Annotated in this window: 56 protein-coding genes (2 of these 56 cut by a window edge); 38 read left to right on the top strand and 18 right to left on the bottom strand. The window is 76.2% G+C overall.

All coding sequences use genetic code 11. The features are described 5' to 3' along the window. The 9 genes from ACI79E_RS07660 to ACI79E_RS07700 all read left to right on the top strand — a co-directional run. Window positions 1–102, top strand: the 3' end of a protein-coding gene (locus ACI79E_RS07660) for a dihydroorotate oxidase (protein WP_456931928.1). Its footprint begins 1,293 nt before the window's first position; the window shows 102 of its 1,395 coding nt (coding positions 1,294–1,395); its start codon lies beyond the left edge, outside the window; its stop codon occupies window positions 100–102. A 49-nt stretch (window positions 103–151) separates the two neighbouring features. Continuing rightward, window positions 152–1,030, top strand: coding sequence for an orotidine-5'-phosphate decarboxylase (gene pyrF / locus ACI79E_RS07665; protein WP_456931929.1), 879 nt, complete (start codon window positions 152–154; stop codon window positions 1,028–1,030). After that, window positions 1,027–1,329, top strand: a complete 303-nt coding sequence (locus tag ACI79E_RS07670; RefSeq protein WP_456931930.1) for a hypothetical protein — start codon at window positions 1,027–1,029, stop codon at window positions 1,327–1,329. The genes pyrF and ACI79E_RS07670 overlap by 4 nt, the downstream gene beginning before the upstream one ends. Window positions 1,330–1,710: 381 nt before the next feature. Continuing rightward, entirely contained in the window at window positions 1,711–2,061 is a 351-nt protein-coding gene (gene mihF, locus ACI79E_RS07675; RefSeq protein ID WP_456931931.1) for an integration host factor, actinobacterial type, read from the top strand. A 37-nt stretch (window positions 2,062–2,098) separates the two neighbouring features. Next, window positions 2,099–2,710: a guanylate kinase gene (gene gmk, locus ACI79E_RS07680; protein ID WP_456931932.1), complete on the top strand. Its 612-nt coding sequence runs from the start codon at window positions 2,099–2,101 to the stop codon at window positions 2,708–2,710. A gap of 73 nt (window positions 2,711–2,783) precedes the next feature. Then, the gene (gene rpoZ / locus ACI79E_RS07685) at window positions 2,784–3,047 is read left to right on the top strand and encodes a DNA-directed RNA polymerase subunit omega (RefSeq protein ID WP_012949163.1); all 264 of its coding nucleotides are present in this window, start codon (window positions 2,784–2,786) and stop codon (window positions 3,045–3,047) included. 134 nt (window positions 3,048–3,181) lie between these two features. Then, window positions 3,182–4,393: a bifunctional phosphopantothenoylcysteine decarboxylase/phosphopantothenate--cysteine ligase CoaBC gene (gene coaBC, locus ACI79E_RS07690; protein ID WP_456931933.1), complete on the top strand. Its 1,212-nt coding sequence runs from the start codon at window positions 3,182–3,184 to the stop codon at window positions 4,391–4,393. A 117-nt stretch (window positions 4,394–4,510) separates the two neighbouring features. Next, window positions 4,511–5,707: a methionine adenosyltransferase gene (metK, locus tag ACI79E_RS07695; protein ID WP_456931934.1), complete on the top strand. Its 1,197-nt coding sequence runs from the start codon at window positions 4,511–4,513 to the stop codon at window positions 5,705–5,707. Window positions 5,708–5,802: 95 nt separating this feature from the next. Beyond that, window positions 5,803–7,782 carry a primosomal protein N' gene (locus ACI79E_RS07700; protein WP_456931935.1) on the top strand — a complete coding sequence of 660 codons (1,980 nt, stop codon included), beginning with the start codon at window positions 5,803–5,805 and terminating at the stop codon, window positions 7,780–7,782. Between the two features lie 9 nt (window positions 7,783–7,791). Here ACI79E_RS07700 and ACI79E_RS07705 read toward each other — a convergent pair whose 3' ends face one another. The 3 genes from ACI79E_RS07705 to ACI79E_RS07715 are packed head-to-tail and all read right to left on the bottom strand — an operon-like array spanning window position 7,792 to window position 10,666. Beyond that, on the bottom strand, window positions 7,792–8,760 hold the full coding sequence (locus tag ACI79E_RS07705; protein ID WP_456931936.1) for a hypothetical protein: 969 nt from the start codon (window positions 8,758–8,760) through the stop codon (window positions 7,792–7,794). After that, window positions 8,760–9,404 carry a response regulator gene (locus ACI79E_RS07710; RefSeq protein ID WP_456931937.1) on the bottom strand — a complete coding sequence of 215 codons (645 nt, stop codon included), beginning with the start codon at window positions 9,402–9,404 and terminating at the stop codon, window positions 8,760–8,762. Before ACI79E_RS07710 ends, ACI79E_RS07705 begins: the two co-directional genes overlap by 1 nt. Continuing rightward, entirely contained in the window at window positions 9,401–10,666 is a 1,266-nt protein-coding gene (locus ACI79E_RS07715; RefSeq protein WP_456931938.1) for a sensor histidine kinase, read from the bottom strand. Before ACI79E_RS07715 ends, ACI79E_RS07710 begins: the two co-directional genes overlap by 4 nt. A 198-nt stretch (window positions 10,667–10,864) precedes the next feature. On the opposite strand from ACI79E_RS07715, the gene ACI79E_RS07720 reads away from it, so the two are divergent. The 8 genes from ACI79E_RS07720 (at window position 10,865) to ACI79E_RS07755 (ending at window position 17,375) form a co-directional block, all read left to right on the top strand. Further along, window positions 10,865–12,733 carry an ABC transporter ATP-binding protein gene (locus tag ACI79E_RS07720; RefSeq protein ID WP_456931939.1) on the top strand — a complete coding sequence of 623 codons (1,869 nt, stop codon included), beginning with the start codon at window positions 10,865–10,867 and terminating at the stop codon, window positions 12,731–12,733. 6 nt (window positions 12,734–12,739) lie between these two features. Next, complete coding sequence (locus ACI79E_RS07725) at window positions 12,740–12,880, top strand: hypothetical protein (RefSeq protein ID WP_456931940.1); 141 nt, start codon at window positions 12,740–12,742, stop codon at window positions 12,878–12,880. 139 nt (window positions 12,881–13,019) lie between these two features. Continuing rightward, complete coding sequence (locus tag ACI79E_RS07730; RefSeq protein ID WP_456931941.1) at window positions 13,020–13,160, top strand: hypothetical protein; 141 nt, start codon at window positions 13,020–13,022, stop codon at window positions 13,158–13,160. 117 nt (window positions 13,161–13,277) lie between these two features. After that, window positions 13,278–14,156 carry a protein kinase domain-containing protein gene (locus ACI79E_RS07735; protein WP_456931942.1) on the top strand — a complete coding sequence of 293 codons (879 nt, stop codon included), beginning with the start codon at window positions 13,278–13,280 and terminating at the stop codon, window positions 14,154–14,156. Between the two features lie 113 nt (window positions 14,157–14,269). After that, complete coding sequence (locus ACI79E_RS07740; RefSeq protein WP_456931943.1) at window positions 14,270–14,488, top strand: hypothetical protein; 219 nt, start codon at window positions 14,270–14,272, stop codon at window positions 14,486–14,488. A gap of 33 nt (window positions 14,489–14,521) precedes the next feature. Then, a complete protein-coding gene (def, locus tag ACI79E_RS07745; RefSeq protein ID WP_456931944.1) occupies window positions 14,522–15,055 on the top strand; it encodes a peptide deformylase in 534 nt (177 codons plus the stop codon). A 5-nt stretch (window positions 15,056–15,060) separates the two neighbouring features. Next, entirely contained in the window at window positions 15,061–15,984 is a 924-nt protein-coding gene (gene fmt, locus ACI79E_RS07750; RefSeq protein ID WP_456931945.1) for a methionyl-tRNA formyltransferase, read from the top strand. After that, window positions 15,981–17,375 (top strand): RsmB/NOP family class I SAM-dependent RNA methyltransferase, encoded by a 1,395-nt coding sequence (locus ACI79E_RS07755; RefSeq protein ID WP_456931946.1) that lies wholly within the window; start codon window positions 15,981–15,983, stop codon window positions 17,373–17,375. The genes fmt and ACI79E_RS07755 overlap by 4 nt, the downstream gene beginning before the upstream one ends. 6 nt (window positions 17,376–17,381) lie before the next feature. Here ACI79E_RS07755 and ACI79E_RS07760 read toward each other — a convergent pair whose 3' ends face one another. Both ACI79E_RS07760 and ACI79E_RS07765 read right to left on the bottom strand, forming a co-directional pair. Further along, on the bottom strand, window positions 17,382–18,035 hold the full coding sequence (locus ACI79E_RS07760; protein ID WP_456931947.1) for a 4'-phosphopantetheinyl transferase family protein: 654 nt from the start codon (window positions 18,033–18,035) through the stop codon (window positions 17,382–17,384). Further along, window positions 18,032–22,033 (bottom strand): Pls/PosA family non-ribosomal peptide synthetase, encoded by a 4,002-nt coding sequence (locus ACI79E_RS07765; protein WP_456931948.1) that lies wholly within the window; start codon window positions 22,031–22,033, stop codon window positions 18,032–18,034. Before ACI79E_RS07765 ends, ACI79E_RS07760 begins: the two co-directional genes overlap by 4 nt. 198 nt (window positions 22,034–22,231) lie before the next feature. On the opposite strand from ACI79E_RS07765, the gene ACI79E_RS07770 reads away from it, so the two are divergent. The 9 genes from ACI79E_RS07770 to ACI79E_RS07810 all read left to right on the top strand — a co-directional run bounded on the left by ACI79E_RS07770 (window position 22,232) and on the right by ACI79E_RS07810 (window position 28,823). After that, entirely contained in the window at window positions 22,232–22,951 is a 720-nt protein-coding gene (locus ACI79E_RS07770) for a DUF1775 domain-containing protein (RefSeq protein WP_456931949.1), read from the top strand. Window positions 22,952–22,962: 11 nt separating this feature from the next. After that, entirely contained in the window at window positions 22,963–23,634 is a 672-nt protein-coding gene (gene rpe / locus ACI79E_RS07775; protein WP_456931950.1) for a ribulose-phosphate 3-epimerase, read from the top strand. After that, entirely contained in the window at window positions 23,631–24,707 is a 1,077-nt protein-coding gene (gene ribD, locus ACI79E_RS07780) for a bifunctional diaminohydroxyphosphoribosylaminopyrimidine deaminase/5-amino-6-(5-phosphoribosylamino)uracil reductase RibD (RefSeq protein ID WP_456931951.1), read from the top strand. Before rpe ends, ribD begins: the two co-directional genes overlap by 4 nt. 2 nt (window positions 24,708–24,709) lie before the next feature. After that, window positions 24,710–25,318, top strand: a complete 609-nt coding sequence (locus tag ACI79E_RS07785; protein WP_456931952.1) for a riboflavin synthase — start codon at window positions 24,710–24,712, stop codon at window positions 25,316–25,318. After that, the gene (locus ACI79E_RS07790; protein ID WP_456931953.1) at window positions 25,315–26,622 is read left to right on the top strand and encodes a bifunctional 3,4-dihydroxy-2-butanone-4-phosphate synthase/GTP cyclohydrolase II; all 1,308 of its coding nucleotides are present in this window, start codon (window positions 25,315–25,317) and stop codon (window positions 26,620–26,622) included. Before ACI79E_RS07785 ends, ACI79E_RS07790 begins: the two co-directional genes overlap by 4 nt. Then, a complete protein-coding gene (ribH, locus tag ACI79E_RS07795) occupies window positions 26,619–27,143 on the top strand; it encodes a 6,7-dimethyl-8-ribityllumazine synthase (RefSeq protein WP_456931954.1) in 525 nt (174 codons plus the stop codon). Before ACI79E_RS07790 ends, ribH begins: the two co-directional genes overlap by 4 nt. Then, a complete protein-coding gene (locus tag ACI79E_RS07800) occupies window positions 27,140–27,403 on the top strand; it encodes a phosphoribosyl-ATP diphosphatase (RefSeq protein ID WP_456931955.1) in 264 nt (87 codons plus the stop codon). Before ribH ends, ACI79E_RS07800 begins: the two co-directional genes overlap by 4 nt. Before the next feature lie 68 nt (window positions 27,404–27,471). Continuing rightward, window positions 27,472–28,338 (top strand): ATP phosphoribosyltransferase, encoded by an 867-nt coding sequence (gene hisG, locus ACI79E_RS07805; RefSeq protein ID WP_456931956.1) that lies wholly within the window; start codon window positions 27,472–27,474, stop codon window positions 28,336–28,338. 47 nt (window positions 28,339–28,385) lie between these two features. Further along, window positions 28,386–28,823, top strand: coding sequence for an SSI family serine proteinase inhibitor (locus tag ACI79E_RS07810; protein WP_456931957.1), 438 nt, complete (start codon window positions 28,386–28,388; stop codon window positions 28,821–28,823). Between the two features lie 63 nt (window positions 28,824–28,886). Here ACI79E_RS07810 and ACI79E_RS07815 read toward each other — a convergent pair whose 3' ends face one another. Next, window positions 28,887–29,810, bottom strand: a complete 924-nt coding sequence (locus ACI79E_RS07815) for a DUF2877 domain-containing protein (protein WP_456931958.1) — start codon at window positions 29,808–29,810, stop codon at window positions 28,887–28,889. Window positions 29,811–30,262: 452 nt separating this feature from the next. On the opposite strand from ACI79E_RS07815, the gene ACI79E_RS07820 reads away from it, so the two are divergent. From ACI79E_RS07820 to ACI79E_RS07830, 3 genes are all read left to right on the top strand, one after another. After that, entirely contained in the window at window positions 30,263–32,119 is a 1,857-nt protein-coding gene (locus ACI79E_RS07820; RefSeq protein ID WP_456931959.1) for a PucR family transcriptional regulator, read from the top strand. A gap of 19 nt (window positions 32,120–32,138) precedes the next feature. Then, the gene (locus tag ACI79E_RS07825) at window positions 32,139–32,876 is read left to right on the top strand and encodes a DUF5995 family protein (RefSeq protein WP_456931960.1); all 738 of its coding nucleotides are present in this window, start codon (window positions 32,139–32,141) and stop codon (window positions 32,874–32,876) included. Window positions 32,877–32,955: 79 nt separating this feature from the next. Further along, window positions 32,956–33,714, top strand: a complete 759-nt coding sequence (locus ACI79E_RS07830; protein ID WP_456931961.1) for an SDR family NAD(P)-dependent oxidoreductase — start codon at window positions 32,956–32,958, stop codon at window positions 33,712–33,714. Between the two features lie 22 nt (window positions 33,715–33,736). Here ACI79E_RS07830 and ACI79E_RS07835 read toward each other — a convergent pair whose 3' ends face one another. Next, window positions 33,737–35,323 (bottom strand): helix-turn-helix domain-containing protein, encoded by a 1,587-nt coding sequence (locus ACI79E_RS07835; protein ID WP_456931962.1) that lies wholly within the window; start codon window positions 35,321–35,323, stop codon window positions 33,737–33,739. Between the two features lie 89 nt (window positions 35,324–35,412). On the opposite strand from ACI79E_RS07835, the gene ACI79E_RS07840 reads away from it, so the two are divergent. Beyond that, window positions 35,413–36,159 (top strand): SDR family oxidoreductase, encoded by a 747-nt coding sequence (locus tag ACI79E_RS07840; RefSeq protein ID WP_456931963.1) that lies wholly within the window; start codon window positions 35,413–35,415, stop codon window positions 36,157–36,159. Window positions 36,160–36,286: 127 nt separating this feature from the next. On the opposite strand, the gene ACI79E_RS07845 is transcribed toward ACI79E_RS07840, so the two are convergent. From ACI79E_RS07845 to ACI79E_RS07855, 3 genes are all read right to left on the bottom strand, one after another. Beyond that, on the bottom strand, window positions 36,287–38,395 hold the full coding sequence (locus ACI79E_RS07845) for a hypothetical protein (protein WP_456931964.1): 2,109 nt from the start codon (window positions 38,393–38,395) through the stop codon (window positions 36,287–36,289). 326 nt (window positions 38,396–38,721) lie between these two features. Continuing rightward, a complete protein-coding gene (locus ACI79E_RS07850; RefSeq protein ID WP_456931965.1) occupies window positions 38,722–40,722 on the bottom strand; it encodes a fibronectin type III domain-containing protein in 2,001 nt (666 codons plus the stop codon). Window positions 40,723–40,988: 266 nt separating this feature from the next. After that, window positions 40,989–41,873 carry a universal stress protein gene (locus ACI79E_RS07855; RefSeq protein ID WP_456931966.1) on the bottom strand — a complete coding sequence of 295 codons (885 nt, stop codon included), beginning with the start codon at window positions 41,871–41,873 and terminating at the stop codon, window positions 40,989–40,991. A 215-nt stretch (window positions 41,874–42,088) separates the two neighbouring features. Between ACI79E_RS07855 and ACI79E_RS07860 the strand changes: the two genes are divergently transcribed. Further along, complete coding sequence (locus ACI79E_RS07860; RefSeq protein ID WP_456931967.1) at window positions 42,089–43,099, top strand: Acg family FMN-binding oxidoreductase; 1,011 nt, start codon at window positions 42,089–42,091, stop codon at window positions 43,097–43,099. Here ACI79E_RS07860 and ACI79E_RS07865 read toward each other — a convergent pair whose 3' ends face one another. The 5 genes from ACI79E_RS07865 to malQ all read right to left on the bottom strand — a co-directional run bounded on the left by ACI79E_RS07865 (window position 43,100) and on the right by malQ (window position 46,831). After that, the gene (locus tag ACI79E_RS07865; RefSeq protein WP_456931968.1) at window positions 43,100–43,897 is read right to left on the bottom strand and encodes a DUF998 domain-containing protein; all 798 of its coding nucleotides are present in this window, start codon (window positions 43,895–43,897) and stop codon (window positions 43,100–43,102) included. A gap of 13 nt (window positions 43,898–43,910) precedes the next feature. Next, window positions 43,911–44,297: a hypothetical protein gene (locus ACI79E_RS07870; protein WP_456931969.1), complete on the bottom strand. Its 387-nt coding sequence runs from the start codon at window positions 44,295–44,297 to the stop codon at window positions 43,911–43,913. A 46-nt stretch (window positions 44,298–44,343) separates the two neighbouring features. Beyond that, window positions 44,344–44,544: a hypothetical protein gene (locus tag ACI79E_RS07875; RefSeq protein ID WP_456931970.1), complete on the bottom strand. Its 201-nt coding sequence runs from the start codon at window positions 44,542–44,544 to the stop codon at window positions 44,344–44,346. A gap of 71 nt (window positions 44,545–44,615) precedes the next feature. Further along, entirely contained in the window at window positions 44,616–44,945 is a 330-nt protein-coding gene (locus tag ACI79E_RS07880; RefSeq protein WP_456931971.1) for a hypothetical protein, read from the bottom strand. A gap of 50 nt (window positions 44,946–44,995) precedes the next feature. After that, window positions 44,996–46,831, bottom strand: coding sequence for a 4-alpha-glucanotransferase (gene malQ / locus ACI79E_RS07885; protein WP_456931972.1), 1,836 nt, complete (start codon window positions 46,829–46,831; stop codon window positions 44,996–44,998). A 102-nt stretch (window positions 46,832–46,933) separates the two neighbouring features. Between malQ and ACI79E_RS07890 the strand changes: the two genes are divergently transcribed. The 7 genes from ACI79E_RS07890 to ACI79E_RS07920 all read left to right on the top strand — a co-directional run bounded on the left by ACI79E_RS07890 (window position 46,934) and on the right by ACI79E_RS07920 (window position 53,958). Then, window positions 46,934–47,839: a MerR family transcriptional regulator gene (locus ACI79E_RS07890; protein WP_456931973.1), complete on the top strand. Its 906-nt coding sequence runs from the start codon at window positions 46,934–46,936 to the stop codon at window positions 47,837–47,839. A gap of 72 nt (window positions 47,840–47,911) precedes the next feature. After that, entirely contained in the window at window positions 47,912–49,492 is a 1,581-nt protein-coding gene (locus ACI79E_RS07895; RefSeq protein ID WP_456931974.1) for a putative bifunctional diguanylate cyclase/phosphodiesterase, read from the top strand. A 145-nt stretch (window positions 49,493–49,637) separates the two neighbouring features. Beyond that, window positions 49,638–50,687 (top strand): TIGR03885 family FMN-dependent LLM class oxidoreductase, encoded by a 1,050-nt coding sequence (locus tag ACI79E_RS07900; RefSeq protein ID WP_456931975.1) that lies wholly within the window; start codon window positions 49,638–49,640, stop codon window positions 50,685–50,687. Window positions 50,688–50,770: 83 nt separating this feature from the next. Beyond that, window positions 50,771–50,941 (top strand): hypothetical protein, encoded by a 171-nt coding sequence (locus ACI79E_RS07905; RefSeq protein ID WP_456931976.1) that lies wholly within the window; start codon window positions 50,771–50,773, stop codon window positions 50,939–50,941. Between the two features lie 22 nt (window positions 50,942–50,963). Next, on the top strand, window positions 50,964–51,512 hold the full coding sequence (locus tag ACI79E_RS07910; protein WP_456931977.1) for a GNAT family N-acetyltransferase: 549 nt from the start codon (window positions 50,964–50,966) through the stop codon (window positions 51,510–51,512). Window positions 51,513–51,544: 32 nt separating this feature from the next. Further along, a complete protein-coding gene (locus ACI79E_RS07915) occupies window positions 51,545–53,218 on the top strand; it encodes an alpha-amylase family protein (RefSeq protein ID WP_456931978.1) in 1,674 nt (557 codons plus the stop codon). Window positions 53,219–53,286: 68 nt separating this feature from the next. Continuing rightward, window positions 53,287–53,958 (top strand): hypothetical protein, encoded by a 672-nt coding sequence (locus ACI79E_RS07920; RefSeq protein ID WP_456931979.1) that lies wholly within the window; start codon window positions 53,287–53,289, stop codon window positions 53,956–53,958. Between the two features lie 12 nt (window positions 53,959–53,970). On the opposite strand, the gene ACI79E_RS07925 is transcribed toward ACI79E_RS07920, so the two are convergent. The 3 genes from ACI79E_RS07925 to ACI79E_RS07935 all read right to left on the bottom strand — a co-directional run. Beyond that, window positions 53,971–54,738 carry a sulfite exporter TauE/SafE family protein gene (locus tag ACI79E_RS07925; RefSeq protein ID WP_456931980.1) on the bottom strand — a complete coding sequence of 256 codons (768 nt, stop codon included), beginning with the start codon at window positions 54,736–54,738 and terminating at the stop codon, window positions 53,971–53,973. Window positions 54,739–54,794: 56 nt separating this feature from the next. Continuing rightward, complete coding sequence (locus ACI79E_RS07930; protein ID WP_456931981.1) at window positions 54,795–55,574, bottom strand: sulfite exporter TauE/SafE family protein; 780 nt, start codon at window positions 55,572–55,574, stop codon at window positions 54,795–54,797. A gap of 86 nt (window positions 55,575–55,660) precedes the next feature. After that, window positions 55,661–57,054, bottom strand: the 3' portion of a protein-coding gene (locus ACI79E_RS07935; protein WP_456931982.1) for a DEAD/DEAH box helicase. Its footprint extends 1,153 nt past the window's final position; the window shows 1,394 of its 2,547 coding nt (coding positions 1,154–2,547); its start codon lies beyond the right edge, outside the window; it ends in the stop codon at window positions 55,661–55,663.

Below are 57,054 nucleotides of genomic sequence, written 5' to 3' on the forward strand. Positions count from 1 at the left end.
GCCTTCGCCGACCCCCACCTGGCCCGGGACTGCATCGCCGCGCTGGGGGCCACGCTGCCGCGCTCGGTGGCGCCGCGGACGACCTCGCGAGGTCACGCATGAGCACAGCCCCGCCGGGCACGGGCCCGACGCACGCCAGCGAGGAGGAGTCGTGACCGTGCCGTTCGGGCAGCGCCTGGCCGACGCCGTCGCCGCCCGCGGACCGCTGTGCGTCGGGATCGACCCGCACGTCCCCCTGCTGGAGCGCTGGGGGCTGACCGACGACCCCGACGGGCTGGCCCGGTTCACCGACGCGGTCGTCGACGCCCTGGCCGGCACCGTCGCCGTCCTCAAGCCCCAGCTCGCGTTCTACGAGCGGCACGGCTCGCGCGGCCTGGCCGTGCTGGAGGAGGCCGTCGCGCGGGCGCGGGCCGCGGGTGCACTGGTGCTGCTCGACGCCAAGCGCGGGGACATCGGCTCGACGATGGACGCCTACGCCGACGTCCTGCGCCCCGGGCACCCGCTGCACGCCGACGCGATGACGGTCAGCCCCTACCTGGGCCCGGGCTCCCTGCAGCCGGCCGTCGACGCCGCCCGGCAGTCCGGCGGGGGGCTGTTCGTGCTGGCCCGCACCTCCAACCCCGACGCCGGCACCCTGCAGCACGCGCTCGTGGGGGAGCGATCGGTCGCCCAGGTCGTCGTCGACACCGTGCGCGGCTGGAACACCCCCGGCTGGGTCGTCGGCGACCCCCTGCCCGACGTCGCCGCCGTCCGCGACCTCGCGGGCCGGTGGGGCCCCGCGACCGGCTCGTTCGGCGTGGTCGTCGGCGCCACGCTGCGCGAGCTGGACGTCGACCTGACCGGGCTCGGCGGTTCGGTGCTCGCCCCGGGGCTGGGCGCCCAAGGTGGGTCGGGCGCCGACCTGCGCCGGCTGTTCGACGCCGGCACCGCCGTGGTCCCCACCGTGTCCCGGGACGTCCTGGCCGCCGGCCCCGACCCGGCCGCGCTGCGCGCCGCCGCGCAGCGGTGGGCCGCCGAGCTGGCCGGGTGAGGCGGGCCGCGCCCTGGCTGGCCGCCGGGGCCGGGACGGCGCTGGTCGTTGCCGGCGTCGTCGTCTCCTGGTGGGCCGGCACGGCCCGCTGGGTGACCTACGGCGGCAGCTACACGCCGCTCGTGCCCGGCGCCCCGTCGGCCTACGAGAGCCGGCTGGAGCTCGACCTCGACGGAACGGTCCTCTGGACGTGGCGGCACGCCGCGGGCGCGGGCCTGGTGGTGCTCGGCCTGCTGGTGCTGGCGGCCGTCGGGGGCTGGCTGCTCGGCCGCCGGGCGGGTCGCCGCGCCGCGCGCTGACCCGCCGACCCGCCTGGCCGCCGGGCCGACGGGCCGACGGGCCGCCGCGAGGGCGTGCCGGCGCGTGGACCAGCGGTTTCCGGCAGGTGTCGGCGTGTCGTCGCCGGTGTGTCGGGACGGATCCGTCCGTTTCCGCCGTCCGGATCGCCGGGCTCGAGGTCGGGTCTGACCTGCGGGTATGACGGACGGTGAGGACGAGCTGGTACGGAGGGTGAGCAGAAAGTCACCGATTGCTGGAACACCTCGCGTCATCCGGGCGTGACCTGCGCATATACCGGGAACTAGGTTGGCCGACAGGCTCAGCAGTGAGCTCTGCCCCCGACACCGCCCCGAGCCCGCCGGTCGAGACGACTGCCGGCGACGACACGATTGGGTCGCACCATGCCTCTTCCTGACCTGACCCCCGAACAGCGCGCCGCCGCCCTCGAGAAGGCCGCTGCGGCCCGCAAGACCCGCGCCGAGCTGCGCGAGCGCCTCAAGAGCAAGGGTGCCACCGTCGGCGACGTCCTCCGCCAGGGCGAGACCGACGAGGTGATCGGCAAGATGCGTGTCTCCGCGGTCCTGGAGTCCCTGCCCGGAGTCGGCAAGGCGCGGGCTGCCAAGATCATGGAGCGGCTCGAGATCTCCCCGACCCGCCGGGTGCGCGGCCTGGGTGCCAACCAGCGCAAGGCCCTGGAGAGCGAGTTCGGCGGCGAGCAGGTCGCCGCCGACCAGGTCTCCGCCGAGGGCTGACCCGCACGACCAGGCACCCGGAGGCCGAGGACGACGCGTGTCGAGTGCACCACCCCAGCGCCCCCCGGCGCGGCTGACCGTGCTGTCCGGTCCCTCCGGGGTCGGCAAGGGCACCGTCCTCGCCGAGGTCAGGCGCCGGTACCCCGAGGTGTGGGTCTCGGTCTCGGCCACCACGCGCCGGCCGCGCCCCGGGGAGGTCGACGGGGTGCACTACCACTTCGTCGACGACGCCGAGTTCGACCGGCTCATCGCCGAGGACGGGCTCCTCGAGTGGGCCGAGTACGCCGGTAACCGCTACGGCACGCCGGTCGCCCCGGTGCGCGAACGACTCGCCACCGGGGCGCCGGCGCTGCTCGAGATCGAGCTGCAGGGCGCCCGGCAGGTCCGTGCCCGCGACGCCGACGCGCAGCTGGTCTTCCTGGCCCCGCCGTCGTGGGCCGAGCTGGCCAGCCGGCTGGCCGGTCGCGGCTCCGAGCCGCCCGCCGTGCAGGAGCGCCGGCTGGCCATCGCCCAGGCCGAGCTGGACTCCGCCGGGGAGTTCGACGTCGTCGTGGTCAACGACGACGTGGCCAGGGCTGCGGACGAGTTGGTAAGCTTGTTGACTGCGCCGTCGCCCGGCCCCGTCCGGAGCAGCGGCGCCCACGAGTAGCGGCCGCCTCCTCCGTGCCAGGAGCCCAGCCGTCCGCCACTCCCACCGAACGATCTGAGGAGCACGCCCGCCCGTGTCCGGAGTCGCACCCGCCCCCGAGGGCATCACCAACCCGCCGATCGACGAGCTGCTCGAGCGCACCAGCAGCAAGTACGGCCTGGTGATCTTCGCCGCCAAGCGCGCGCGGCAGATCAACGCCTACTACAGCCAGCTCTCCGAGGGCCTGCTGGAGTACGTCGGCCCGCTGGTCGACACCGCCCCCCAGGAGAAGCCGCTCTCCATCGCCCTGCGCGAGATCAACGAGGGCCTGCTGACCCACACCGCCGGCGAGAACTGAGAGAGGACCCCTCTGCCCCCCACGCCTCGCAAGCTCGGCGCGGGTCCCTGCAGAGGGGCCGTTCCAGCACCTCGTTGTGAGGACGCCCCCGGTTCGCTCCGGGGGCGTCGTCGTGTCTGGGGGAGGATGAGCGCATGAGCCGCATCGTGCTGGGCGTCAGCGGGGGCGTGGCCGCCTACAAGGCCGCCCTGCTGCTGCGTGCGTTCACCGAGGCCGGGCACGACGTCCGCGTCGTCCCGACGCCCGCCGCGCTGCGGTTCGTCGGCGCGGCCACCTTCGAGGCGCTGTCGGGGCACCCGGTCACCACCGACGTCTGGTCCGACGTCGACGAGGTGGCCCACGTGCGCATCGGCCAGACCGCGGACCTCGTCGTCGTCGCCCCCGCCACCGCCGACGTGCTCGCCCGCGCGGCCGCCGGGCGCGCCGACGACCTGCTCACCGCCACCCTGCTCACCGCCTCCTGCCCGGTGGTCTTCGCCCCGGCCATGCACACCGAGATGTGGCTGCACCCGGCCACGAAGGACAACGTGGCCACCCTGCGCCGCCGCGGCGCGATCGTGCTGCCCCCCGCCGTCGGCCGCCTGACCGGTCCGGACTCCGGGCCCGGCCGGCTGCCCGAGCCGGCCGACATCGCCGCGCTGGCCTCGGTGGTGCTCACCGACGGCGCCGCCGCGCTCGCCCCCGACCTGGCCGGACGCCGGGTCGTCGTCAGCGCCGGCGGCACCCGCGAGCCGCTGGACCCGGTCCGGTACCTCGGCAACCGTTCCTCGGGGCGGCAGGGCTGGGCGCTGGCCCGCGTCGCCGCCGCGCGCGGCGCCGACGTCACCCTCGTCGCGGCCAACGTCGACCTCCCGGCGCCGTTCGGCGTCCGTGTCGTCCCGGTCGGGACGGCCGAGGAGCTCCGCGCGGCCGTGCTCGCCGAGGCGGCGGACGCCGACGTCGTCGTCATGACCGCCGCGGTCGCCGACTTCCGGCCGGCCGAGGTCGCCGCGACCAAGCTGAAGAAGGACAGCGCCGCCGAACCCAGCGCGGTGCCCCTGGTGCGCAACCCCGACGTCCTCGCCGAGCTGGTGACCAAGCGGCCACCCCGGCAGCTGGTCGTCGGGTTCGCCGCCGAGACCGGGGACGACGCCGGCGACGTCCTCACCCACGCCCGCGCCAAGCTCGCCCGCAAGGGCTGCGACCTGCTCGTGGTCAACGACGTCTCGGGCGGTCGGGTCTTCGGCCGGCCGGACAACGCCGCCGTCGTCCTCGGCGCCGACGGCGCCGTCACCGAGCTGCCCGAGGGCAGCAAGGACGCCGTCGCCGCCGGCATCTGGACCGCCGTCGCCGCCCGGCTGTCCTGAACGGGGCCCGTACGGCGCGCCCTGCCGTCGCCGCCCGCCGGTAACGTGCACCCGGACGCACCTGCCACCCGGCGGCACCGTCACCCGCAGAACCGTCACCGACCCAAGGAGCCCCGAGTGCCACGCCGTCTCTTCACGTCCGAGTCGGTGACCGAGGGCCACCCGGACAAGATCGCCGACCAGATCAGCGACGCCATCCTCGACGCCATGCTCACGCAGGACCCGCGCAGCCGGGTGGCCGTCGAGACGCTCATCACGACCGGCCAGGTGCACATCGCCGGCGAGGTCACCACGGCGGGCTACGTCGAGATCGCCGAGATCGTCCGGCGCACCATCCTCGGCATCGGCTACGACTCCTCCCGCAAGGGCTTCGACGGCGCCTCCTGCGGCGTCAGCGTGTCGATCGGCTCGCAGTCCCCGGACATCGCGCAGGGCGTCGACACCGGCTACGAGGCACGCACCGCGGGCACGTCGGAGGACGAGATCGAGCGCCAGGGCGCCGGCGACCAGGGGCTCATGTTCGGCTACGCGACCGACGAGACCCCCGAGCTCATGCCGCTGCCCATCGCGCTGGCCCACCGGCTGGCCCGGCGGTTGTCGGCGGTCCGCAAGGACGGCTCGGTGCCCTACCTGCGGCCCGACGGCAAGACGCAGGTGACCGTCGTCTACGAGGACGACCGGCCGGTCGGCGTGGACACCGTGGTCGTCTCCTCCCAGCACGCCGAGGACATCTCCATCGAGCAGCTGCTCACCCCCGACGTCCAGGAGCTGGTGGTCGAGCCCGAGCTCGCCGCGCTCGGCCTGCCCACCACCGGGTACCGGCTGCTGGTCAACCCCACCGGCAAGTTCGTCATCGGCGGCCCGATGGGTGACGCCGGGCTGACCGGCCGCAAGATCATCGTCGACACCTACGGCGGGATGGCCCGCCACGGCGGCGGCGCGTTCTCCGGCAAGGACCCGTCGAAGGTCGACCGCTCCGGCGCCTACGCCATGCGCTGGGTGGCCAAGAACGTGGTCGCCGCCGGGCTCGCCCGCCGCTGCGAGGTGCAGGTCGCCTACGCGATCGGCGCCGCCCACCCCGTCGGCCTGTTCGTGGAGACCTTCGGCACCGGCACGGTCGCCGACGACGTCCTGGAGAAGGCCATCGGCTCGGTCTTCGACCTGCGCCCGGGCGCGATCGTGCGCGACCTGGACCTGCTGCGCCCCATCTACGGCCCGACGGCCGCCTACGGCCACTTCGGGCGCACCGACGTCGACCTGCCGTGGGAGCGGCTGGACCGCGTCGAGGCGCTCCGCTCGGCCGCCGGGGCCTGACGGAGGACCCCTAGAAGGACCCCGGTGCCCCCCACCACTCGCAGGCTCGCGGCGGGACCCTGCACCGGGGCCGTCGGACCCCTCGCGCGCTCGCGGTGAGCCTCCAGACCAGGCCGAAGGTCGCACGGGTCGTCGTCGACGTGCCCCTGGCGCACCTCGACCGGCCCTTCGACTACGCCGTCCCCGAGACGATGGCCGACGACGTGCGGCCGGGCTGCCGGGTGCGGGTGCGCTTCGCCGGCCAGCTCGTCGACGGGTTCGTCGTCGAGCTGGGGGAGACCAGCGAGCACGGCGGCAGGCTCGCGCCGCTGGCCAAGCTCGTCTCCTCCGAGCCGGTGCTCACCCCCGAGGTGCTGGCGCTGGCCCGGTCGGTGGCCGAGCGCTGGGGCGGGACCGTCACCGACGTGCTGCGGCTGGCCGTCCCGCCCCGGCGTGCCGCGGCCGAGAAGCGCCCGCCCGCGGAGCGGCCGCCGGCTCCGGCCGCGCCGGACCCGGCGGCCTTCGCGCGCTACCCGACCGGTTCCGCGCTGCTCACCGCCGTCGCGGAGGGCCGGCCGGCGCGCGCGGTCTGGACGGCGCTGCCCGGCGAGGACTGGCCGGCCCGGCTGACCGAGCTGTGCCAGGCCGCGCTGTCGGGAGGGCGCGGCGCGCTGGTCGTCGTACCCGACGGCCGGGACCTCGACCGCCTCGCCGCCGCCGCCGAGCAGCGGCTCCCGGCCGGCTCCTTCGTGGTGCTGCGCGCCGACGCCGCCCCCGACGCCCGCTACCGCCGGTTCCTGGAGGCCGCCCGGGGCAGCGCCACCGTGGTCCTGGGCACCCGCGCGGCGGCGCTGGCGCCGGTGGCCGACCTCGGCCTGGTCGCGGTCTGGGACGACGGCGACGACCTGCACGCCGAGCCCCGCGCGCCCTACGCCCACGCCCGTGACGTGCTCGTCCACCGGGCGCACCTGGCCTCGTGCGCCGCCGTGGTCGCCGCCACGGCGCGCACCGCCGAGGCGCAGCTGCTCGTGGAGAGCGGGTGGGCCCACGAACTGACCGCCGACCGGGCCACGCTGCGGGCCGCCGCACCCCGCGTGCAGGCCCTCGGTGCCGACGCGGAGCTCGCCCGCGACCCCGCCGCCCGCACCGCGCGGCTGCCCAGCCTCGCCCACCGGGTGGCCCGCCAGGCCCTGGCCGACGGGGCGCCGGTGCTGGTCCAGGTGCCCCGCGCCGGGTACGCGCCGGGCCTCGCGTGCGACCGCTGCCGGGCACCGGCCCGCTGCGCGGTCTGCTCCGGGCCGCTGGGCATCTCACCGACGCCGGGCCCGGGCGGCTCCCGGGTGCCGGCCTGCCGCTGGTGCGCCCGCCCGGCGGCCACCTTCGACTGCCCGCACTGCCACGGCACGAAGCTGCGGGCCTCCGTGGTCGGGGCCGCGCGTACCGCCGAGGAGCTGGGCCGCGCGTTCCCGGGCGCGGCGGTGCGGGTGTCCGGCCGCGGGTCCGGGGTGCTGGCCTCCGTGCCGGCCGGTCCGGCGCTGGTCGTGGCCACCCCCGGCGCGGAGCCGGTCGCCGAGGGCGGGTACGGGGCCGCGCTGCTGCTGGACTCGTGGGCGCTGCTCGGCCGCGCCGACCTGCGCGCGGGGGAGGAGACGCTGCGCCGCTGGATGAACGCCGCCGCGCTCGTGCGACCGGCGTCCGCCGGCGGCCAGGTCGTCGTCGCCGCGGACGCCACCCACGCCGTCGTCCAGGCGCTGGTGCGCTGGGACCCCGCCTGGCTCGCCGCCCGGGAGCTGGCCGACCGCCGGGAGCTGGGCTTCCCGCCCGCCACCCGGATGGCCGCGCTGGCGGGCAGCCCGGCGGCCCTGGAGGAGTTCCTGGCGACCGCCCGGCTGCCCGATGACGCCGACCTGCTCGGGCCGGTCCCCGATTCGCCCCGCCCCGGTCAGGACGGCGAGCGGGAGCGCTACCTGGTCCGGGTGCCGCGGACGGAGGGCGTCGCGCTGGCGCACGCGCTCGCCGAGGTGCAGGGCGTCCGCAGCGCAAAGAAGGCCGCCGAGCACGTCCGCGTGCAACTGGACCCGCTCGACCTGGTCTGAGCCGGCGGGTCAGTCGCGGGTCCAGTCGTCGCCCTCGGCGGCCTCCCGGTCGGGGTCACAGGCCCGGTCACGGTGGTGGTCCCGGTGCCGGGTGGCGCAGTCGGCGTCGTCCACCGGCTCGGGGGTCGGCTGCCGGTACCCCTCCGACCCGCCGTGCCGCCCGCCGGAGCGGGAGTCGCCGTCGACCGCGTCGTCGTACCCGTGTCCGTGCCCGTGGCCGGCGTCGTCCTCCGGCGGGTGCCCGTCGGGGTACGGGGGCGGGGAGTGGCCGTCCGGGTCGTCGGTCGGGTCGTCCTCGTCGGGAGCCGCCGGCGGGGACGGGGAGGCCGGCGGGGACGGGTCCGCCGGGGTGGACGGCGAGGCCGGCGGAGACGGGTCCACCGGCGGGCCGGCGGCCGGTGGGTCCGCTGCCGGGGGCTGGGGCGGCGGGTCCGGTGCGGGAGCGGCCGGCGCCGGGAGGGGGAGGGTCGGTACCGCGATCGAGGGGAGGGCTCCGGTGCCGGCGTCGGGCGCGGGCGGCGGGGCGGGGACCGCTGCGGGCGCCGGTGGGGTGTCGGCGGCCGGCGCCTGCTGCGCCATCGGCTGCAGCGGCCCGCCCGCTTCCCGGCCGGCGTCCCCCGGCTCGGCCGCCGGCGGGCGCGGCTCCGGCCCGCGCGGCGGGTCGGGCTCGGGGGCCGGCTGGTCGGGCACCGGGGTGGGCGGCGGCGGCCCGACGTCCGGCCCCTGGGCCAGCGGGGAGCTCGTACCGGAGCGCGGGGGTGTGCCGAGCAGCGACAGGCCGGCCCAGCTGCCCGCCAGGGCCACCAGGACCAGGGTCGCGGCCACGAGGACGGCACCGGCGGTCCCCCGCAGCAGTGCGGTCCACCGGCGCTGCGGTGGGCCGGCCCCCGCCGCCCGCCGCAGGACGACCGGCCGGTGGCGCACGTCGGGGAGCTCGGGGAGGGCGAGGTGCCGGTCCCCGCGGTGGGCGCCGGACATCAGCGGCCGCCGTCCTCGGTCCGGGGGCGGCGCAGGTGGCGTTCGGCCCAGAGGGCCGCCTGCGTCCGGTCGGCCGCGCCCACCCGGTGGAGGATGTGGGTCACGTGGGTCTTCACGGTTCCCTCCGTGATGCGGAGCCGGCGGGCGATCACCTTGTTGGAATGGCCCTGCCGGAGCAGTTCGAGGACCTCACGTTCGCGTTCGGTGAGGGAGTCGCCCTGGCCGCGGTCGCGCAGGGCGGAGAGCACGGCCGGCGCCACCTGGGGGTCGATCGTCGAGCCGCCGGCGGCGACGACCCGGACGGCGTCGAGGATGGCCTCGGCCGCGGCCTGCTTGAGCAGGTAGCCGTCGGCGCCGGCGTCGAGCGCCTCCAGCACCAGCGGCCGCTCCGCGTAGGAGCTGAGCACCAGCACGCGGACGCCGTTGCCGCGGGTGCGCAGGCTGCGGATGACGCTGATCCCGTCCTGCCCGGGCATCGCCAGGTCGAGCATGACCACGTCCGGGGCGAGCTGGTCGATCAGCTCGACGGCGCCGTCGCCGTCGGACGCCGTGCCGATGCACTCGAGGTCGCCCGCGGCGCCGAGCAGGCTGCGCAGCCCCTCCCGGACGACGGCGTGGTCGTCGACGACCAGGACCCGGATCACCGCAGGGCTCCCACGGGCGCGGCGTCGACCGGCAGGCTGACGACCAGCCGGGTGCCCTGACCGGGCGAGCTGTTCGCCGTCAGTGCGCCTCCCGCACGGACGACCAGGTCACCCAGGCTGTCCAGCCCCACGTGCCCGTCGCGGCGGCGCTCGGCCAGCTGCTGCTGGTCGAAGCCGCGGCCGTCGTCGTCGACGACCAGGGTGACCGTCGACCCCTCGCGGGAGACCGTCACCTCCGCCGAGGTGGCCCGGCTGTGGGCGACGGCGTTGCGCAGCGCCTCACGGGCGCTGCGGTAGAGCAGCCCTGCGACGGGGTCGGGCAGGCCGGCGGTGCCGGAGGTCGTCACCGAGACGCGCAGCCCGGCGGCCTCCTGCTCGGCGGCCAGGCCGCGCAGCCGGCCGGCGAGGTCGGGCACCCGTTCCCGCGCCGGCCCGGGCCCGGCCACCACCGCCCGCACGTCGTCGATGGCCCGCCGCACCGAGCCCACCACCCCGGGGGGCAGCCGCGCCTCCGAGGCCCCGGCGGCCCCCGCCCGCAGGCGCGCGGCGTCGAGCTCCATCGCGACCCCGGAGAGGACGGGCAGGACCGTGTCGTGCAGCTCCGCGGCCAGCCGCCGGCGCTCGGCCTCCGGGGCGTCGACGGCCGCCCGCAGCAGCACGGCGTCGTGGCGCTGGTGGGAGCGCACCTGGGCGGCCAGCCGCCAGGTCAGGGGCAGGACCGCCGCCACCAGCAGCAGCAGGGCCACGAGCGCGGGCGGCACGAGGGCGAGCCACACCTGGCGGGGGACGGCGGGGGCGTCGGCCGTGCGCTCGGTGAGGTCCAGGAGCACCGGCGTGCCGTGGACGTCGCGGATGCCGGCGTGGGCGACCAGCGGCGACCCGTCCGCGGCGACGTCGACGGTGCTCACCACGGACCCGGTGGCCAGCGCGCGCCGGGCCACGGCCGGCAGCGGGGCCACCTGGCCGATCCGGTCGGCGCGGTCGGACCACACCACCCGGCCGGAGGCGTCGCGGACCGACACGGCGGCCACCGGGCCGGCGCTCAGCACCCCCGTGACCTGCCGGTCCAGGTCCCCGGACGCGACCGGCGGGACGGCGGGGTCGGCGTCCACGGCGGGAGCCAGGCCGGCCGCGGTCACGCCGGCGAGCCGCTCGAAGGCGCCGGTGCGCAGCTCGTCGCCGACGTCGCGGGCGAGCGCCCCGCTGACGACGGCGAGTACGAAGACCAGCACGACCCCGGCGACGGTCACCTGCGTGACCACCCTCGCCACGGAGACCCGTCGCACACCCGGCCGCGGCCGCCGTCCCCCCGGTGTGACCCAGCTCACGTTCGGAGCATAGGGCGGTTCCGGGCCGCCTTCGTCCACTTTGATCGCGCCGCGTCCGGGACGACAGGGACTCTCGACGTACTCCCAGGGAGGTATGGAGACTCACCGCTGTCCCGGACCACGCTTGCCGGCATGTCCACACACGCAGCCCACCGGCCTCCGGGGGCGCTGCGTGTCGCGGCGCCCTTCATCCGTCCGCAGGCCGGGCTCCTCGGCCTGGCCGGCGGCGCGGCGGTCGTCGACGTCGCCACGACGCTGCTCAGCCCGTGGCCGCTGGCGCTCGCCGTCGACCACGCCCTCGGGGACAAGCCCCTCGAGGGGCCGGCGGGGGTCCTGTCCGGGCTGGGTCCGTTCGGCCTGCTGGTGGCCGCCGGCCTCGCGCTCGTCGGGCTGTCGGTGCTCGGCGCCGTCCTCGACGTGGCCGGCCGGGTGTGGGCAGAGCGGGCGGCCGAGCGGATGGGCGGGGCCATGCGGTCCGCGCTCTTCGCACGGGCGGTGACCCTGTCGCTGCGCTGGCACGACCGGACGCGCACCGGGGAGATCACCTCCCGGCTCACCTCCGACGTCGGCCGGATGCTGGACGCGGTGGTGCTGGTCTTCACCCAGCTGCTGCCCGACCTGCTGCTGCTGACCGGCGCCTTGGTGCTGCTGTTCGCAGTGGACCCGTCCCTGGCCTGGCTGGGGCTGGCCGTCCTCCCGGCGCTGGCCTGGCTGACCGCGATCCAGCGCCGCCGGGTCCGGATCGCGACGATGGCGGCACGGGAGGCGTCCGGCCGCCTGTCCGGGGTGGCCACCGAGCTGCTGCGCAACGTGCGTGCCGTGCAGGCCTTCGGCCGTCTCGACCGGGCCGGCCAGCTCTTCGGCGAGCCCAACGACCGCGCGGTGGCCGCGCAGACCCGGGCGGCGGTCGTGGACGCCCGCTGGAGCCCGATCCCCGACATCGTGCTCACCGTCGGATCGGGCATCGTGCTGGTCGCCGGCGGTCTCCAGGTGCGCAACGGGACGCTCAGCGTCGGGCAGCTGCTCGTGGTGCTGGCCTACCTGCGGCAGCTGAACTCCCCGGTGCGCGGCCTCGTGCGGCTGATCGGGGTGCAGGCCAAGGCGCACGCCAGCGCGCAGCGCATCGACCAGGTGCTGTCCTGCACGGAGGCGGTGCCCGAGCCCGCCGAGCCGCGGCCGGTGCCGCCGGTGACCGAGGGCATCCGGCTGGAGTCCGTGGGCTTCGCCTACGGTCCGGACCGGCCGGTCCTGCACGACTTCGACCTCACCGTCGGCGCCGGTGAGACGGTGTGCCTCTTCGGGCCCAGCGGGGCCGGCAAGAGCACGGTCCTCTCCCTGCTGCTGCGGCTCTACGACCCCGACGCCGGGCGGGTGCTGCTCGACGGCGTCGACATCCGGGAACTCGCGACGGTGGAGCTCCGGCGGCAGCTGGCCTTCGTGCCGCAGGACCCGTGGCTGCTCGACGGCACCCTCGCCGAGAACATCGCCTTCGGGAACCCCGACGCCACCCGCGCCGAGGTGCTCGCCGCCGGCCGCATCGCCTGGGTCGACGAGTTCGCCCACTCCCTGCCGCAGGGCTACGACACCCAGCTCGGCGAGAGCGGGGCCATGCTGTCGGGCGGTCAGCGCCGCCGGGTGGCGCTGGCGCGGGCCGTGGTGTCGACCGCGCCGGTCGTGCTCCTGGACGAGCCGACGACGTCGCTGGACGCCGAGGCCGCGCGGCAGGTCGTCGGCGCGATCCGCTCGGCCACCCGTGGCCGCACGGTCCTGCTCGTGACGCACGACCCGGTCCTCGCGGCCATCGCCGACCGGACCGTGACCGTCACCCCTCAGCGTCCGCCCGCGTCGCCGGACGGCGTGCCCGAGCCCCGGACCGACCCGTCTGACGACGGTGTCCGCCCGGCGACGGGCGCCCACCGGGACGGCGCACCGCACTCGGGAGGCCGTCGGCGCGGTCGTGCCCTCGTCCCCACCACCCACGAGACCGTCGAGAGGAGGTGAATCGCAATGACCACTTTCCGTCGCATCGTCGGTGAGGTCTCGGCTCCGGAGAACCGCCGGCGTCGGCGCCGTCGCCGCCGGCACGGTGGCGGCTGGACCAGCTCCTCCAACTCCTGGAAGAGCAAGAGCAGCTCCTGGAGCTGGTGACCTCGGGTCACCGTCGTCCCGCCGGCCGACATCCGGCGGGGCACGGCGCCCCGGCGGCGCACCGCAGCCTGCGGGTCCGCGCCGCGGTCGTGTCCTCGTCCCCACCACCCCCGCGACCGTCGAGAGGAGGTGAAACGCAATGACCACTTTCCGTCGCATCGTCGGTGAGGTCTCGGCTCCCGAGAACCGCCGTCGCCGCCGCCGTCGCCGCCGGCACGGTGGCGGTTGGACCAGCTCGTCCAACTCCTGGAAGAGCAAGACCAGCTCGTGGAGCTGGTGACCTCGGGTCATCGCCGTCCCGCCGGCCGACATCCGGCGGGGCGGCGATGCCGTCTCCAGATGTGATCCGCCGTCCGATACCCCCAACGCCGCCGTCCAACCACCCGAGGAGAGCACCGTGGAATCGACCGCCACGCCCGTGGCCCCGGCCGAGCGTGACGGCCGCCCCCAGTGGAACCCCGAGGAGGGCGGCCCGGTGGTGCCCGGCTACCTCGCCTGGGACCTGCTGGCCGTCGGCCACCGCCGGGAGACCTGGCTGTGCTGGTCGGTCGACCTCTGGGCGCCCGCCGTGGTGAAGGTCGTCCGGCCGGGCTGGAAGCCGCGGCACGCCATCGCCCTCGACCGCGAGGTCCGGGCCCTGTCCGCCGTCCGGCACCCGGCGCTCCCGCGGCTCCTGCACGACGGCCGCGAGGCGCCGGTGCCGTTCATCGCCGTCGAGTACCTCGACGGCGACTCCCTCTACGAGAGCCTGACCGACGACGGGCCGATGCAGCCCGAGGACGTCGCCTGCCTGGGTGTGCTGCTGCTCGGGGCCGTCCGCGCGCTGCACGCCTGCGGGCTCGCCCACATGGACGTCGACCCCTACAACGTGATGCTCGTCGACCGCCGGCCCCGGCTGGTCGACCTCGGCTCCTCCCGCCCGCTGGCCAGCGTGCTGGCCCCCGACGAGCACGTGGGCACCGACGGGTACCGCGGGCCGGAGCTGGCCGCCGCGCTCGGCGGCCCGGTCACCCCGGCGATGGACGTCTACGGCGTCGGCGCCACCCTGCGCAAGATGCTCGACCCCGAGGCCCGGGACGCCGACGGCGTCGTGGCGGTCATCGACCGGCTCACCGACGACGACCCCGGTCGCCGGCCCCCCGTCGAGGTGGCCATGACCGAGCTCGTCCGGTACTCCGGGGACGACGAGGACGAGCGGCCGTGGCCGGACTGGGCCGACGGTCTCCTGGGCTCCGGGCGTCCGGCCGAGCGCCCCACGGCCCTCGCCGCCGGCTGACCCCGGCCCGACCGCGTCCGTGTGTCGCGGGACGACGACCGGGGTAGCCGGGTCGGGGTCTCGAGGAGCCGAGCCCCGCGCACCTCGACGTCCCCCGACGGCGAGGAGCCCGCGTGTCTTCGACCAACCCCCCACCTGACGGCACCCGGGGCAGCGAGCCCCGCCCCGGCGACCTGCGGCGCTGGGGGAGGTGGGCGGTCCTGGCCCTGGTGGCGCTGGTCGTGGTCCTCACCATCTCGGTGAGCCTGAGCCGTTGCGGCCCGGACGACGGTCCCAGCGGCGGCGAGCCGGAGGGCATGGGCGCCGTCACGCAGCTCGCCCCGACGGGCTGAGGAGCCGAGGGGGCCGCCGCCTACGATCGACCGGTGAGCGTGACCCCCATCCGCCTCTACGGCGACCCGGTGCTGCGCACGCCCGCCACCCCGGTCGTCGACTTCGACGCCGAGCTGCGCCGGCTCGTCGACGACCTCACCGACACGATGCTCGCCGCGGGCGGCGCCGGCCTGGCCGCGCCGCAGATCGGCGTCGGCGTGCGGGTGTTCACCTGGTACGTCGACGGCCAGGTCGGTCACCTGGTCAACCCCGAGGTCGTACCCGTGGGGGAGGAGACCGAGGAGGGGCCGGAGGGCTGCCTGTCCATCCCCGGCTTCGCCTACGACTGCCGCCGGCACCTCTACGTGGCCGCGACCGGCTTCGACGTGCACGGTGAGCCGGTCCGGGTGGAGGGCTCGCACCTGCTGGCGCGCGCGGTGCAGCACGAGGTCGACCACCTCGACGGCGTCCTGTTCGTCGACCGCCTGGCGCCGGGCGCCAAGGAGGCCGCGCTGGCCGCCATCGCCGAGGCCGAGTGGGCCGGCATGGGTGCCTGGGTCCCGCGCGTGGAGGTGAGCCCCCACTGAGGCTGTTGTTCGCCGGGACGCCGGAGGTCGCCGTCCCCTCGCTGGACCTGCTGCTGGACTCCGGGCACGAGGTGGCCGCCGTCCTGACCCGACCCGACGCCCGCTCCGGCCGCGGCCGCCGGGTGAGCCGCTCGCCGGTCGCGGAGCGGGCCGACGCCGCCGGCGTGCCGGTGCTGCAGCCGCGGTCGCCGCGCGAGCCGGAGTTCCTCGCTCAGCTGGCCGACCTCGCCGTCGACTGCGCCCCGGTGGTCGCCTACGGCGCGCTGCTGCCACAGTCGGCGCTCGACCTGCCCCGGCACGGCTGGGTCAACCTGCACTTCTCGCTGCTGCCGGCATGGCGCGGCGCAGCCCCGGTGCAGCACGCGGTCATGGCCGGTGACGAGGTGACCGGCGCGTCCACCTTCCGGCTGGAGGCCGGCATGGACACCGGCCCGGTCTACGGCGTGGTCACCGAGCCGATCGCGCCGCGCGACACCGCCGGGGACCTGCTGGGCCGGCTGGCCGTCAGCGGCGCCCGCTTGTTGCTGGCCACGCTGGACGGCATCGAGGCCGGCACGCTCGTCCCCGAGCCGCAGCCGGCCGAGGGCGTCAGCCTGGCGCCGCGGATCGAGCCGGCCGACGCCCGCGTCGACTGGGCCCTGCCCGCGCACGTCGTCGACCGTCGGGTGCGCGGGGTGACCCCGTCACCCGGCGCGTGGACCACCTGGCGGGGCGAACGGCTGCGCCTGGGCCCGGTCGAGCCGCTGCCGACGTCGCTGGGGCTGACGCCCGGGGAGCTGTCGGTCGGGCCGACCGGGGTGCTCGTGGGCACCGGCCGCGGCGCGGTGCGCCTCGGCGGGGTGCAGCCGGCGGGCAAGCGTCTGCTGCCCGCCGCCGACTGGGCGCGCGGCGCCCGTCCGGCGCCGGGGGAGAGGTTCGGGGAGTCGTGACCCACCCACCCCGCCGGCCCGGCCGGCCCCGGCCCGGGGGCCGGGACCGCCGGCGTCCGGCGCGCCCGCGGCTGGACGGTGCCCGGCTGACCGCCTACGACGTCCTGGACGCCGTCTCCTCCCGCGATGCCTACGCCAACCTGCTGCTCCCGCAGCTGCTGCGCGAACGCGGGCTCGACCAGCGCGACGCGGCGTTCACCACCCAGCTCGCCTACGGCACGCTGCGGGCGCAGGGCACCCTCGACGCGGTGCTGGCCGGGCTGGTCGACCGTCCGCTGACCGAGCTGGACCCCCGCGTCCTCGACCTGCTCCGGCTGGGCGCCCACCAGCTGCTCGACCTGCGGGTGCCGGCCCACGCGGCGGTGGACACCACCGTCGACCTGACCCGCGCGATCGTCGGTGCCGGCGCCTCCGGGCTGGTCAACGCGGTGCTCCGCAAGGTGGCCGCCGGCGGGGACCGCGCCGCCTGGCTGGACCGGCTCGGTGCCGACGGCGACCGGCGGCTGGCCCTGGCCACCGACCACCCCGGGTGGATCGTCGAGGCCTGGCGCGAGGCCCTGGGGGGCGACGACGAGCTGGAGGCCGCACTGCTGGCCGACGACGCCGCGCCGGAGGTGCACCTGGTGGCCCGGCGGGTTGACCGCGAGCGGCTGGCCGAGGAGTCCGGCGGGACCCCGGGCCCGTGGTCGCCGTACGCGGTGCGGCTCGGCGGCGGTGACCCGGGCCGGGTGGCCGCGGTCCGCGAGGGGACCGCCGCGGTGCAGGACGAGGGCAGCCAGTTGGCCGCGCTCCTGCTGACCCGCGCCCCGCTCGAGGGCCCGGACACCGCCTGGCTGGACGTGTGCGCGGGCCCGGGCGGCAAGGCCGGCCTGCTGGCCGCGGTGCGCCCCGAGGGCGTCGCGCTGACCGCCGCGGACCGGTCCCCGCACCGCGCCGAGCTGGTGCGGTCGGCGCTGGCCGGGGCGGCGGGCACCGAGGTGCTCGTCGCCGACGGCCGGCAACCACCGTGGGCTCCGGGCTCGTTCGACCGGGTGCTGCTCGACGCCCCGTGCACCGGGCTGGGCGCGCTGCGCCGCCGGCCGGAGGTCCGCTGGCGGCGCACCCCCGACGACGTCGCGCCGCTGGTGGAGCTGCAGACGGCGCTGCTCCACGGCGCGCTGGCCTCGGTGCGGCCCGGGGGTGTGGTCGCCTACGTGACCTGCTCCCCGCACGCCGCGGAGACCGTCGCGGTGGTCGACGCCGCCGCGGCACGGGACGACGTCGAGGTGCTGCCGGTCGCCCCGCTGTTCCCGGAGGTCCCCGGCGTGGCCCGCGGCCGGTACGGGCAGCTGTGGCCGCACCGGCACGGCACCGACGCCATGTTCATGGCGTTGCTCCGCCGCACCCGCTGAGGGTGGTCAGCCGGCCAGCCCGGAGACCGCGGCCAGCAGCAGCCCGTCGCGGTTGAGCCAGCGCCCGGTGAACCCGCCGACCGGCGCGCCGCCCGGCCGGGGGACGGCGACCAGCAGCCGGGCCGACAGCCGGCCGCCCGGGTCCAGGTCGACGCGGACGTCGGCGAACTCCAACCACGCCCGGGTCGGCGGGAACCAGGCCTTGAACACCGCCTCCTTGGCGCAGAACAGCAGCCGGTCCCAGCACGTGCCGGGGGAGGCGGCGGCCAGCCGGCGCAGGTGGACGCGCTCCTCGGGCCGGGCGATCACGGCCAGCACACCGGGCGGCAGCGGCCGCGCCGGCTCGGCGTCGACCCCGAGCACCGGGACCGCCCCGGCCCGCGCGACCGCCGCCGCCCGGTAGCCGGCGCAGTGGGTGAGGCTGCCGAGGACGCCGGCCGGCCAGACCGGTGCGCCGCCCGGCCCACGGGGGACCGCCGACGGGGGCATGCCCAGCCGGCCGAGGGCGGCGCGGGCGAGCACGCGGCCGGTGGCGAACTCGGCGCGCCGCCCCGGTGCCGCGCCCGCCGGCAGCTCCTCGCCGGCCACGGGAGGGCCGGCCGGCCCGTCGCCGAAGGCCTCGGCCGCCACCACCGCCGCGGGCAGCACCTGCTCGATCACGCCGGCCGGGGGGCGGCCGTGCGGGTCTCCGCGGCGGGGTTGCCGCCCCACCGGGTGGCGGGCGGGGCCGTCGTCCCCTTCATGACGAAGGTGTCCGGCCCGACCACGGCGTCGTCCCCGATCGTGACCCCGTAGTGCACGTAGGAGGAGACGCCGAGCGTGCACCGGTCGCCGATCCGGGTGGCGTCGGAGCGGAAGGTGCCGTCCTCCATGGAGTGGCACTGGATGACGGTGCCCGCGTTGAGCACGCAGTCGTCCCCGAGGGTGACCAGGAGGCGCTCGGGCAGGGCGCACCCGTCGTCGAACAGCCGCCGGCCGACCCGGGCACCGAGCAGCCGCCAGACCAGCCCCTTGACCGGCGTCCCGTCGAACAGGTGGAGGACGTGGTTGGAGGCCATGAGCTTCCAGTACCGCTCGTGGTGCCAGAAGGGTGGCTGGTAGATGGAGCAGGTCTGCGGCCGCATGCCGTGCCGGACCACCAGGCGTTCCACGGCGACGTCGTAGACCAGCGCCACGAGGAACGAGGCGAGCGTCAGCACGGCGACGGCGGCCACCCCGAACCGCGCGTGCAGGTCCCAGGCCACCATGACCAGCACCGTGAGGAGCAGGTACAGGAACCAGCGCGCGAGCAAGTACAGCCCGATGGTCGCGAGGTTGTGCCGGTCCTTGCCGGCCAGCCCCCGCCGGAACGCCTCGCCGTGCAGGAAGCGGTCGAACCTGCTGTCCCGCTCGATCGACCGGGGGATCTCGAACGGCGGCGACCCCACCAGGCCGACGCCCTGCCGGACGGGGCCGTCGAGGGGCACCAGCGTCTTGTTGCCCACCAGGCAGTCCTCGCCGACCCGGTGATCGGGCGGGAACGCCACCGAGTTGCCGACGAAGCTGCGCGCCCCCACCGACACCGGTGCCAGGCGGAACGACGTGCTGGAGACGTCGGCGTTGAGGAAGGACACCGAGTCCGAGACCTGGGTGCCGCGGCCCACCGAGACCAGGTAGGGGCTCTCGTGGTGCAGGGTCGCACCGAAGTTGGAGCCGGTCTGCTCGACGTCGGGCATCCGGTACCCGAGCAGCCGGAGGTAGGGCACGACGTAGGACGTGTCCCCGGTGACCTGCAGGTGGACCGGCACGTTCGTGAGCCGCTCGACGACCCGCTGCGCCCAGTGGTGCACGCCGTAGAGGGCGTACGTGCGGCCGGGACGCAGCAGGAGCGCGCTCACCAGCCGCGGGACGGTCGTGGCGACGAGCAGGGTGCCGAGCAGCCCGCCGGCGTAGGCCACGGCCGAGACGAGGACGGCGTCGCGCAGCAGCTCCCCGGCCCCGCCGGTCCCGCTTCCGGAGACGCCGGCCAGCCCGGCGAGACCGCGCACGACGGCCCCGGCGAGGGCCAGCCCCGCCGGCAGGGTGACCAGCAGGAGCACCGCGAGCTGACCGGCGGCGAACAGCACCGGCCGCCGGCGGCTGAGGGGCACCGGCTCCACCCGCACGTGGTCGACGTCGGTGGGCCGCGCCGGGACCCCGTGCCAGCGCTCGCCCGCCGGCACCTCCTGCGAGCCGTACAGGCAGGACGCGTGGCCGAGCTGGGCGCCGTCGCCGAGCACCGCCCCCGGCGAGAGCACGCTGTCGTGGCCGACGAAGGCGTTGCGCCCGATGGTCACCGGACCGGTGCGGATCCGCCCCTGCACCGCGGTGTAGCCCGACAGCCGCGCGCCGCGTCGGACCACCGTGTCGGCACCGATGGACAGCAGGTCGGTGCACACGGGCACGTCGGTGGCCAGGAGGACCACCCGCGGGCCGATCCGCGCCCCCAGGGCCCGCAGGTACAGCACGTACAGGGGTGAGCCGGCGAACCGGGCGAGGGGGCTGACCCGCAACAGGGTCCGCACCACCCAGAAGCGCACGTAGGCGAGGCTCCACAGGGGGATCTCCCCCTCCCGCCACCGGCCCACCACCAGCCACTTGGCCGCGACCGGCAGGAGGCAGAGGACGGCGAAGGAGGTGGCGCCGAAGGCCGCCGCCCGCAGGTAGGTCTCCAGCGGACCGGTCGTGGGCGCCAGCCAGGCCACGCCCCGGTCCAGCAGCACGGCCGCCAGCCACACGTTGGCCAGGAGCAGCAGCCCCTGCAGCAGGCCGCACCGCACGACCGAGCCGGTCCCGGGCCGGGGCGCCGGTCCGTCCGGCTCGGGCTCGGCCGCCGGCTCGGCGACCGGCTCCTGGACGAGGACGGCGGCCAGCTCGCGGATCGTCGGGTGGGAGTAGACCGCACGGGTCGACAGCGGGGGGAGGCCGTCGAGGTCCCGGGCCCGTGCGACGAGGTGGGCCACGACCAGCGAGTTGGCCTGCAGCTGGTCGAACAGGTGCGCGTCGACGGGCACCGAGTCCACGCCGAGGACCTCCGCGAGCGCCCGGGCCAGCGCCCCCTCGACCGGCGTCGCGGGGGCGGCGCCGGCCAGCGCCCGGCGGGACGGCGGGGGCAGCGCGGCCCGGTCGGTCTTGCCGCTCAGGGTGGTCGGGATCCGCTCGAGGCACTCCAGGTGCGCGGGCACCATGTGCGCCGGCAGCCGGCCGCGCAGGGCGTCCAGGACCGCGGGCTCGTCGAGGGGCGGTCCGCTGTCGGCGCGCGTGTAGTAGCCGACCAGCTCGACCAGCCCGGGCTGCGGCTCGTGGGTGCCGACGACGGCCTGCGCGACACCGGGCAGCGCCCCGAGCGCCGACTCGACCTCGGCCAGCTCGATGCGGTAGCCGCGGATCTTGACCTGGCTGTCGGCCCGCCCCACGTAGCGCAGCCCGCCGGGGTCGGCCTGGACGAGGTCCCCGCTGCGGTAGGCCCGGTCCCACCCCAGGGCCGGCAGCGGGCGGAAGCGGGCGGCGTCCTTCTCCGGGTCCAGGTAGCGGGCCACGCCGACGCCGCCGATCACCAGCTCGCCGGTCTCGCCCCACGGCAGCGGGTCCCCGGAGGCCGGGTCGACGACGGCGAGGTCCCACCCGGCCAGCGGCAGGCCGATCCGCACCGGGGTGCCGGGGAGCAGCCGCGCGGCGGAGGCGACCACCGTCGTCTCGGTCGGGCCGTAGGTGTTCCACACCTCGCCGCACGCCTGGGCGAGCCGGTCGGCGAGGTCCGGTGGGCACGCCTCGCCCCCGAGGACCAGCAGCCGGATGCCACCGAGCAGGGACACCGGCCACATCGAGGCCAGGGTCGGGACGGTGGACACCACCGTGACCCGCCGGTCGGCGAGCCACCCGCACAGCTCCGGGCCGGTCTTGACCACCGCGCGCGGTGCCGGCACCAGGCAGGCCCCCGAGCGCCAGGCCAGCCACATCTCCTCGCAGGAGGCGTCGAAGGCCACCGACAGCCCGGCCAGCACGCGGTCGCCGGGCCCGAGGGGGTCGCCCTGGAGGAACAGCCGCGCCTCGGCGTCGACGAAGGCGGCCGCGCTGCGGTGCGTCACCGCGACGCCCTTGGGGGTGCCGGTGGTCCCCGAGGTGAAGATGACCCACGCGTCGTCGTCCGGACCGGGGTGGCCGGCGGCCCGGCCGTTCGGCGGCGTCCCGAGCCGGGTCACCCGGCCGCCGTCGCCGACGACGGCGCACACGCCCGCCTCGCGGAGGACCAGCCGGGCCCGCTCCTCGGGGTCGTCGGCGTCCACCGGCACGTAGGCGGCACCGGCGGCGAGGACGGCGAGGACGGCGAGGTACAGCTCCGCCGTCCCGGACGTCACCCGGATCCCCACCCGGTCCCCGCGGCCCACCCCCGCGGCGGTGAGCCGGCCGCAGAGGTCGCCCACGTCGGCGAGCAGGTCGCGGTAGGTGCGCACCGACCGCCCGTCGTCGAGGGCCGGTGCCTCCGGGAACCGCCGGGCCGTGGCCTGCAGGACGTCCCACAGGGTCCGTTCGGGGGCGGGGAGCCCGCCGCGGTAGACGGCCGCGCCGGTGCGGGGGAGCCGCGTGGCGACCGGGGCGGGGCGGGTGGGACGAGGGGGAGGTGTCGACGTCGTCGTCATGAGGTGCCGTTCTCTGGGCGTGTCCGTGGTGGTTCCGGGAAGACGGACTGTTCAGTTCCGCTTAGACCACCGGCAGCCTGGGCCGACCCCGCCCCGCGGCTCCATTCGACCTAGGTCGTAGTACCTGATCCTTCAAGGACACCCCCCGTTGCGACGCGCCGTGGGAACTCCGGGGACGGCTGGGACGACCACTGCGACGTGACTCCCCGTAGCGCGGTCCTGTACCGCTCCCTGGCCACCGGCGTGCTGGCCGCCGTCCTCGTCGGCGCCGCCCCCGGCGCGGCCGCCGCACACGTCGAGGTGAGCGCGCCGGGCGCGACGGCCGGCGCCGGGCCGGTCACCCTCACGTTCACCGCCGAGTCCGAGGCGCCGGCCGGGATCGCCGCGATGCGCACCCGGCTGCCCGCGGGCATCGCGCCCGGCGACGTCGTCCTGGCCTCCGGGCCGCCCGGGTGGTCGCTCACGCCCACCGGCGACGGCTTCGAGGTGGCCGGCCCCGCCCTCCCGGTGGGCACGGACGCCGAGTACGCCGTGACCGTCGCGCAGCTGCCGCCCGGGGTCGCCGAGCTGGTGTTCGCGACCCTGCAGCGCTACGCCGACGGCCGGGAGGACGCCTGGATCGAGGTGCCGGCCGCCGGCGCCCCGGAGCCCGAGCGCCCCGCCCCCGTGCTGCGGGTCGCCCCGGGCGCACCGGCACCCGCCGCCACCGCCGCGCCCTCCGCCCCGGCTCCCGCGGCACCGTCGGGACCCGCGACCAGTGCCGCCACGGCCACCACCCCGGCCGCGGTCCCGGCCGACGACGAGGGCGGGGTGGGCGGCGGCTGGTTGGCCGCGCTGGGGGTGCTCGCGGCCGCGGCGGTCGCCGCCGGCCTGTGGTTCCGCCGCTCCCGCGCCGGGCAGCCGGGAGGACCTGCCTAGACTCGGCAGCCGTGTCCCGGACCCCGATGATCGCGCCCAGCCTGCTGGCGGCGGACCCCGCCCGGCTGGCCGAGGAGGCGCGACGGGTCGCGGACGCCGACTGGCTGCACTTCGACGTCATGGACGCGCACTTCGTGCCCAACCTGACCTTCGGCCTCCCGGTGATGCAGGCCGTGCAGGCGGTCAGCCCGGTACCGCTGGACTGCCACCTGATGATCGAGGCCCCCGAGCGCTGGGCCCCCGGCTACGCCGAGGCCGGGGCGCGCAACGTCACCGTGCACGCCGAGGCCTGCGCCGACCCGCGCGCCGTCGCCCGCGACCTGCGCGCCGCCGGCGCCCTGGCCGGCCTGGCGCTCAAGCCGGGCACCCCGCTGGACGACGTCCTCGACGTGCTGCCCGACTTCGACACCCTCCTGGTCATGACCGTCGAGCCGGGCTTCGGCGGGCAGGAGTTCATGGCCGAGGTGCTGCCCAAGGTGCGCCGGGCGCGGGAGCTGGTCGACAGCGGCCACCTGCGCCTGTTCGTCGAGGTCGACGGCGGCATCAACGCCGACACCATCGAGGCCGCCGCCGAGGCGGGGGCCGACGTCTTCGTGGCGGGCTCGGCGGTCTACGGCGCCGACGACCCCGCCCGCGCCATCGCCGGCCTGCGCGCGCAGGCGGCCGCGGCGCTGCCGGGGTGACGGTCACCCCGGCCGAGGGCGGGGCCATGGCCCGCGCCCGCGAGCTCGGCGCCGCCGTCCTGGGCACCACCAGCCCCAACCCGCCCGTCGGCGCCGTCGTGCTCGCCGCCGACGGGACGCCGGTGGGGGAGGGCGCGACCGCCCCGCCCGGCGGACCGCACGCGGAGGTGCGCGCGCTGGCGCAGGCCGGCGACCGCGCCCGCGGCGGCACCGTCGTCGTCACCCTGGAGCCGTGCGCGCACACCGGCCGCACCGGACCGTGCGCCGACGCCCTGCTGGCGGCCGGGGTCGCGCGGGTGGTCGTCGCCGTCCCCGAGCCCACCGGGCTCGCCGGCGGCGGGGCCGACCGGCTGCGCGCCGCCGGGGTCGAGGTGGTGCTCGGCGTGGAGCAGACCGAGGCCGAGGACGGCGCCCTGGGCGCCTGGCTGACCGGCGTCCGTGAGCAGCGGCCCCAGGTCGTGTGGAAGGTCGCCGGCACGCTGGACGGCCGCGTGGCCGCCGCCGACGGCAGCAGCCGCTGGGTCACCGGGCCCGAGGCCCGTGCCGCCGTCCACCGGCTGCGGGCCACCTGCGACGCCGTCCTCGTCGGCTCGGGCACCGCCCTGGCCGACGACCCCCGGCTCACCGTCCGCGACGCCGAGGGGGCGCCCGCGGCCCGGCAGCCGCTGCGGGTGGTGCTCGACCGCCGCGGCCGGCTGCCCGCGGGCGCCCGGGTGCGCGACGACGCGGCCCCGACGCTGGTCAGCACCGCGCCCGGGCCCCGCGAGCTGCTGGCCGAGCTGTTCGCCCGCGACGTCCGCCGGGTGCTCCTCGAGGGCGGCCCGACCCTGGCCGCGGCGTTCCTCCGCGAGGGGCTGGTCGACGAGGCGGTGGTTCACCTGGCGCCGAAGCTGCTGGGTGCCGGGGCGCCGCTCGTCGGTGACCTGGGAATCACCGGGATCGGCGACGCGCTGAGCCTCTCGGTCGTCGAGGTCACCCGCCTGGGCGGGGACGTCGGCATCCGCCTGCGTCCGAACCGGCACACTGGTGGCAGTCGGTCTGCGGTCAGCCCGGCCGCGACCGGAGGGAGTTGATCGTGTTCACCGGGATCGTCGAGGAGATCGGCACCCTGCTCGTCCGCGAGGAGCTCGCCGACGCGGCACGGCTGCGCATCCGCGCCCACCGGACGCTGGAGGGCGTGGCACTGGGTGACTCCATCGCCGTCAACGGGGTCTGCCTCACCGTGACCGACGTCGACGGCGACGTGTGGGCCACCGACGTGATGGCCGAGACCCTGCGCCGCAGCAGCCTGGGCGCGCTGCAGGACGACGACCCGGTCAACCTCGAGCGCGCCGTGACCCCCCACACCCGGCTCGGCGGCCACCTGGTGCAGGGGCACGTCGACGGCGTCGGCACCGTGCTCACCCGCACCCCCGGTGAGCACTGGGAGGTCGTGCGGATCGCCCTGCCCCCGGAGCTGGCCCGCTACGTGGTGGAGAAGGGCTCGGTCGCGGTCGACGGCGTCTCCCTGACGGTCAGCGCGGTCAGCGCGGTCGGCGACCCCGAGCCCTGGTTCGAGATCAGCCTGATCCCCACCACCCTGCGCGAGACGACGCTCGGCGCGGTGCCTCCGGGGAGCCCGGTCAACCTGGAGGTCGACGTGATCGCGAAGTACGTGGAACGGCTGTTGGGAGAGCGCTCGTGAGCACGTCGACGCGGCTGGACACGATCGAGGACGCCATCGCGGCCATCAAGGGCGGCCGTCCGGTCGTCGTCATGGACGACGAGGACCGGGAGAACGAGGGCGACCTGATCTTCGCCTCGGAGCTGGCCACACCGGAGCTGGTCGCGTTCATGGTGCGCTACACCTCCGGCTACATCTGCGTGGCCGTCACCGAGGAGGACGCCGACCGGCTGGACCTGCCGCCGATGTTCCGCGTCAACCAGGACCGCCGCGGCACCGCCTACACCGTCACCGTGGACGCCCGGGAGGGCGTGACCACCGGCATCTCGGCCACCGACCGGGCGCACACCATCCGGCTGCTGGCCTCGGCCGAGACCAGCTCGGCCGACCTGGCCCGGCCCGGGCACATCGTGCCGCTGCGCGCCCGCGACGGCGGCGTGCTGCGCCGGCCCGGCCACACCGAGGCCGCCGTGGACCTCGCGGTGCTCGCCGGGCTGCGCCCGTCGGGCACCCTGTGCGAGCTGGTCAGCGAGAAGGACCCGATCGGCATGGCCCGCGGGGACGAGCTGCGGGTCTTCGCCGACGAGCACGACCTGTGCCTGATCTCGATCGCCGACCTCATCGCCTACCGCAAGCGCTTCGACAAGCTGGTCGACCGCGTGGCCGAGGCCACCGTGCCGCTGGCGCCGGGCACCTTCACCGCGGTGGGCTACCGCTCCTCCTACGACGAGCGCGAGCACGTCGCCTTCGTCTACGGCGACATCGCCGACGGCCACGACGTGCTGGTGCGGGTGCACTCCGAGTGCCTGACCGGCGACGTGTTCGGCTCGCTGCGCTGCGACTGCGGCCCCCAGCTGCAGGCCGCGCTGGCCGCCGTCGCCCAGGAGGGCCGCGGGGTGGTGCTCTACATCCGCGGGCACGAGGGCCGGGGCATCGGCCTGCTGCACAAGCTGCAGGCCTACCAGCTGCAGGACGCCGGGGTGGACACCGTCGACGCCAACCTCGACCTCGGCCTGCCCGCCGACGCCCGCGACTACGGCACCGGCGCGCAGATCCTGGTCGACCTGGGCGTGCACACCATGCGGCTGCTGACCAACAACCCGGCCAAGCGGGCCGGGCTGGAGGGCTACGGCCTGAAGATCACCGGCCGGGTGCCGCTGCCCAGCCACGTGACCGCGGAGAACCTGGCCTACCTGCGCACCAAGCGCGACCGGATGGGCCACCTGCTCGACATCATCGAGCCCGAGACCGAGTCCGGTCCGGACGACGTCCCCACCGTGCCGGGCACCGACGTGCCCCTCCGTCAGCAGGAGCAGCAGCTGTGAGCGGGCACGGGGCACCGGAGGTGCAGGCGGTCGACGCGGCGGGCCTGACCCTCGGCATCGTCGCCACCACCTGGCACGCGGAGATCACCGGTTCGCTGCTGGACCGCGCCGTGGCCGCCGCCGTCGCCAGCGGGGTCCCCGAGCCCACCGTCGTCCGGGCGCCGGGCGCGGTCGAGCTGCCGGTGGTGGCGCAGGCCCTGACCGAGCGGCACGACGCCGTCGTCGCCCTGGGCGTGGTCATCCGCGGTGGGACGCCGCACTTCGAGTACGTCTGCGACGCGGTCACCGCGGGCCTGACCCGGGTCGCCCTCGACGCGGGGACGCCGGTCGGCAACGGCGTCCTGACCTGTGACACCGAGGAGCAGGCGCGCGACCGCGCCGGCCTGCCCGGGTCCGCGGAGGACAAGGGCTGGGAGGCGGCGATCGCGGCGCTGTCGACCGCGCTGACCCTCCGCCAGCTGCGCGGCACGTCGCGGCCGACCGGCTTCACCATCCGACCGGCCGACGGGAGTCGCGCGTGAAGACCTTCGACCAGCTGTTCGCCGAGCTCGCCGCCAAGGTGGCCGCCGGGGACCCGTCCTCCGGGACGGTCACCGCGGTCCGCGACGGGGTGCACGCGGCGGGCAAGAAGGTCGTCGAGGAGGCGGCGGAGTCCTGGATGGCCGCCGAGCACGAGGACGAGACCCGGACGGCGGAGGAGATCAGCCAGCTCCTCTACCGGGTGCAGGTCCTCATGCTGGCGCGGGGGCTGAGCCTGGACGACGTCTACGCTCACCTCTGAACAGGGGCCCTCCTGCGGGGCCCGCAGGAGGGCCGACCGCCCACCCCCGTACGAAGAGGAGTCCTCCCGTGCTGCGCATCGCCGTGCCCAACAAGGGCGTCCTGAGCGAGCCGGCGGCCGCGATGCTGGCCGAGAGCGGCTACCGGCAACGGCGCAGCACCAAGGACCTCGCCGTCTACGACCCCGACAGCGACACCGAGTTCTTCTACCTGCGCCCGCGGGACATCGCGGTGTACGTGGCCGCCGGCACGCTGGACGTCGGCATCACCGGCCGCGACATGCTGCTGGAGACCGCCCCCGCCGACGGTGAGGGCGCCGCGGCGGTCGAGGTGATGCCGCTGGGCTTCGGGCGCTCGTCGTTCCGCTTCGCCACCCCGGTGGAGTCCGGCATCGAGACCGTCGAGCAGCTGGCCGGCAAGCGGATCGCCACCGCCTACCCGGTGCTGCTGCGGCGCTACCTGGAGGACCAGGGCATCAGCGCCGGCGTGGTGAAGCTCGACGGGGCGGTGGAGACCGCCTGCCGGCTGGGCGTCGCCGACGCGGTCTGCGACGTCGTGGAGACCGGGACGACGCTGCGCGCCGCGGGGCTGCACATCATCGGTGAGCCGGTGCTGACCAGCGAGGCGATCCTGGTCCGCCGGGCGGGGGCCGAGGAGATCCCGGCCGTCGCCCAGCTGCGCCGCCGGCTGCGCGGGGTGCTCGTCGCCCGGCAGTACGTGATGCTCGACTACGACTGCCCGAACGAGCTGCTGGAGAAGGCCACCGCGCTCACCCCCGGCCTGGAGGGGCCGACCGTCAGCCCGCTGCAGACCGAGGGCTGGTCGGCGGTGCGGGCGATGGTCGCGCAGAGCGACACCAACCGGGTGATGGACGAGCTCTGGGAGCTCGGCGCCCGCGCGATCCTCGTCACCAGCATCCACGCCTGCCGGATCTGAGCCCGCGGGCACGGACCGGGGCTCCCGTTCGTCCCCAGGGCATGCGCGTGCTCACCGTGCTCCTGCTCCTGGCCCTGGTCTCCTGCGCCGCACCCTCGGGCGACGGCCCGGCGGGGGACGGCACCGCCGCCCCGGGCGGCGCCGGCGGGGAGGACCGGCTGGTGGTCGAGGTCGACCGCGGCGACGGCTCACCCGTCGAGCGCTGGACGCTGGTCTGCGCCGACGCCGTGGAGGGCGACCACCCCGACGCCCAGGCGGCCTGCGACCACCTGCGCGAGCTGCCCGACGCCTTCGCCCCGGTCCCCGCCGACGCCGTGTGCACCGAGCAGTACGGCGGCCCCCAGACCGCGCACGTCACCGGCCGGTGGGCGGGGGAGTCGGTGGACCTGCGGCTGTCCCGCACCGACGGCTGCCGGATGGCGCAGTGGGACTCCCTGGTGCCGCTGGTCCCGGAGGCGGTCGCGCTCGAGCGGCTGCCCAGCTGAACCCTCCGCCGAACGGCGGAGAGCCCCCACCCGGGGCGGGCGGGGGCTCTCGGGTGCGGTGGGTCAGCGGTTGCGGGTGGTCCGGTCGACGAGGTCGATCGCGGTGCACAGGCCCAGCGCCATGGCCCGCCCGCTGGTGGAACCGGTGGCCAGCAGCCCGGCGATCGCCGGCCCCAGGGGCCGTTCGCCCACCAGACCGTGCAGGACGGCGGCGTACTCGCCGCTGACCCGCCCGGCCGCGGCGTGCCGCAGCAGCGCCCGGGACAGCTCGGTGGTGCGCCCGGCGGCGAGGGCGTAGACGCCGGCCGCGAAGCGCTCGGCCGAGGGGTGGCCCAGCAGCACGAGGCCGGCCATGGTCCCGGCCATCACGTCGTCCCCGGCCGGGGTCAGCCCGGGGCCGAGCCCGACCAGCCGGGCGGCGGTCCGCAGGGCGGCGTCCAGGTCCGCGCGGCGCACCGCGCCCCGCAGCGCGGCCAGCGGGCCCCCGGGGCCGGCCGGCAGGCCGGGCAGGGTGAACGCGCTGTGCGGCACGCCCTCGCCGTACAGGGCGTTGCGCAGCTGGCGGACGCCCTCGGGCAGCAGCGCGGGCCGCGGGCTGGGCAGCCGCGGACGGGGGTCCCACCACGCGGCGGCGCTGACGGCGAGGTCGCCGACGACGATGCGCCCGCCACCGACCTCGGCCGGCGCGTCGGGCGGGAGGGCCACGAGCGGGCGGCCGTTGCTCGGGCGGAACAGCACGCAGCCCAGCGGGAGGCGGGCGGCGTCGCTGGTGAGGACGCCGACGACCTCGCCGCCGCGGTCGGTGGGCACGTGCAGGTAGACGGCGGCGGGGACGCTCATCAGCACGCGGGCGTGCCGGACCGGCCCGCGCAGCAGGTCCGCGACCCCGGTGCTCGCGGAGGCCGGCACCGCGGTGGCCGCCCGGGCGGGCGGTGCGGTGCGGGCGGTGGCCTGGGCGGAGTCCCGCGGGAGGGGGATGGTGGGCACTCCGGCCTGAGCTGCCCGGCCCCGCGGGGTCGTCGGGGCCCCGGGGCGGGTGCCACCCGGGCCGGCTGTCTCGTCGATCGTGCGCATGGCGGCCTCTTCACCGTGGAGACAACGGGAGGCACCGTCGGCTCGAGACCCCCCGCCCGGCCCCGCGACTCCGGGCCGGAGGGACTCGGCGTCACCGGGAAGTGGGTGACGGCCTACCATCCAGCGGGCGGAGTGGTTCCGGGTCTCGAACCTAAGCGGCGCGTCGCATGCCCCTGTATGGCGGAAGTCGCCAAGAATGGGGACGTTGGTCCAGGCACTCCTGACAGGGTGTCGTGGTATGGCCGTGTGCATGGGCGTTGTGGAAGGCGGGTGCCGTGACCCAGGGTGATACATCGCTCACCGTACCCACGGTGGGTGATGGCGCGGCCTCTCTGCGTCGTCGCATGTCGGCAGCGGAGGCATCGGTGACCGAGAACCGCGCAGAGCGCACCACCTGGCAGGAGCGCATGGGGCTGACCCTCCAGGAGGCGCTCCAGCTGCCCGGGCTGGCGGGGACCGACGTGGTCGCCGGCGCCGCCGGGCTGGGCCGGGTGGTGCGGCACATGGTGGTCGACGACCCCAGCGACCCCCTGGCCGTGGCCGGTCCCGACGTCCTCGTCGTCCTCGGCGCCCGGCTGCCGGCGGCCGACCCGGCGAACTACCGGGCGCTGGTCGAGCGGCTGGACTCCATGGGCACCGCGGCGCTGGCGTACCGCCGGACCGAGGGGCCCGCGGCGGTCCCCGACGAGGTGCTCGGCGAGGCCGACCGGCGGGGCCTGCCCGTGCTGGCCGTGCCGGCCGACGCCCGGATGGACGAGATCGTCTCCGAGGTGCTCGGCGCGGTCGTGGGCCGGCAGGGGGAGGAGCTGGCCCTCTCCTACCGCATGCACGACCAGTTCATCGACGTCGCCCTCAGCGGCGGCGGGCTGGCCGAGGTGACCGAGCAGCTGGCGGTGTTCCTCGAGGGCGCCGCGGTCCTGGGCCTGGGGCCCGACCGCGAGATCGTCACCACCGCCGGCCCCGCCGAGGACGTCGCCGAGATCAGCGACTGGCTGTGGCTGCTGGACGCCGAGGCCGAGGACGAGTTGGCCACGATGGCGCCGTCCCGCCGGGTGTCCGGCGTCCGCGCCGACCAGACCGTGGTGACCCCCGCCGAGGTGCTCGCCGACGCCGACCTCTCACCGGCCGACGGCATCCTGCTCGTCCCCGGCCACCACGAGCTCCCCGGTGGGGTGGGGGAGTACGCGGTCGCCCCGATCATGGCCGGCGAACAGCGGCACGGCTGGCTGGTCGCGGTGCACCGGACCGGCCCGATGATGGTGGGGGCCGGTGGTGTCCTGGAGCGGGCGGCGGTCATCTCCGCGCTCTCGGTGATCCGCCAGCAGGCCGTGCACTCCGTCGAGCTGCGGTTCCAGGGCGACCTGGTGCGGCGGCTGGTCGCCGGGTCGCTGCGGCACACCGAACGGGCCCTGGCCCAGACCCGCTCCTTCGGCTGGCGGCTGGACGGCCCGGTCGTCGTCCTGGTGACGGCGACCGAGACCGCCGCGGACCCCCACGCCGACCCCACCCGTGCCCTCGACGTCCTCGACCGGCTGGCCGACGGCTGGCGCTCGGCGCTGGAGACCGAGGTGTCCGGGGCGGCGGTGGCGGGGCTGTCCACCGAGATCGTCACGGTGCTGCCGCTGGACGGCCGCACGCCGGAGGAGATCAGCGCGCTGGTGTCGGCGGTGACCTCCCGGGTCAACGCCCGGGTGCGCCGCGTGGGCCGCGTGCTCGGCACCGGCATCGGCCGCCCGGCGGGGTCCCTGTCGGCCCTGGGGGAGGCCCACCAGCAGGCACAGCGGGCCCTCGGCGTGGGCCAGGAGATCCACGGCCCGCAGGCGGTGACGCACTTCGACCAGCTCGGGGTCTTCCGGCTGCTCTCGCTCATCCCGGACAGCACCGAGCTGCGCAACTACGTCGACGAGGTGCTCGGCACGCTGGCCGACGCCGCGGACCCCGACTCCGCCGACCTGCGCGAGACGCTGCGGGTGCTGCTGGAGACCAACCTCAACGTCGCGGAGTCCGCCCGCCGGCTGCACTTCCACTACAACACGATGCGCTATCGGATCGGGAAGCTGGAGCGGCTGCTGGGGCCCTTCACCACCGACCCCACGCTGCGGCTGAACCTGCTGCTGGCCCTGCACGCCGCCCGGATGCGCGGGCTGGACCAGCCGCACCGCCCCCCGGTGGACGCCGCGTTGACCGCCGCGCCCGACGACGGGTTCGACGCGCTGGTCTGAGCCGGGTAGGAAGGCCCTCGTGGGTTCGGGCATCGACGCGCTGGTCGCCCGCATGACCGACCTCCAGGGGCCGCTGGAGGTCGACCGCGACCCTGCCCGCTTCTTCCACGGCGTGTACCTGCGCACCACCCAGGCCGTCGCCGTCGCCATCCGCGGCGGTGAGTTCGAGGACCCCTCCTGGGTGGAGGAGTGGGACGTCGACTTCGCCGGCCTCTACCTCGACGCCCTCACCGCGCACCGCGGCGACCCGGCCGCCCCACCGCGGCCGTGGCGGCTGGCCTTCGGGGCGCGCCCGGAGCTGCCGCCCGAGGCGCACGTCCTGCTCGGCATGAACGCGCACATCAACTTCGACCTGCCGCAGTCGCTGGTGCAGGTCATCCCGCCGGCCGGCTTCGACGACCCCGAGCTCCGGGAGCTGCGCCGCCGCGACCACGAGCGCATCGACCGGGTGCTGGCCGCCCGGGTCGCCGCGGAGGACGCCGAGCTGCACCGCGCCGGGGGACGGCGCACCTGCCTGGACCGGCTGCTCTCCCCGGCCAACCGCACCGCCAGCCAGGTCCTCCTGCGGGAGTCCCGGCGGAAGGTGTGGGCCAACGCCCGCGAGCTGGACGCGGCGCGGCGGCACGGCCCGGCGGCCTACGCCCGGCGCGTGGCCGACCTGGAGTCCGCCGCGGCCGCACGGGTCGACGACCTGCTGCGGCCCGGGCCGGTCCTGCTGCGGCTGGCCGTCCGGGGCTTCGGCGTCACCCTCGCCTGAGACCCGCCCGCGCCGGGGCCGCCGGCATCGACCAGGCTGGTGCGGGGGCCGCGCCCGGCGGCCCGGGAGAGGAGTCCGCATGACCGAGGTCGCCCGCCCGCTCGCCGACAGGGTCGCGCTGGTCACCGGGGCGTCGTCCGGCATCGGCGAGGCCACCGCCGTCGCCCTGGCCCAGGCCGGCGCCGCCGTCGCGATCGGGGCCCGCCGCCGCGACCGGCTGGACGCCCTGACGGCGAAGCTGCGCGACGACGGCGCCCGGGTGCTGCCGCTGGACCTCGACGTCACAGACGAGCGCGCCTGCGCCGACGCCGTGCGCCGCACCCGCGAGGAGCTCGGCGGCCTCGACGTCCTGGTGAACAACGCCGGGGTGATGCTGCTCGGCACGATCGTCGGCGCGGACCTCGAGGACTGGCGGCGGATGGTGCAGACCAACGTCATGGGCGTGCTGCACATGACCCACGCGGCCATCGAGGGCATGGTGGCGCAGGGGTCGGGCGACATCGTGAACATCTCCAGCGTCGCCGGCCGGACCGCCCGCAAGGGCGCCGGGGTCTACAACGCCAGCAAGTGGGCGGTCAACGCCTTCAGCGAGTCGCTGCGCCAGGAGGTCACCGCCCGCGGCGTGCGGGTGTCCCTCGTGGAGCCGGGGGCGGTGGCCACCGAGCTGTCCAGCCACATCACCCAGCCCGAGGCCCGGGAGCAGTCGCGGCAGATGGCCGCGAGCATGCGCACGCTGCAGGCCGACGACGTCGCCCGCGCGATCTGCTACGTGGTCACCCAGCCCCCGCACGTGGCGGTCAACGAGGTGCTGGTCCGCCCCACCGACCAGGAGCGCTAGGGGCGGCTGCACCGGGCTCCTCTCAGTCGTGGAAGACCTCGATGCGGGCGCCCATCTCCACCAGGCGTTCGTAGAGGTGCTCGTAACCGCGGGCGATGATGTCGACGTTGCGCAGCACCGACGTCCCCCGGGCGGCCAGCATGGCCAGCAGGATGCAGACCGCCGGGCGCAGCGCCGGCGGGCAGACCACCTCGGCGCTGGACCACCGCGTCGGGCCGGTCACCAGCACCCGGTGCGGGTCCAGCAGCCGGACGTCGGCGCCGAGCCGGGTCAGGTCCGACAGGTGGATCGCCCGGTTGTCGTAGACCCAGTCGTGGATGAGCGTCGACCCGGACGCCGCCGCGGCGATGACGGCGAAGAACGGAAGGTCGTCGATGTTGAGGCCCGGGAACGGCATCGGGTGGATCTTGTCCAGCGGCGCCTGCAGCTCGGAGGGCCGGATCGTGATGTCGGCCAGCCGGGTGTGCCCGTTCGCGGCCCGGTACTCCGGGGAGACGGTGTAGCGCAGCCCCATCTCGGCGAGGACGGCCAGCTCCACCTCGAGGAACTCGATCGGCGCGCGGGTGACGGTGAGCTCGGAGCCGGTGACGATCCCGGCGGTGAGCAGGCTCATGGCCTCCACCGGGTCCTCGCTGATCGTGTAGTCGACGTCGGCGTCGAGCACCGCCCGCCCGTGCACGACCAGCGTGGTGGTGCCGACGCCCTCGATGCCGACGCCGAGCAGTCGCAGGTAGAGGCAGAGGTCCTGCACCATGTAGTTGGAGCTGGCGTTGCGGATCGTCGTCGTCCCCTCCGCGCGTGCCGCGGCCAGCAGCGCGTTCTCGGTCACGGTGTCGCCGCGCTCGGTCAGCACGATCGTGCGGTCGGTGTGGCGCGGGGCCGTGACGGTGGCCGAGTAGCGGCCGCCGCGTGCCTCCACCGCCAGCCCGAAGGGACGCAGCGCGATCACGTGCGGCTGCACCGTGCGGGTGCCGAGCTCGCAGCCGCCGGCGTAGGGCAGCTCGAACCGGACGGCCCGGTGCAGCAGCGGGCCGAGGAACATGATGATGCTGCGGGTGCGGCGGGCGGCGTCGGCGTCGATGGCGGAGGGGTCCAGCTCGTCGGGGACGAGCAGGGTCAGGTCGCGGCCGGTGTCGTCCCACGTCGCCGAGACGCCGATGGAGCGCAGCACGTCCAGGATGCGGTCGACCTCCACGATGCGGGCGACGTTGCGCAGCGTCGTCCGCCCGCGGTTGAGCAGCGCGGCGCACAGCAGCGCGACGGCGCCGTTCTTGGAGGACTTCACCGCGACGCTGCCGTGCAGCGGGGCGCCGCCGGTCACCCGCAGGTGCGTGGGACCGGACGGCCCGACGCTGAACAGCTCGCTGTCCAGGGCGTCGGAGAGCCGGCCGAGCAGGTCGAGGGTGAGGTCCTCGCCGCCCTCCTCGATGCGGGCGACCGCGCCCGGGCTGGTGCCGAGGCGCTCGGCGAGCTGGGCCCGGGTGAGTCCCCGGTGCCGGCGCGCGTCCCGGACGAGCAGGCCGACGCGGCGCATGACGGTGTCGGTGGGGTGGTCCGCGACGGGCTGCGGGACGGGTGGATCGGTGCGAGGCGTGTCGGTGGCCGTCACGGCACCGGACGGTATCGGGACGGGGCAGCGACTCGCCCGGGGTGCTGCGCGCCACCGCGGGGAGGGGGGATCCGGCCAGACTGCACCCCATGGACGTTCTCGTGACGGGAGGAACCGGACGCCTCGGCACCCGGGTGACCGGTCGGCTGCAGGGCGCCGGTCACTCGGTGCGCCAGATGTCGCGGCGGGGGACCGGGCCGGGCGGGGTCCGTGGGGACCTCGCCACCGGCCGGGACCTGCAGACGGCGCTGGCGGGTGCGGAGGTCGTCGTGCACGCGGCCAGTGACGCGCGTGGCGACTACTGGCAGGCCGACGTCGCCGGCACCCGGCGCCTGGTGCAGGCGGTCGACCGCGAGCGCCTGCGGCACCTGGTCTTCGTGTCGATCGTCGGCGTCGACCGCATCCCCTACGGCTACTACCACGCGAAGTTCGCCGCCGAGCAGGTGCTGCTGGCGTCGGGGCTGCCGGTGACCCTGCTGCGGATCACCCAGTTCCACGACTTCGTCGACGAGCTGCTGGCCACCGCCCGCCGCGGCCCGGTGCTGCCGGTGCCGATGGGCTGGCGGGCCCAGCCGGTGGACGTCGAGGAGGCCGCGGCCCACACCGCCGAGATCGCCCTGGCCGCGCCGGCGGGGGACGTCGTCGAGTACGGCGGCCCGCAGGAGCTGACCGCCGCCGAGCTGGCGCGGGCGTGGGCGGCTGCCCGCGAGCCGGGGACGCACGTCGTCGCCACGCCCGTCCCCGGCCGGCTGTCGTCGGCGTTCCGGGACGGCGCCGCGCTGCCGTCGAGCGGTGCGCGGGGGCAGCGGACCTACGGCGAGCACCTCCAGGGCTGACCCGGGCGGGCCGGCACAGCGCTCCCCCCGGGGACGGCACGGGTGAGGGCCCCACCGCCAGTGGCGGTGGGGCCCTCGTGGTGCCGGCCGGCACCGGGCTGGAGGCCCCGGTGCCGGCCGGTGCCGGTCACCTGCGGGAGGTGAAGGTGAACGGCGTCGAGACGCCGCCCTTCGTGGTCTCCGCGATCAGGCGGGTGAACCCGGTGGTGGGGCTGACCCCGTTGGCGACGCGGAGGGTCCAGGCCCCGGTGGCGTCGACCGTGGCGGTGCCGATCATCGAGCCCTTGGTCCCGGTCGTGGTGGCCAGGAAGACCGTCACCGTGTTCAGGTTGGTCACCGTCGAGGTGCCCGACACCCGCCACTCCCGCGTCCCGGTGCGGAACTCACCGGTGGTGATCGCGGTGGCGTCGACGGTCGGCGTCACCGTGACCGACCCGGTGGCGGTGCCGCCGGGGCCGGTGGCGGTGACCTGGAAGGTCACCGGGTGGGCCGGTGCGGTGAACGACAGCGTGTTCCCGGTGGTGGTGGGCACCGTGATCGCCGGGGTGGAGGTCTGCACCCACTCGTAGGAGGTCGCGTTCCCCCCGTCGGCGGTCAGCACCACGGGGGCGCCGACCTCCGGCGTCGGGTTGTCCGCCGTCACGGTGACCCCGGCCGGGGCCGAGCCCCCCTGGACCTCGACCGTGCGGGTGAAGACGCGCTCACCCTCCGGGCCCTGCGTGGTCAGGGTGATGGTCACCGTGCCGGCGGTGCCCGGTGCGGTGAACGTGGCCTGCGCCGGGTTGCCGGAGTCGGCGACGATCGTGCCGGCCGAGGCCGACCAGGCGAACGAGGTCACGTTGGTCGACGACGAGGCGTCCAGGGTGACCGTCTCGCCCATCGCCATGGTGGTCGGCAGTCCGGCGATGTTCCCGGCCTGCGGGACCTCCTCGCCGGCGTCCGAGCCGGTGACCATGACCGGGGCCGTGGTCGAGCCGTCCTCCTGGCCGTCCTCGGTGGCCACCACCGTGACCGAGTGCGGCGGCATCTTCAGGCCGGTCGCGGTGAGGGCGCCGTTGGTCATCGCGCCGAAGCCCTGCACCGACAGCTCGGCGTCGCTGTCGCTGGAGGTCGCCTCCACGGTGAGCGTGCCGTCGGCGAACACGGCGCTGGTGACCTGGATGCGATCGGTGACCGGGACGTCCTTGTCCTCCGCCGGCACGTCGCTGGTGTTGCTCACCGTGACCGACTCGGGGAAGGCGTCGACGGGGATGCGGGCGAAGAAGTTGCCCGCCCCGTCGCCGGTCAGGCTGGTGGCCGCCACGCCCTCGCCCGAGACCTCGACGGTCGAGAGCTTGCCGGCCTTGGCGTAGACGTCGAGGTAGTCCTGGCCCGCGGTGTCGACCTCGTAGACACCGAGGGGCTCGATGCCCTGGTTGACCGCGACCTTGCCGAGCAGGGCGAAGGTGTCGTCGCGGAACGGGGTGATGCCGGGACCGGAGACCTCCACGTAGTTGGTGCCGTGGGGGGAGCCGGTGACCCGGGTCTCCACGGCGGGGTTCCCGACGTACTGGACCCCGTTGACGGTGTGGAGACCCGCGGCGTCCCGCAGGAACGGGGCGATCCGGGAGCCCAGCGCGAGGCCGAAGTTGTCCGGTGCCGGCGTGATGTCCTCGACGAAGCGGGCCCGGCCGCGGTCGTCGGCGGTGACGGTGTCCACGCCGTACGGGTGGGTGACGGTGTAGGTGCCGAACGGCACGCCGTCCTCGATGCGGATCCGCAGGCGGCCGAAGGTGACCTGGTCGCCCTCCTTGACCGCCTCGTTGGCGAACGTGGCCTCCAGCGCGCCGACGAAGTCGACCCGCTCGCCGCTGGGCAGGTCGAAGCTGTTGTTGCCCTGGTAGTAGAACGACTCGCCCGGGAAGTTGCTGGTGGCGGCGTCCGCCCCGATGTGCAGCGGCTCGTTGGGGTCCAGCCCCTCCTCGGTGAGGAAGGCCGGGTCGCAGTAGGGGTCGGCCGCGTCGAGGCACAGCTCCAGGCGGGTGCCCTCGTGGTCCTCGTACCAGACGGGGAAGCCGTGCACCCCGCTGGTCGGGCCCACCGCCTGCAGGGTCCTCGGGTTCGGCGTGACGATGTCGGCGCCGGCCATGGTGGCGCCACCGGCGATGACGCCGAACGCGGTCAGCGCGACGACACCCTTCCTGCCGAGGTGGCGGCTGGTCGTCCGGTTCGCCGTCGCGACGTCGGTGCCCTTCATGGCTCCGCCCCCGCGACGACCGGTGCTCGGTCGTTCCCGTGTCATGCGACTCTCCGTTGTCGAACGCCGTCGTCGTCACCGTGGGTGGTGACGACCTGTGCGTCGACTCTCGGCGAGCGGGGAGCGGGCAGGCAGACGCGGCAAGGGGGGGTGGCATCCCCCAATGCGAGGGAGTGGCGGGGTCACCCGCCGTCACGGCGGGCGGGTCACCCGGCGGAGGAGGCGGCCCGGGGAACGGCCGGGGGCCCGCCACCTGTCCGGTGACGGGCCCCCGCGGTGTTCAGTTGTGGTGGTGCGCCGGGCTCAGCCCGTGGGTGTCCTGCCGGTCACCGGCGGAGGACGAACGGGCCGGCCTTGCCGCCCCGGTCCGACTCCACCCAGACCTGGGAGCCGGGCACGTTCGGGACGTTGTTGCGGGTCGCGAACGTCCACGCCCCGCTCGTCGCGCCGGCGGCCGGGGCGGCCACGGTGGCGATCCCGATGACCGGACCGGTCGCGCTGGTGGAGCGGATCGTGATCGTGGCGCCGGCGATGGTGCCGGTGCCGTTGACCTCGAGCCGGTCACCGGCGCGGTAGCGACCGCCGGCGATCGTCACCGTGTCGTTGACCACGGCGTTCGGGGTCCCGGTGACGGTGCCGGCCGGGCTGCTGCCCTGGCCGTTCACGGCCACCACGCTGACGTTGTACGCCGTCCCGGCGGTCAGGCCGGTGAGCGTCGCGGTCAGGGCCGGCGGGGTCACGACGGCGGAGACCGACGCACCGGTACCGGTGGCCGGGGCCGCGCTGACCTCGTAGCGGCTGATGGCCGAGGCGCCGGTCTGCGCCGGGGCCTCCCACGTCACCGTCAGGCTGCCCTGGCCGGGCGCGGCCGCGACGTTGCCCGGCGCGCCGGGGAGCGTCGGGGCCGGACCGGAGGTGCCGGGCTCGTAGGTGGCGGTCCGGGTGTCGTAGTTCCCCGCGGCGTCGAAGACCGCGATGTTGACCACCGTGCCGGCGGCGGTCACCGGGATCGTCTGACCGGCCGGCACCCGCGTCGCCTCCGCAGAGGGCAGGTCGAGGTCCATGACCGCGACGTCACCGACGGTGTAGTAGACGTCGATCTCCTCCGCCGCGTTGGTGGAGGTCACCGTGAGCGCGCCGGTGGCCGGGTCCTGGGTCACATCGAAGACGGGCTTCGTGGTGTCCCCGGTCTGCGGGTCGGTGTTCGGGGTCCCGGTCGCCGCGGAGAACGGCTTGCTGAGCGTCTCCTGCGCCGTCCCCTGCGCCGCCCGCACCTCGAGGAGGTAGTTGGCGGCCGGGTCCAGGCCGGCGAAGTCGGCGTTGAGGACGGTCGGGCCGACCTTCTTGCCGCGCATGTTGCCGTCGGCGTCGGTGAGGGTGACCTGGTAGCCGGTCACCGCGCCGCCACCCGCGACCGGCGGGGCCGCGACCCACTCCGCCCGCAGGGACGTGCCGTCGGCCGACCGCACCATGCTGGCCTCGCCCGGGCCGGGCTGCGGGGCGTCGGCCGGGCCGGGCGGGCAGCCACCCATGCCGGGACCGCCGACCTCACCGTGCTCGGCGATGGTGATGCCCGAGCGCTCGTCACCGTCCGCGGCGGCCCACGACATGATCCGGGAGGTCCCGTCGAGGGCGGTCTGCGCCGTCTCGGGGTCCAGGAAGGTGTAGGTCGCGACGACCTGGCCCGGGTTGGTCTCCGAGCGGACCAGCGACGACGTGTAGCCGTCGCCGGCGGTGCCGTCGGCGACCGCGCGGGCGTCGCGGCGGCCGACCGCGGTGTCCTTGAGGTCGGGCTGGATGATCCGGGCCTCGAGCCGGTCCATCGGGATGTCGGCCGGGACGTCGCTGACGACCGTCACGGTGTTCCCGCTGATCGACTCGGTCGCCACCGAGATGTTCGCCACCGGCATGTCGAAGACCTGGTTGTTGATGGTCAGCTCGACCCGGTCGTTGCCCGTGATGTCGGGCGTCACGTTCAGGCCGGACGGGGCGCCCACGCCCCAGCAGGCGCCACCGGGGTGGTTGATCTCGAACGCGACGCCGTCCTCGGGGTAGTTCACCGGTGCCGTGGTCTGGCCGACCACGGTGGTCCCGCGGAACACCTTGACCGTCGCCTCGCTGCCCGCGGGCAGGCCCTCGAAGCCCTCGATGGTCATGAAGTCCCGGTTCGGGAAGACGACGAGGTTGTTCGGCAGCGTGGGCAGCGCCGCCTGGGCGACCCCGCTGCTCAGGATGACCGAGCCGACGGCGACGGTCGCGGCGGAGAACAGGCCGAGGGCCCGCCTCCCGCCGGTGGTGCGGGACGGTCGTGCCGCGGAGGGGGCCACAGCCCCACCCCCGCGACGGCGACCACCCCGGTTGGTGGTGCGTGCACTCATGGTTACTCCGCTGCTTCGAGAGTTCCCCCGATCGGATGACCGGAGCCGTGACTAGACGGTCGTCCGGGAGGCGTATCGATCCGAAGCCGTGCCGTGGGGGTCCTATGACCCCCAATACGGAGGAGTGGGTGCAGCGGTCCGCGCGTCCCCGGAGGGCGCGGCGCGGAGCGGGCCGGGCCGGCAGGGCCGACCCGGCCCGCGAGGCCGGCGTGTGGTCAGTCCGTGCCGACGGGGGCGCGGGGGACGACGAGCACCGGTCGGTGCGCGCAGTGCAGGAGGGCACGGGGCACGCTGCCGACCAGCAGCTCCCGGGACGCCGACCGGCCGCGGCTGCCGACGGCGATGACCGAGGCGCCGCGGGAGGCGGCGGTCTCGGCCAGGGTCGAGGCGGTGGCCCGCGCGCTGCCCGGACGCCCCGAGCAGGGCACGGTGAGGAGCTCGGCGCCGTCCGGGGCGGTCGGGCCGGGGCCCGGGCCGGGCTCGGCGACGGCCACGAGCAGCTGCTCCCGGCCGGGGAACAGCGCGGCCGCGGAGGCGATCGCGCGCGCCGCACCGGCCGACCCGTCGGTGCCGACCATGACCGGCCCGGAGGCGGCGGCGGCCCACTCGGACGTCGTCAGCGGGTAGGGCACGACGAGCACCGGCACGGGGCTGACGTGGATGACGAGCTCGGAGACGCTGCCCAGCGCGGCCCGCACGCCCCCCAGGCCGCGGGTGCCGACGACGACCAGGTCGGCGCTGATCTCCTCCGCCGTCCGGGCGAACTGGTAGCCGTCGCCACCGAACGCCCGCTTGACCAGCGCCTCGGCCTCCCAGCCGGCGGCACGGGCCAGCTTGACGCCGTTGCCGGCCAGGCGCTGGGCCTCGGCCCGCCCCTCGGTCTCCAGCAGCTCGCCCAGCTCCTGCAGCCCGGAGGCGCGGCCGGCCAGCCGCTGCCGCAGCTCGGGGGAGGTGAAGGGCGGCTCCCACAGGTGCAGGACCGACGCGGAGGCCGTCGGCACCAGGGTGGCCGCGGCCTCGATCGCGTTGACCGCACTCGGGGAGCCGTCGTAGCCGACGAGCACGCGCAGGGACCGACCGGGGCTGTCAGGGGCGCTCATGGCCGCATTCTCCCCGACCGGCACCCCGGATGTCGGGGAGAGCCTGGTCAGGGGTGGGCGCGGGGGTCGACGGCCGGCGGCAGCTCCCCGGGCAGGACCCCCTGCCCGGGTGTCGGCGGGGGGCGTCGCGCACGCCACGTGCGCCCGTCGCCACCCATGGGGTAGGCAGGGGGCGGGCCCCGCCCCGGGGGCGCCGGACGGCCGGAGGAGCGCAGATGGACGAGCAGGACTGGACCGGAGTGGTGGGGGCCGCCATCCGCGCGCCGTCGATCCACAACACGCAGCCCTGGCGGTTCACCGCGACCCCGGACCGGCTGGAGCTGCACCTGGACCGCGACCGGGCGCTGCCGGTGCTCGACCCCACCGGCCGCCAGCAGGTGATCAGCTGCGGGGTCGCCGCCGAGTTCGCCGCGGTGGCGCTGCGGGCCGCCGGCGTCGAGGCGGCCGTCGAGCTGCTGCCCGACCCCGCCGACCCCGACCACCTGGCCACCGTGCGCGCCGGGGCCGCGCGCGAGGTGACCGCCGCGGACCGCACCCTCGCCGAGGCGATCGGCCGGCGGCACACCGAGCGGGCGCCCTTCGCGGCCCGCGCGGTGCCGGACGAGCTGGTCGACCGGGTGCAGGCCGACGCCGGGCGGCTGGGGGTGTGGGTCAAGCCCATCACCGAGTCGGAGGAGGAGGTCGCGACCGTCTTCCTCATCTCCCGCGCCGAGGAGATCGAGCGCAGCGACCCGGAGTACGTCGCGGAGCTGGAGCGCTGGCTGCGCACCGACCCGGCCGCGGTGGACGGCGTCCCCGTCGAGGCGGTCCCGAGCGAGGACCCGGCGACCCGGCCGTCGAACTGGCTGATCCGGGACTTCGTCGTCGGCAGTCGCGGCGGGCACGCGGCGTTCCTGCCGGAGGGGGACGCGAGTGCGCCGCCGCCGGAGGTGGAGCGGCCCACGGTGCTCCTGCTGGGCACCGACAACGACGACCGGACGGCGTGGCTGCTGGCCGGTCAGGCGCTGGGGCGGCTGCTGCTGCAGGCCACCGCGGAGGGGCTGGCCGCCTCCCCGCTCACCCAGGCCCTGGACTGGCCGGCGACCCGCACCCGCATGCGGGCCCGGCTGTCGCTGGTGGGCCATCCGCAGATGCTGCTGCGCATGGGGTACCCGGCGACCGGGGAGACGCCGCACTCCGGCCGGCGACCGGTGGCCGACGTGCTGCGGTTCTCGCCGGCCGGCTGATCAGCGCGGCCGGTCGCGGCGGCCGGTGGTGGCCCAGGGGTCCTCGGGGTCGTGGTCGTCCTCGGGCTCCTGGGCCGCGGGGGCGACCGGCCGGGGCCGGGTGGCCGCCTCCAGGGCGGCGTCCCGTTCGCGGGCCTGCTCGGCGCGCGCCACGCGGTCCCGCTCCCGCAGCTCCCGCCGGGTGGGGCGGCCCGGACCGGCGGCGCGGTCGCGCAGCCGCCACAGCCCGGCGCCGGCGAGCGCCAGGCCGATCGGCAGCACGTAGGCCGCGGCCCGCTCGGTGCCGCCCTCGCCGAGGTGGCGGGTGATCCCGGCGACGAAGAAGACGGTCGCGGCCGTGCCGACGAGCCCGAGCAGTGCCAGCGCCGTGCCCAGTGCCTCGGAGCGGGGCCGGACGGCGTAGGCCAGCGCGATCAGCCCCAGCCCGCCCCCGACCAGGTGGAGCCCGGCACCGGCCTCGTGCAGGGACTGCTGCCCGTCCATGGGGAACACCCCGACGACCACCACGCCGACGGCGGCCGCGGTGAGCAGCGCCGTGGCGACCCGGCCCGCGGTGCCGGCCAGCGCCGGGCGCAGCAGCAGCAGCCCGGCGGCGATGAGCAGGCCCTGGACGGCGAACGAGGCGTTCATCAGCCAGTGCCCGGGGGAGGCCGCCGCGCCGAGCTCGCTGATCAGGTCGTCGGCGCGGGAGTACCCGTCGCCGCGCAGCTGCACGACGGTCTCGACGACGAAGAACTGCAGGGTCAGCAACCAGGCGAGCGCGCCCCAGCGGTACCGGGTGGGAGTCACGGAGGCCATGGTCCCAGGCCGCTCACCGCCGGTCCGGCAGCCGGGCGAGGACGGCGGCGAACGCGGCGGGCGAGAGCCACGACGGGTTGCTCCCGGCCGGCATGCGCAGCACCTCGGCGGTCCGGACGGCGGGGTCGGCGAGCAGTTCGGCCCTCGGCACCGGCCGGGCCAGCCGGGTGAGCCGGACGTCGACCACCGGGCCGTCGGCGCGTTCCTCGGGCGCGCCGGTGACCTCGCCGACGGCGTGGACGCCGGGGTCGGTGCGGCCGCTCACCCACAGCAGGCACGGCTGGCCGGGGCGCACCAGCTCCAGCCGGTAGGAGCGGCGCACGCAGCGGGTGAGCTCCCGGTCGGCGTCCACCGGCCACCCCGGGTCGATGGCCTCCGGCGGCCGGGTGGACTTGAGCACCCAGCACCCGACGTCGGCCGCCGAGAGGCGGCGGGAGGACCGCAGGTCAGTCCGTCGCTGAGTGCTGTTCGGCGCCGGCGGGGTCGGCGTCGTCGGAGTCGACCATCTGCCGCTCCTGCTCGGTGCGGTGCTGGAGGGCGTCGTCGTTGGGCCGGTCGTAGCCGCCGGCGTGCTGGGACCGGTCGCGCGGTGCGGACTCGGTGGTGTCCATGACGTCGTCGAGGTCGGGGCGGTCGGGCTCGCTCACGGGGTGCTCCGCTTCGTCGGGGACGTGCCTACCGGGAGGCCATAGCCAGCCCGTCGCCGCCCCAACCGTGGTCAGCGCTGCTCGAGCCGGGCGGCCGGCACCCACGCCTCGACCAGCACCGGCCCGTGCGGACCGGCCAGGGCGTAGGTCACCCGGCCGAGCCAGCCCCCGTCGGCGTGCCGCCACTCGACCAGCAGCCCCGGCCACACCCCGGGCGCCCCGGGCGGGTCGTGCACCCAGCAGTGCCGGCCGCGACCGTCGGCCCGGCGGCCGCTGTCGGCAGCGGCCGCCGGGCGCGGCGGCCCGGACGGCGGCGGGGCGGCGGAGCCGACCCCGGACTCCGCCGCCCGCTCCCCGAGCGAGCGGCGGCCCGAGCGCCCTGGGTGCATGCCGCCGGCCATGGGGAGAGTCTGGCACGTCGGTCGAACAGGCGTTCGACCGCTCCGGCAGGTCAGGCGCCGGCGGACACGCCCTCGGCCAGCGTCTCGGCCACGGCGGTGACCAGCGGGTGGGCCGGCAGCTCCTCGACCGTCACCGGCAGCGGCAGCGACCAGTTGGGCCGGTCGGTGGTGCCGGGCATGTTGGGCCGGCGCCGCTCGGCGACGGCGTCGTCCAGCGTGGCCGACAGCAGCAGGGACGGCGCCTGCGCCAGCCGCTCGTGCGCCCGCTTGACCGCCGTCTCCGGCCTGGCGTTCTTCCGGACGCCGGGCAGCCGCTCCAGCAGCGCGGCGCGGCCGCGCTCGAGCTCCTCGTCGGTGCCCGTGCCGTGCTCGCGCTGCTCCTCGAGGTCCGCGCCGCTCCACAGCCCGGCCACGGTGGGCAGGTCGTGGGTGGTGATCGCGGCCATCGCCTCGACCGGCCACTGCGCGGGGTCGTCCTCCTCGAACCACAGCAGCCGGTAGCTGAGGATGCCGTGCTCGGCCATCGCCTCGCGGACGCCGTCCTCCACGGTGCCGAGGTCCTCGCCGACGACGACCGCCTGCGCCCGGGTGCTCTCCAGGGCGACGATGTCGAGGAGGTCCTCGGCGGGGTAGCGGACGTAGGCGCCGTCGGCCGGGCTCTCGTCCCGGGGCACCCACCACAGCCGGAACAGGCCCATGACGTGGTCGATGCGCAGCCCGCCGGCGCCGGCCATCGTGGCGCGGATGGACTGGATGAACGGCTCGTAGTCCGCGGCCCGCAGCTGCCAGGGGATGAGCGGCGGCGAGCCCCAGTCCTGGCCCTGGGAGTTGAACGCGTCCGGCGGTGCGCCCACGGAGGCGCCGTCGGCCAGGACGTCCTGCCAGGTCCAGGCGTCGGCGCCGCCACCGGCGACGCCGATCGGGAGGTCCTGGATGACGGTCATGCCCTCGGTGGCGCGCTCCACCTGCAGGTGCAGGCACCACTGCAGCCAGGCGTGGAAGGCGACGTCGCGCTCGTGCTCGGCGACGAACCGGCCGACCGCCTCGCTGCGCGGGTCGCGCAGCTCCTCGGGCCAGGCGTGCCAGTCACCGCCGTGCTCGTCGGCGAGGGCGCACCAGGTGGCCCAGTCCTGCAGCGGCTGGCCCTGGTGCCACCACCAGTCGGGGAACGCGGGGTCGTCGCGGCCGGTGGCGTCGAACACCCGGCGCAGCACCGTGCGCTTGCGGGCCCAGATCGCGTCGCGGTCGATGAGGTCGCCGTCGGACAGCGCGCGGCCGGCGTCCTCCTCGAGGTCGACGGCCCCGGCACCGGGCACCTCCGGCACCCGCAGGTAGACGGGGTTGCGGAAGCGGCGGGTGGCCGGCAGGTAGGGGCTGGCCTCCTGACCGGCCGTGGGGGCGACGGCGTGCAGCGGGTTGATGAGGACGAAGCCCGCGCCCTGACCGGCGGCCATCTCCCGGACCGCGCGCAGGTCGGCGAGGTCGCCGATGCCCCAGCTGTCGCGGCTGCGGGTGGCGTAGAGCTGCACCGCCCAGCCCCAGGCGCGGTCCTCGGGCAGCCAGCAGCGGCCGGGGGAGACGACCAGCCGCCGGCGCGGGCCACCCGGCGCCTGCAGCCAGTGGTAGCCGAGCGGGAAGTCCTCGGGCAGCTCGCCGTCCACGTGCCGGACGGTGCCGTCCTCGCAGGTCACCTCGGCCTCGTCGACCTCCAGGGCGTCCCCGGGGCGGGCCACGATCGGCGCGCGGTCCTCGAGGTCGGCCGGCGGCGTGCCGATCACCTCGCGCAACCGCTCGATGGTGGCCTCGGCGACGTGGTGTTCCTCGTCGAGGGCGTCGAGCCAGCTGGCGTCGATGCCCCACTCGTCGGTGGTCGGGGTGCGCGTCACGTCTCGATACTCCCCAGGGTCCGCCCGGCGCGCACTGCAGGGCGGGAGTGGTGCCGGTCTCTCTCTTGACCCTCCAGCGGCTGGAGGGTGCAGGGTCGGGCCATGGACGACGGCGCGCTGACCATCGGCCAGCTGGCCGGCCGGCTCGGCGTCCCGGTGCGGACGGTGCGGTTCTGGTCCGACGAGGGGCTGGTCGACCCGCCGGCCCGGTCGGCGGGCGGCTACCGCCTCTACGACGCCGCGGCCGTGGCCCGGCTGGACCTCGTGCGCACGCTGCGCGAGCTGGGGCTGGGCCTGCCGGCGATCCGCGAGCTGCTGGCCCGGCGGCGCACGGTGGCCGAGGTGGCCGCCGAGCACGTGCGCGCCCTGGACGGCGAGATCCGGCTGCTGCGCCTGCGCCGCACCCTGCTGCGCTTCGTGGCCACGGCCGGGACGACGACGGAGGAGATGAGGATCGTGCCCGAGCTGGCGACGCTGTCCGCCCGCGAGCGGCAGCAGCTGGTCGACGAGTTCGTGGAGCGCGCCTTCGCGGGCCTGCCCGCGGACGCCCCGGGCGCCGGCATCGCCGCCGGCATGCGCTCCCTCCCGGCCGAGCTGCCGGAGGAGCCGACGCCGGAGCAGGTCGGGGCCTGGCTGGAGCTGGCCTCCCTGGTCGCCGACCCCTCCTTCGCCGACCGGGTGCGGGAGATGGCGGTGGCCGGCGCGGGGGCCACGCCGGAGGAGCCGGACACGCTGGGCGCCGACGCGGGGCGGATGGTCACCCTGGGCCGGCGCGGCCTCGACGGGGGCGTGCTCCCGGGGACGGCGGCGGCCGAGGCGCTCGTGGCCGAGTGGCTGGGGGAGGTCGCACCCGGCCGGCGCGCCGAGCTCGCCGACCGGCTGGCCACCTTCACCGATGCCCGGGTGGAGCGGTACTGGCAGCTGCTCGGCGTCCTCAACGGGTGGCCGCCGTCCGAGCCGTCGGTGCCGGCCGTCCAGTGGTGGATCGCCGTGCTGCGCGCCGCCTGACCGGCTCACCCGTCGGGGTGGGGTCGCGCAGCGCGGCCTCAAGGGCGGGCCGCGCGGGGCCGAAGCGGTCAGGTGACGCACTCCCGAGGGAAGGCCACCACCGTGGACGACCACACGGCACCACCCCCCGCCGGCCGGCTCCGGGCCGTCCTGCTCGCGCTCGTCCTCGCCGCCGCGCTGGTCGCCGCCCACCTCGCGGTCGGCGGGGAGCGGGCACCGGCGCACCTGGCGCTCAGCGCGGCCGTCGCCGTCGCCGCGGCCTGGGCCGCCGACCGCCGCCAGCGCCGCACCCGCCGGCGCACCCAGGCCGAGCTCGCCCAGCTGGCCTTCTCCGACGGGCTGACCGGCCTGGCCAACCGGGCGCTGTTCACCGACCGGCTGGAGCTGGCGCTGCGCCGCACCGCCCGGACCGGCGACGAGGTCGCCGTGGTGTTCCTCGACCTCGACGGCTTCAAGAGCGTCAACGACAGCCTCGGCCACGCCACGGGCGACAGCCTCATCCGTGCGGTGGCCGGGATCCTGCAGGGCGCGGTGCGCACCGAGGACACCCTCGCCCGCCTCGGCGGCGACGAGTTCGCGATCCTCGTCGAGCGCGCGCCGGGCGTGCAGGAGGCGACCCGGATCGCCGAGCGGGTCCTGACGGCGCTGGCCGGGCCGGTCGACCTCGGCGGGCAGCGGGTCACCGTGTCGGCGAGCATCGGCATCGCGACCGGGGACGTCGCGGCGACGGCGTCCTCCCTGCTGCGGGACGCCGACAACGCCATGTACTGGGCCAAGGGCGCCGGCCGCGGCCGCTACGTCGTGTTCAACCCCCAGATGCGCTCGGCCGCCGCGGAGCGCCGGCAGCTCGAGGAGGACCTCTGGGCGGCGCTGGGCCGGGAGCAGTTCCGGCTGGTCTACCAGCCCGTGGTCGACCTGGGCAGCGAGCGGGTGACCGGGTTCGAGGCGCTGCTGCGCTGGGACCACCCCACCCTCGGCGTCGTCCTGCCCGAGCGGTTCCTGCCGGTCGCGGAGGAGATCGGGCTGGTCCCCGACATCGGCCGCTGGGTCGTCACCGAGGCCTGCGCGGCCGCCGCGCAGTGGCGGCGGGACCACCCGGGGGCCGCGGAGCTGTCGATGGCGGTCAACGTCTCGCCGTCCCAGCTCGGCTCGCCGGGGCTGCTCGACGACGTCCGGACGGCGCTGGCGGCCACCGGCCTGCCGCCGTCCGCGCTCGTGCTGGAGCTGACCGAGTCGGTGCTGGTGCGCGACCCGGCCGTCGCCGCCGAACGCCTCCACCAGCTGCGCAGCCTCGGCGTGAAGGTGGCCCTCGACGACTTCGGCACCGGCTACTCGTCGCTGTCGCACCTGCGCCAGTTCGCCGTCGACATCCTCAAGATCGACCGGTCGTTCGTCAGCACGATCGACGACACCGAGGCGATGCCGGCGATCCTGCGGGGGCTGATCAACCTGGGCCACACCCTGGACCTGGAGATCGTCGCCGAGGGCATCGAGCAGGAGCGCCAGCGCACCCACCTGCGCGACGGCCGGGTCGGCCTGGCGCAGGGCTACCTGTTCGCCGCACCCCTGGAGCGCACCGACGCCGAGCTGCTGCTGCTGGGCGGGGCGAGCACCCCGACCGCCGACGAGCCGGGGACCAGCACCCCTGCCTGACCCGTGGGCCCGCGCCCGTGGTCATCGGATTCCGGTCGCTCGACGCGGCGTGTCGTCCCGTGTCGCGTGCACCCACCCGACGATCGACGGGACGGCGGGCAACCGGCGCGTTCCGATGCCCGCCCGGCCGGGGTAGGGGGGGCCCATGACGGTGATCGGCTTCCACAACTCGCACGAGCAGGTCCACCCCGCGGCGCTGCTGTCCGCCGTCCAGCACGCCGAGCAGGTGGGCTTCACCGCGGCCATGTGCTCCGACCACCTGACCCCGTGGAACCCGCGGCAGGGGCACTCCGGGTTCGCGTGGTCGTGGCTGGGCGCGGCGCTGGCCACCACCGGCCTGCCCTTCGGCGCGGTCAACGCCCCCGGCCAGCGCTACCACCCGGTGATCGTCGCCCAGGCGATCGCCACGCTCGGCGCGATGTTCCCCGGCCGGTTCTGGGTGGCGCTGGGCAGCGGCGAGGCGATGAACGAGCACGTCACCGGCGACAAGTGGCCGCGCAAGGAGCTGCGGGACGCCCGGCTGCGCGAGTGCGTCGACGTCATCCGCGCCCTGCTGGCCGGGGAGGAGGTGAGCCACGAGGGCCTGGTCACCGTCGACCGCGCCCGCGTGTACACCCTCCCCGAGCAGCAGCCGGCGCTCATCGCGCCCGCGGTCAGCGTGGAGACCGCCCGGCGCGGCGCCGACTGGGCCGACGGCCTGGTCACCATCAACCAGCCGCACGACAAGCTGCGCGAGATGGTCGCCGCGTACCGGGACGCCGGTGGCCGGGGCCGGCTGGTCATCCAGGTCCACGTCAGCTGGGACCCCGACCCCGACCGGGCCCTCGCCCTGGCCCACGACCAGTGGCGCAGCAACGTCTTCCCGCCGCCGCTGTGCTGGGACCTCGACAGCCCGGAGGCGTTCGAGCAGGCCAGCGCGCACGTCACCCCCGAGGGCGTCACCGACGCCGTCCGCGTCTCGGCCGACCTCGGCCAGCACGCCGCCTGGATCGCCGAGTACGTGGAGCTCGGCTTCGACGACGTCTACCTCCACCAGGTCGGCGGCGACCAGATCGCCTTCCTCGACGCGTTCGGCGAGAAGGTGCTGCCGCGCCTCGACGTCACGACGCCGGGGCCGGCGGTCGCGATCGACCCGCCCGGGCCGGCCGGTCCCCGCCGTCCGGAGCAGACGCCGCACCCCGCCGGGATCGCCTGAGGCGCATCCGGGCGGCACCCCGCCGGCGAAGGACGGGTGCGGTCGCCGGTCGGCCGTGACCGACGGCAGGGGGCGGGGACGACATGACCGAGGTGGACGACGTCATCCGGCGGGTCAACGCGCGGGAGCCGATGTCCGCGGCGGAGCTGCGCCACGCGGCCGAGCTGCTCACCCGCGACGCACGCTCCGGCCGGGCCGGGCTCGCCGTGGCCCGGGTGCGCGTCGCGGTCGCCCTGGAGGAGCTCGGCGAGTGACCCCCGCCTAGGGTGCGAGCCCGTGGACGTCACCGTGCGCGTGCTGACCGAGGACGACGTCCCCGCGCTGACCCGCCTGCTCGTGGCCAACCGGGCGTTCCTCGCACCGTGGGACCCGGAGCGCCCCGACGAGCACTTCACCGAGGACGTGCAGCGCGCCGAGGCCCGCCGCACCCTCGAGCGGTACCGGCAGGGCGCCGTCCTGCCCGGTGTGGTGCTGGTCGACGGCGAGCCGGCCGGGCGGGTGAACGTCAACAACGTCGTCCGCGGGCCGTTCCTGTCCGGCGACCTCGGCTACTGGGTGAGCGAGCACGTCACCGGCCGCGGCGTGGGCACCGCGGCGGTGGCCGCGATGGTCCGGCTGGCCTTCGGCGAGGCCGGTCTGCACCGGCTGCAGGCCGCCACCCTCGTGCACAACTCCGCCTCCCAGCGGGTGCTGCGGCGCAACGGGTTCGAGCGGATCGGCTTCGCGCCGCGGTACCTGCGCATCGCCGGGCGCTGGCAGGACCACCTGCTCTTCCAGCTGCTGGACGAGCCGGCCGACCGAGCGGCGCGTCCGCGGGTGCGGTAGGGACGACGGCAGGCCCGAGGAGAGGACCCGGCATGCGGATCACCGACACGAGCGACCTGTGGTGGAAGACCGCGGTCGTCTACTGCCTGGACGTCGAGACCTACCTGGACTGGGACGGTGACGGCTGCGGCGACTTCGCCGGCCTCGCCCAGCGCATCGACCACCTCGCCGACCTCGGCGTCACCTGCCTGTGGCTGATGCCCTTCTACCCGACCGCCGAGCGCGACGACGGCTACGACATCACCGACTTCTACGGCGTCGACCCGAGGCTGGGCACCCACGGCGACCTCGTCGAGGTCATCCGGACGGCCAACGACCGCGGCATGCGGGTGATCGCCGACCTCGTGGTCAACCACACCTCGATCCAGCACCCGTGGTTCCAGCGCGCCCGGCAGAGCCGGGACGACCCCTTCCACGACTTCTACGTCTGGCGGGACGACGAGCCGCCGGACACCTCCGACCAGGTCGTCTTCCCCGACCAGGAGGACAGCACCTGGACCTTCAACGAGCCCACCGGTGAGTGGTACCAGCACCGCTTCTACAAGGAGCAGCCCGACCTCAACGTGGCCGACCCGCGGGTACGCGACGAGGTCGCCAAGATCATGGGCTTCTGGCTGCAGCTGGGGCTGTCGGGCTTCCGCGTCGACGCCGTCCCCTTCTTCCTGGAGGTGGAGCCGGCGGACGCCGGGGCGCTCCCGGACCCGCACGAGTACCTCCGCGACCTGCGCTCCTTCCTCGGCCGCCGCACCGGCGACGGCATCCTGCTCGGCGAGGTGAACCTCCCGCACGAGCAGCAGGTCGAGTTCTTCGGCGGCGCGGACGGCGACGAGCTGACCATGCTGTTCGACTTCGTCGGCATGCAGGCGCTGTACCTCTCGCTGGCCCGTGCCGACGCCGGCCCGCTGCGCACCGCCCTCACCCAGCGCCCGGTGGTCGACCCCGACAGCCAGTGGGCCACGTTCGTCCGCAACCACGACGAGCTCACCCTCGACAAGCTCTCCGACGACGAGCGGCAGGAGGTCTTCGCCGCCTTCGGCCCGGAGGAGCGGATGCAGGTCTACGGCCGCGGGCTGCGCCGCCGGCTGCCGCCGATGCTGGACGGCGACCCGCGGCGGGTCCGCATGGTCTACAGCCTGCTGTTCTCCCTGCCGGGCACCCCGGTGCTCTTCTACGGCGAGGAGATCGGCATGGGGGAGGACCTCGACGCCGAGGGCCGCCTCGCGGTCCGGACGCCGATGCAGTGGACGTCGGGCCGCCACGGTGGGTTCTCGACCGTCGAGGACCCCGCGCAGCTGCCCGGGCCGGTCGTCGACGGCGGGTTCGCCCCCGAGTTCGTCAACGTCGCCGACCAGCGGCACGACCCCGACTCGCTGCTGTCGTTCATGGCGCTGCTCATCCGGCGCTACCGGGAGTCCCCGGAGCTCGGCTGGGGCGCCTACGAGGTGCTCGAGCAGCCGCACCCCGAGGTGCTGGCCCACCTGTGCAGCTGGGACGACGGCGCGCTGGTCGCCGTCCACAACCTCGGACCCGAGCCCCGCACGGTGCCGCTGACCCTGCCCGAGTGCGGCCGGGAGCACCTGCTGGTGGACCTCCTGCAGACCGGGGAGGAGCCGGTGGACGACGAGGGCGGCGTGGAGCTGGCCCTCGGCGGCTACGGGTACCGCTGGCTGCGGGTGGTCGCCCCCGGCAGCCGCCGGCTGGTCTGAGCGATCCGGTGTCGACACGTCGACGTGTCGACACGGCGGTGTCGGTCGGGCCGCCTAGCGAGGAGGCGATGACCGAGGCACCCCCCACCCCGAACCCGCCGACCGCCGAGCTGCCCGTGTACGGCGGCGCCCCGACCGGCGGGGACCCGACCCCGCCGGGCCCGACGGTCACCGGCCCGATCGAGGCCGGCCCGCCGCCCGTGCCGTTCCCCGGTCTCGAGGGTGCGGCGGCCGCCGGCGCGACCGCCGTCCCGGCCGCGGCGGCCGCTCCGGCTGCGGAGCCGACCGCCGCGCAGGCCGCGGCCCAGACCCCCGCGCAGACCGCGACCCCGGCCCCGGCGCCCGAGGGGCACCAGCCGACGACGCCGGTGACGGGGCGCCCGCGGATCGGTCCCCGCCGGCCGGGCTCGATGACCCGGATGGGCCCGTGGGCGCCGGTGGCCGGTGCGCTCATCGGCCTGGTCGCCGGCATCGTCGTCGCGCTGCTGCTCGGCGGGGTGGCCGGGGCGTTCAACGAGCGGCTGGCGCTGGTCTTCCTCACCGTCGGGCTGATGATGCTCGGCGCGGCCGGCGCGCTGCTGGCCGACGAGGTGCGGCTGGTCCGCCGGGGGGCGCGTGAGGCGGCCATCCGCCCCGCGTGGGTGGAGGCCACCGCCAACCTCATCAACGGCCTCACGCCGGCCCGGCTGCTCCTGCTGGCCAGTGCGTTCGTGCTGTTCCTCGCCGCCTTCGTCGTCTGAGCGGACCCCGGCTCAGGTGTAGGCCTGCACCGCCAGGTGGACCGCCAGCCCGATGCCCGCGAGGGCGATGAGCCGGCGCAACGCGGTCTGGGGGGCGCGGCGCACCACGCGCGGCCCGATCCGGCCCCCGAGGAACAGCCCGATCGCCAGCGGGAGCGCCGCCGACCAGGCGACGTCGGAGAGCACGATGAAGCCGACGGCGGCCACCGCGTTGGCCATGCCGAGCACCACGTTCTTCAGCGCGTTGCCGATCGGCAGGCCCTCGCCCGTGGTGAGCAGGAACATCGCCAGCATCATCACCCCGGCCGCGGCGCCGAAGTAGCCGCCGTAGATGCCCACCGCGAAGGTGCCCAGCGGCAGCCACCACGGGTCACGGTGGGTGGGGTGGGCCCGGGCGCCCTCCACGGCGAGCTGCCGTGGAGGCCGCTGCAGGAACATGGCGATCGACGCGCCGGCGATCAGCCACGGCACGATGCGCTCGAAGGCCTCCGACGGGGTGAGCAGCAGCAGCGCGGCCCCGGCGACGCCGCCGAGGACCGCTCCGGCGCCCAGCCGGAGCAGCCGTCGTCCCTGGCCGCGCAGCTCCGGGCGGGAGGCGCTGACCGACCCGACGCTGTTGAGCACCAGCGAGACGGTGTTGGTGACGTTGGCCGTGACCGGCGGGATGCCGGTGGCCAGCAGCGCCGGGTAGCTGATCAGCGAGGCGAGCCCCGCGATGCTGCCGGTCAGCCCGGCACCGATGCCGGCCAGGACGAGGAACCCGAACTCCAGCACGCTCACGGCTCGTCGGTCCCCGTCACGTCCCCCAGCTTGCCTCCCGGCCCGGCCGGGCCGGCTCACCGGGTCAGCAGCACCGCGATGGCCACGCAGCCGAGCGCGACGATCGCCGTCCGCAGCACCGGGGAGGGCAGCCGCCGGCCGAAGCGCGCGCCGGTCCAGCCGCCGAGCAGCGAGCCGCCGGCGACCAGCGCGGCCGCCGTCCAGTCGACGCGGTCGGTGGCGACCACGACGTAGGCCCCCGCGGCGACGGCGTTGACCGCGAGCGTCAGCACGTTCTTGAGCGCGTTGAGCCGCTGCAGCGGCTCGTGCAGCAGGAGGCCGAAGACGCCGATCTGCAGCACGCCCTGGCTGGCCGCGAAGTACCCGCCGTAGCTGCCGGTGGCGTAGGCGCCGGCGAACAGGGCGGCCAGCCGGCCGGCGCCGATCCGCTGCGGGCCGGCGTCGTCGGCGCGGCGACGGGCCAGCGCCCGCTGCACCATCGGCTGGACGGCGACCAGCACCACGGCCAGCCCGACGAGGACCGGCACCACCGCCTCGAACGCCGCCGCCGGCAGGTGCAGCAGCAGGAACGCGCCGGTCAGCGCACCCAGCACCGAGGCGGGCAGCAGCCGCAGCAGCAGGCCGCGCTGGCCGGCGAGCTCGCGCCGGTAGCCGATCGACCCGGTGAGGTTGCCCGGCACCAGACCGAGGGAGTTGCTGATCGTCGCGGTGACCGGCGGCAGGCCGACGGCCAGCAGCACCGGGAAGGTGACCAGCGTGCCGGACCCGACGACGGCGTTGATGCTGCCGGCGGCGAACCCGGCGGCCAGCACCGCGAGCATCTCCAGCGCGTTCACGACCGCATCACCCGCAGCCTCGCACGACCACTGGGCGACGGCACGCAGCCGGGGTGGGCCGGTCGCGGGGCCGCAGCGGCGGGGACTCAGTCGCGCCGGCCGGCGTCGACCACGCGGAGGACGACGGAGCCCTCCTCGTCGGAGGCCTCCAGGTCGACCTCGACGTCGATGCCCCAGTCGTGGTCGCCGGCCGGGTCGTCGAGGATCTGCCGCACCCGCCACACGCCGGGCTCGCCCTTGTCCCAGATCAGCAGCGCCGGGCCGCGGGCGTCGGCGCCGGTGCCCACCGAGTCGTGCTCGGCGAAGTAGGCCTGCACCACCTCGCCCCACCGGTCGGCGTCCCACCCGGAGCCGCGGTCGAGCTCGCCGAGGTCGTACCAGCGGCGGAGGGCCCACAGCTCCACCCGGCGGAACAGCGCGTTGCGCACCATCGCGGTGAACGCCCGCTCGTTGCCGGTGAGGGGACGGGGCCGGGCCGGGACGGCGACCGGTTCGTCCAGCGGCTGGTCGGGTGAGGTCAGCTGCTCCCACTCGTCCAGCAGCGAGGAGTCCACCTGCCGGACCAGCTCACCCAGCCACTCCACGAGGTCGGTGACCTCCTCGGTGCGTGCCGCCGCCGGGACGCCGGAACGCAGCGCCTTGAACGCATCCGACAGGTACCGCAGCACCGCGCCCTCGGACCGGGTGAGCCCGTAGGTGTTCACGAACTCGCGGAAGGTGGACGCCCGCTCCCACATCTCGCGGACGACGGCCTTCGGCGACAGGTGCGCATCGCGGGCCCAGGGGTTGCTGCGCACGTAGACCTCGAAGGCGTGCCCGAGCAGCTCCTCCAGCGGCTTCGGGTGGGTGATGCCCTCGAGCAGCTCCATGCGCTCCTCGTACTCGATGCCCTCGGCCTTCATCTGGGCGACCGCCTCGCCCTTGGCCTTGTTCAGCTGCGCGGCGAGGATCTGCCGCGGGTCGTCGAGGGTGGCCTCGATGACGCTCACGACGTCGAGGGCGTAGGTGTCCGACGCCGGGTCCAGCAGCTCGATGGCGGCCAGCGCGAAGGTCGACAGCGGCTGGTTGAGGGCGAAGTCCGGCGGCAGGTCGACGGTGAGCCGGTACCGGCGGCCGTCCGGCTCGGGCTCGGGCAGCCGCTCCAGCACGCCGGCCTGCAGCAGCGAGCGGGCGATGCCGATCGCCTCGCGGATGTGCCGGAGCTGGCGCTTGCGCGGCTCGTGGTTGTCGGTGAGCAGCCGGCGCAGCGCGTCGACGGGGTTGCCGGGCCGGTCGACGACGTCGAGGAGCATCGCCGTCGACACCCGCATGTTGCTCGTCAGCGGCTCGGGGTCGGCCGCGACCAGCCGGTTCATGGTCGCCTCCGACCACGGCACCATGCCCTCGGGCGCCTTGCGGCGGACCAGCTTGCGGCGCTTCTTCGGGTCGTCGGCGACCTTGGCGAACTGCTTGAGGTTCTCCACCTCGTGCTCGGGCGCCT

Source organism: Geodermatophilus sp. SYSU D00079, from assembly GCF_054050635.1.

Bases quoted from the DNA above. Each gene is read 5' to 3' on its own strand.
- mihF (WP_456931931.1), top strand. From the start codon at position 1,711: ATGCCTCTTCCTGACCTGACCCCCGAACAGCGCGCCGCCGCCCTCGAG.
- coaBC (WP_456931933.1), top strand. From the start codon at position 3,182: ATGAGCCGCATCGTGCTGGGCGTCAGCGGGGGCGTGGCCGCCTACAAG.
- ACI79E_RS07705 (WP_456931936.1), bottom strand. From the start codon at position 8,760: ATGTCCGGCGCCCACCGCGGGGACCGGCACCTCGCCCTCCCCGAGCTC.
- ACI79E_RS07720 (WP_456931939.1), top strand. From the start codon at position 10,865: ATGTCCACACACGCAGCCCACCGGCCTCCGGGGGCGCTGCGTGTCGCG.
- ACI79E_RS07725 (WP_456931940.1), top strand. From the start codon at position 12,740: ATGACCACTTTCCGTCGCATCGTCGGTGAGGTCTCGGCTCCGGAGAAC.
- ACI79E_RS07730 (WP_456931941.1), top strand. From the start codon at position 13,020: ATGACCACTTTCCGTCGCATCGTCGGTGAGGTCTCGGCTCCCGAGAAC.
- ACI79E_RS07765 (WP_456931948.1), bottom strand. From the start codon at position 22,033: ATGACGACGACGTCGACACCTCCCCCTCGTCCCACCCGCCCCGCCCCG.
- ACI79E_RS07830 (WP_456931961.1), top strand. From the start codon at position 32,956: ATGACCGAGGTCGCCCGCCCGCTCGCCGACAGGGTCGCGCTGGTCACC.
- ACI79E_RS07840 (WP_456931963.1), top strand. From the start codon at position 35,413: ATGGACGTTCTCGTGACGGGAGGAACCGGACGCCTCGGCACCCGGGTG.
- ACI79E_RS07845 (WP_456931964.1), bottom strand. From the start codon at position 38,395: ATGAAGGGCACCGACGTCGCGACGGCGAACCGGACGACCAGCCGCCAC.
- ACI79E_RS07855 (WP_456931966.1), bottom strand. From the start codon at position 41,873: ATGAGCGCCCCTGACAGCCCCGGTCGGTCCCTGCGCGTGCTCGTCGGC.
- ACI79E_RS07860 (WP_456931967.1), top strand. From the start codon at position 42,089: ATGGACGAGCAGGACTGGACCGGAGTGGTGGGGGCCGCCATCCGCGCG.
- ACI79E_RS07865 (WP_456931968.1), bottom strand. From the start codon at position 43,897: ATGGCCTCCGTGACTCCCACCCGGTACCGCTGGGGCGCGCTCGCCTGG.
- ACI79E_RS07880 (WP_456931971.1), bottom strand. From the start codon at position 44,945: ATGGCCGGCGGCATGCACCCAGGGCGCTCGGGCCGCCGCTCGCTCGGG.
- ACI79E_RS07890 (WP_456931973.1), top strand. From the start codon at position 46,934: ATGGACGACGGCGCGCTGACCATCGGCCAGCTGGCCGGCCGGCTCGGC.
- ACI79E_RS07900 (WP_456931975.1), top strand. From the start codon at position 49,638: ATGACGGTGATCGGCTTCCACAACTCGCACGAGCAGGTCCACCCCGCG.
- ACI79E_RS07905 (WP_456931976.1), top strand. From the start codon at position 50,771: ATGACCGAGGTGGACGACGTCATCCGGCGGGTCAACGCGCGGGAGCCG.
- ACI79E_RS07915 (WP_456931978.1), top strand. From the start codon at position 51,545: ATGCGGATCACCGACACGAGCGACCTGTGGTGGAAGACCGCGGTCGTC.
- ACI79E_RS07920 (WP_456931979.1), top strand. From the start codon at position 53,287: ATGACCGAGGCACCCCCCACCCCGAACCCGCCGACCGCCGAGCTGCCC.